This window comes from Vicinamibacterales bacterium (assembly GCA_035699745.1).
Classification (GTDB): Bacteria; Acidobacteriota; Vicinamibacteria; order Vicinamibacterales; family 2-12-FULL-66-21; genus JAICSD01.
In genome coordinates, this window is sequence record DASSPH010000046.1 from 1 (window position 1) to 57,254 (window position 57,254).

51 protein-coding genes and 1 tRNA gene (1 of these 52 running past the window's edge) are annotated in these 57,254 nt (G+C 69.8%); 26 read left to right on the forward strand and 26 right to left on the reverse strand.

Annotated features, from left to right (window positions below; genetic code table 11):
* Positions 1–101: 101 nt before the first annotated feature.
* From VFK57_09540 to VFK57_09560, 5 genes are all read right to left on the reverse strand, one after another.
* On the reverse strand, positions 102–344 hold the full coding sequence (locus VFK57_09540; GenBank protein ID HET7695937.1) for a GIY-YIG nuclease family protein: 243 nt from the start codon (positions 342–344) through the stop codon (positions 102–104).
* Positions 345–635: 291 nt separating this feature from the next.
* Positions 636–710, reverse strand: a tRNA-Asn gene (locus tag VFK57_09545).
* Between the two features lie 199 nt (positions 711–909).
* Positions 910–1,254: a PRC-barrel domain-containing protein gene (locus VFK57_09550; protein ID HET7695938.1), complete on the reverse strand. Its 345-nt coding sequence runs from the start codon at positions 1,252–1,254 to the stop codon at positions 910–912.
* A 126-nt stretch (positions 1,255–1,380) separates the two neighbouring features.
* Positions 1,381–3,318, reverse strand: coding sequence for a TRAP transporter fused permease subunit (locus VFK57_09555; GenBank protein ID HET7695939.1), 1,938 nt, complete (start codon positions 3,316–3,318; stop codon positions 1,381–1,383).
* On the reverse strand, positions 3,306–4,304 hold the full coding sequence (locus VFK57_09560; protein ID HET7695940.1) for a TAXI family TRAP transporter solute-binding subunit: 999 nt from the start codon (positions 4,302–4,304) through the stop codon (positions 3,306–3,308). The genes VFK57_09555 and VFK57_09560 overlap by 13 nt, the downstream gene beginning before the upstream one ends.
* Positions 4,305–4,331: 27 nt before the next feature.
* Here VFK57_09560 and VFK57_09565 point away from each other — a divergent pair, with 27 nt between their 5' ends.
* Positions 4,332–5,612, forward strand: coding sequence for a PQQ-binding-like beta-propeller repeat protein (locus tag VFK57_09565; protein HET7695941.1), 1,281 nt, complete (start codon positions 4,332–4,334; stop codon positions 5,610–5,612).
* 78 nt (positions 5,613–5,690) lie between these two features.
* The gene (locus tag VFK57_09570) at positions 5,691–7,148 is read left to right on the forward strand and encodes a tryptophan 7-halogenase (GenBank protein HET7695942.1); all 1,458 of its coding nucleotides are present in this window, start codon (positions 5,691–5,693) and stop codon (positions 7,146–7,148) included.
* 53 nt (positions 7,149–7,201) lie between these two features.
* Here the strand turns inward: VFK57_09570 and VFK57_09575 are convergent, their stop codons facing one another.
* The 8 genes from VFK57_09575 to VFK57_09610 form a co-directional block, all read right to left on the reverse strand.
* Positions 7,202–8,404: a cytochrome c peroxidase gene (locus VFK57_09575; GenBank protein ID HET7695943.1), complete on the reverse strand. Its 1,203-nt coding sequence runs from the start codon at positions 8,402–8,404 to the stop codon at positions 7,202–7,204.
* Between the two features lie 88 nt (positions 8,405–8,492).
* Positions 8,493–9,548, reverse strand: a complete 1,056-nt coding sequence (locus VFK57_09580; GenBank protein ID HET7695944.1) for a TOBE-like domain-containing protein — start codon at positions 9,546–9,548, stop codon at positions 8,493–8,495.
* Complete coding sequence (gene cysW / locus VFK57_09585) at positions 9,545–10,402, reverse strand: sulfate ABC transporter permease subunit CysW (protein ID HET7695945.1); 858 nt, start codon at positions 10,400–10,402, stop codon at positions 9,545–9,547. The genes VFK57_09580 and cysW overlap by 4 nt, the downstream gene beginning before the upstream one ends.
* Positions 10,399–11,214 (reverse strand): sulfate ABC transporter permease subunit CysT, encoded by an 816-nt coding sequence (gene cysT, locus VFK57_09590; GenBank protein ID HET7695946.1) that lies wholly within the window; start codon positions 11,212–11,214, stop codon positions 10,399–10,401. Before cysT ends, cysW begins: the two co-directional genes overlap by 4 nt.
* Positions 11,215–11,220: 6 nt before the next feature.
* Positions 11,221–12,246 carry a sulfate ABC transporter substrate-binding protein gene (locus tag VFK57_09595; GenBank protein HET7695947.1) on the reverse strand — a complete coding sequence of 342 codons (1,026 nt, stop codon included), beginning with the start codon at positions 12,244–12,246 and terminating at the stop codon, positions 11,221–11,223.
* Between the two features lie 9 nt (positions 12,247–12,255).
* Positions 12,256–13,494 carry a porin gene (locus VFK57_09600; GenBank protein HET7695948.1) on the reverse strand — a complete coding sequence of 413 codons (1,239 nt, stop codon included), beginning with the start codon at positions 13,492–13,494 and terminating at the stop codon, positions 12,256–12,258.
* Positions 13,495–13,589: 95 nt separating this feature from the next.
* Positions 13,590–15,803 carry a serine/threonine-protein kinase gene (locus VFK57_09605; protein HET7695949.1) on the reverse strand — a complete coding sequence of 738 codons (2,214 nt, stop codon included), beginning with the start codon at positions 15,801–15,803 and terminating at the stop codon, positions 13,590–13,592.
* 22 nt (positions 15,804–15,825) lie between these two features.
* Positions 15,826–16,482 (reverse strand): sigma-70 family RNA polymerase sigma factor, encoded by a 657-nt coding sequence (locus VFK57_09610; protein ID HET7695950.1) that lies wholly within the window; start codon positions 16,480–16,482, stop codon positions 15,826–15,828.
* A 45-nt stretch (positions 16,483–16,527) separates the two neighbouring features.
* Here VFK57_09610 and VFK57_09615 point away from each other — a divergent pair, with 45 nt between their 5' ends.
* The gene (locus tag VFK57_09615) at positions 16,528–16,872 is read left to right on the forward strand and encodes a helix-turn-helix transcriptional regulator (protein HET7695951.1); all 345 of its coding nucleotides are present in this window, start codon (positions 16,528–16,530) and stop codon (positions 16,870–16,872) included.
* A gap of 149 nt (positions 16,873–17,021) precedes the next feature.
* On the opposite strand, the gene VFK57_09620 is transcribed toward VFK57_09615, so the two are convergent.
* Positions 17,022–17,420 carry a helix-turn-helix transcriptional regulator gene (locus VFK57_09620; protein ID HET7695952.1) on the reverse strand — a complete coding sequence of 133 codons (399 nt, stop codon included), beginning with the start codon at positions 17,418–17,420 and terminating at the stop codon, positions 17,022–17,024.
* Between the two features lie 53 nt (positions 17,421–17,473).
* Here VFK57_09620 and VFK57_09625 point away from each other — a divergent pair, with 53 nt between their 5' ends.
* Entirely contained in the window at positions 17,474–18,163 is a 690-nt protein-coding gene (locus VFK57_09625; GenBank protein HET7695953.1) for a sigma-70 family RNA polymerase sigma factor, read from the forward strand.
* Here VFK57_09625 and VFK57_09630 read toward each other — a convergent pair.
* Positions 18,060–19,058, reverse strand: a complete 999-nt coding sequence (locus tag VFK57_09630) for a sigma-54 dependent transcriptional regulator (protein ID HET7695954.1) — start codon at positions 19,056–19,058, stop codon at positions 18,060–18,062. The two genes, VFK57_09625 and VFK57_09630, sit on opposite strands and share 104 nt — an antisense overlap.
* A gap of 41 nt (positions 19,059–19,099) precedes the next feature.
* Complete coding sequence (locus tag VFK57_09635) at positions 19,100–19,510, reverse strand: hypothetical protein (protein ID HET7695955.1); 411 nt, start codon at positions 19,508–19,510, stop codon at positions 19,100–19,102.
* Between the two features lie 158 nt (positions 19,511–19,668).
* Between VFK57_09635 and VFK57_09640 the strand changes: the two genes are divergently transcribed.
* Genes VFK57_09640 through VFK57_09670 form a run of 7 tightly spaced genes read left to right on the forward strand, consistent with a single transcriptional unit; the run spans position 19,669 to position 23,798 of the window.
* Entirely contained in the window at positions 19,669–19,800 is a 132-nt protein-coding gene (locus VFK57_09640) for a hypothetical protein (GenBank protein ID HET7695956.1), read from the forward strand.
* A complete protein-coding gene (locus VFK57_09645) occupies positions 19,797–20,087 on the forward strand; it encodes a PqqD family protein (protein HET7695957.1) in 291 nt (96 codons plus the stop codon). Before VFK57_09640 ends, VFK57_09645 begins: the two co-directional genes overlap by 4 nt.
* Positions 20,084–20,473, forward strand: a complete 390-nt coding sequence (locus VFK57_09650; protein HET7695958.1) for a lasso peptide biosynthesis B2 protein — start codon at positions 20,084–20,086, stop codon at positions 20,471–20,473. Before VFK57_09645 ends, VFK57_09650 begins: the two co-directional genes overlap by 4 nt.
* A gap of 9 nt (positions 20,474–20,482) precedes the next feature.
* Positions 20,483–22,213 (forward strand): asparagine synthase-related protein, encoded by a 1,731-nt coding sequence (locus VFK57_09655; protein HET7695959.1) that lies wholly within the window; start codon positions 20,483–20,485, stop codon positions 22,211–22,213.
* Positions 22,194–22,334 (forward strand): hypothetical protein, encoded by a 141-nt coding sequence (locus tag VFK57_09660; protein HET7695960.1) that lies wholly within the window; start codon positions 22,194–22,196, stop codon positions 22,332–22,334. The genes VFK57_09655 and VFK57_09660 overlap by 20 nt, the downstream gene beginning before the upstream one ends.
* Before the next feature lie 45 nt (positions 22,335–22,379).
* Entirely contained in the window at positions 22,380–22,523 is a 144-nt protein-coding gene (locus tag VFK57_09665) for a hypothetical protein (GenBank protein HET7695961.1), read from the forward strand.
* A gap of 60 nt (positions 22,524–22,583) precedes the next feature.
* Positions 22,584–23,798 carry a hypothetical protein gene (locus tag VFK57_09670; GenBank protein ID HET7695962.1) on the forward strand — a complete coding sequence of 405 codons (1,215 nt, stop codon included), beginning with the start codon at positions 22,584–22,586 and terminating at the stop codon, positions 23,796–23,798.
* Here VFK57_09670 and VFK57_09675 read toward each other — a convergent pair.
* From VFK57_09675 to VFK57_09685, 3 genes are all read right to left on the reverse strand, one after another.
* Positions 23,786–26,920: a S8 family serine peptidase gene (locus VFK57_09675; protein ID HET7695963.1), complete on the reverse strand. Its 3,135-nt coding sequence runs from the start codon at positions 26,918–26,920 to the stop codon at positions 23,786–23,788. The two genes, VFK57_09670 and VFK57_09675, sit on opposite strands and share 13 nt — an antisense overlap.
* Positions 26,921–27,008: 88 nt before the next feature.
* A complete protein-coding gene (locus tag VFK57_09680; GenBank protein HET7695964.1) occupies positions 27,009–29,873 on the reverse strand; it encodes a TonB-dependent receptor in 2,865 nt (954 codons plus the stop codon).
* 115 nt (positions 29,874–29,988) lie between these two features.
* Positions 29,989–30,414 carry a hypothetical protein gene (locus VFK57_09685; GenBank protein ID HET7695965.1) on the reverse strand — a complete coding sequence of 142 codons (426 nt, stop codon included), beginning with the start codon at positions 30,412–30,414 and terminating at the stop codon, positions 29,989–29,991.
* 132 nt (positions 30,415–30,546) lie between these two features.
* Here VFK57_09685 and VFK57_09690 point away from each other — a divergent pair, with 132 nt between their 5' ends.
* Both VFK57_09690 and VFK57_09695 read left to right on the forward strand, forming a co-directional pair.
* Positions 30,547–31,950 (forward strand): FAD-dependent oxidoreductase, encoded by a 1,404-nt coding sequence (locus tag VFK57_09690; protein HET7695966.1) that lies wholly within the window; start codon positions 30,547–30,549, stop codon positions 31,948–31,950.
* 22 nt (positions 31,951–31,972) lie between these two features.
* On the forward strand, positions 31,973–32,785 hold the full coding sequence (locus tag VFK57_09695) for an ATP-binding cassette domain-containing protein (protein ID HET7695967.1): 813 nt from the start codon (positions 31,973–31,975) through the stop codon (positions 32,783–32,785).
* A 7-nt stretch (positions 32,786–32,792) separates the two neighbouring features.
* Here VFK57_09695 and VFK57_09700 read toward each other — a convergent pair whose 3' ends face one another.
* Positions 32,793–33,647 (reverse strand): hypothetical protein, encoded by an 855-nt coding sequence (locus tag VFK57_09700; GenBank protein HET7695968.1) that lies wholly within the window; start codon positions 33,645–33,647, stop codon positions 32,793–32,795.
* Positions 33,648–33,691: 44 nt separating this feature from the next.
* Positions 33,692–35,419, reverse strand: a complete 1,728-nt coding sequence (locus VFK57_09705) for a hypothetical protein (protein ID HET7695969.1) — start codon at positions 35,417–35,419, stop codon at positions 33,692–33,694.
* 201 nt (positions 35,420–35,620) lie between these two features.
* Between VFK57_09705 and VFK57_09710 the strand changes: the two genes are divergently transcribed.
* From VFK57_09710 to VFK57_09730, 5 genes are all read left to right on the forward strand, one after another.
* Entirely contained in the window at positions 35,621–36,517 is an 897-nt protein-coding gene (locus VFK57_09710) for a HEAT repeat domain-containing protein (GenBank protein HET7695970.1), read from the forward strand.
* Between the two features lie 51 nt (positions 36,518–36,568).
* A complete protein-coding gene (locus tag VFK57_09715) occupies positions 36,569–37,807 on the forward strand; it encodes a hypothetical protein (GenBank protein HET7695971.1) in 1,239 nt (412 codons plus the stop codon).
* Positions 37,804–39,861 carry a S9 family peptidase gene (locus VFK57_09720; protein ID HET7695972.1) on the forward strand — a complete coding sequence of 686 codons (2,058 nt, stop codon included), beginning with the start codon at positions 37,804–37,806 and terminating at the stop codon, positions 39,859–39,861. The genes VFK57_09715 and VFK57_09720 overlap by 4 nt, the downstream gene beginning before the upstream one ends.
* A gap of 162 nt (positions 39,862–40,023) precedes the next feature.
* Positions 40,024–42,600, forward strand: a complete 2,577-nt coding sequence (locus VFK57_09725; protein HET7695973.1) for a carbohydrate-binding protein — start codon at positions 40,024–40,026, stop codon at positions 42,598–42,600.
* Between the two features lie 45 nt (positions 42,601–42,645).
* On the forward strand, positions 42,646–44,652 hold the full coding sequence (locus tag VFK57_09730; GenBank protein ID HET7695974.1) for a hypothetical protein: 2,007 nt from the start codon (positions 42,646–42,648) through the stop codon (positions 44,650–44,652).
* Here the strand turns inward: VFK57_09730 and VFK57_09735 are convergent.
* From VFK57_09735 to VFK57_09750, 4 genes are read right to left on the reverse strand one after another with little or no spacing between them, the layout of a single operon-like run.
* Positions 44,585–45,376: a hypothetical protein gene (locus VFK57_09735; protein ID HET7695975.1), complete on the reverse strand. Its 792-nt coding sequence runs from the start codon at positions 45,374–45,376 to the stop codon at positions 44,585–44,587. The two genes, VFK57_09730 and VFK57_09735, sit on opposite strands and share 68 nt — an antisense overlap.
* A 30-nt stretch (positions 45,377–45,406) precedes the next feature.
* Positions 45,407–46,894: a serine/threonine-protein kinase gene (locus tag VFK57_09740; GenBank protein HET7695976.1), complete on the reverse strand. Its 1,488-nt coding sequence runs from the start codon at positions 46,892–46,894 to the stop codon at positions 45,407–45,409.
* 27 nt (positions 46,895–46,921) lie between these two features.
* Complete coding sequence (locus VFK57_09745) at positions 46,922–47,482, reverse strand: sigma-70 family RNA polymerase sigma factor (GenBank protein HET7695977.1); 561 nt, start codon at positions 47,480–47,482, stop codon at positions 46,922–46,924.
* Positions 47,482–47,997 (reverse strand): peptidylprolyl isomerase, encoded by a 516-nt coding sequence (locus VFK57_09750; GenBank protein HET7695978.1) that lies wholly within the window; start codon positions 47,995–47,997, stop codon positions 47,482–47,484. The genes VFK57_09745 and VFK57_09750 overlap by 1 nt, the downstream gene beginning before the upstream one ends.
* Positions 47,998–48,090: 93 nt before the next feature.
* On the opposite strand from VFK57_09750, the gene VFK57_09755 reads away from it, so the two are divergent.
* From VFK57_09755 to VFK57_09765, 3 genes are read left to right on the forward strand one after another with little or no spacing between them, the layout of a single operon-like run.
* Positions 48,091–48,504, forward strand: coding sequence for a BlaI/MecI/CopY family transcriptional regulator (locus VFK57_09755; protein ID HET7695979.1), 414 nt, complete (start codon positions 48,091–48,093; stop codon positions 48,502–48,504).
* Positions 48,485–51,142, forward strand: coding sequence for a M56 family metallopeptidase (locus VFK57_09760; protein ID HET7695980.1), 2,658 nt, complete (start codon positions 48,485–48,487; stop codon positions 51,140–51,142). Before VFK57_09755 ends, VFK57_09760 begins: the two co-directional genes overlap by 20 nt.
* 54 nt (positions 51,143–51,196) lie before the next feature.
* Positions 51,197–52,312 carry an ATP-binding protein gene (locus VFK57_09765; GenBank protein ID HET7695981.1) on the forward strand — a complete coding sequence of 372 codons (1,116 nt, stop codon included), beginning with the start codon at positions 51,197–51,199 and terminating at the stop codon, positions 52,310–52,312.
* A 9-nt stretch (positions 52,313–52,321) separates the two neighbouring features.
* Here VFK57_09765 and VFK57_09770 read toward each other — a convergent pair whose 3' ends face one another.
* Entirely contained in the window at positions 52,322–53,314 is a 993-nt protein-coding gene (locus VFK57_09770; GenBank protein ID HET7695982.1) for a hypothetical protein, read from the reverse strand.
* 125 nt (positions 53,315–53,439) lie between these two features.
* On the opposite strand from VFK57_09770, the gene VFK57_09775 reads away from it, so the two are divergent.
* The 5 genes in view from VFK57_09775 to VFK57_09795 are tightly spaced (at most 3 nt apart) and all read left to right on the forward strand, a layout consistent with a single transcriptional unit that may run on beyond the window.
* On the forward strand, positions 53,440–54,015 hold the full coding sequence (locus tag VFK57_09775) for a sigma-70 family RNA polymerase sigma factor (protein HET7695983.1): 576 nt from the start codon (positions 53,440–53,442) through the stop codon (positions 54,013–54,015).
* Positions 54,012–55,037, forward strand: coding sequence for a hypothetical protein (locus VFK57_09780; GenBank protein ID HET7695984.1), 1,026 nt, complete (start codon positions 54,012–54,014; stop codon positions 55,035–55,037). The genes VFK57_09775 and VFK57_09780 overlap by 4 nt, the downstream gene beginning before the upstream one ends.
* Positions 55,031–55,492, forward strand: coding sequence for a heme-binding domain-containing protein (locus tag VFK57_09785; protein ID HET7695985.1), 462 nt, complete (start codon positions 55,031–55,033; stop codon positions 55,490–55,492). The genes VFK57_09780 and VFK57_09785 overlap by 7 nt, the downstream gene beginning before the upstream one ends.
* A gap of 3 nt (positions 55,493–55,495) precedes the next feature.
* Positions 55,496–56,533 (forward strand): RidA family protein, encoded by a 1,038-nt coding sequence (locus tag VFK57_09790; protein ID HET7695986.1) that lies wholly within the window; start codon positions 55,496–55,498, stop codon positions 56,531–56,533.
* Positions 56,530–57,254, forward strand: partial view of a DUF523 and DUF1722 domain-containing protein gene (locus VFK57_09795; protein HET7695987.1) — the 5' portion only. 226 nt of this gene lie beyond the right edge of the window; the window shows 725 of its 951 coding nt (coding positions 1–725); it begins with the start codon at positions 56,530–56,532; its stop codon lies beyond the right edge, outside the window. The genes VFK57_09790 and VFK57_09795 overlap by 4 nt, the downstream gene beginning before the upstream one ends.

Sequence of the window (57,254 nt, forward strand, 5' to 3'; positions counted from 1 at the left end):
GCATCGGCCACCAGCTCGCCGCGACGAATCCGGTCCGCCGCGCGAAGCTGTTCCACGAGGACAACTCGCGGTTGGGATACCGCTCGCGCGAGGAGTACGACTCAGCGCTCGGGCGAGAAGTGCCGCCGTGCGAAAGCCCGGTCTGACCCGGACTTCAAGTACTGCTCGAAGCGCACCGCCGTGCGCTCGTCGCCAAACTCGATCTGCACGACCACCCGCCATGGACGATAGGGAATCGTGACGGCGGAAGGGCCGCCATTGTGCCATGCGAGTCGTTCGTCGACGTCTGCCGTCACGCCGACATAGTGCCGTTCAGGATCACGCTCGCTGCGGAAGATGTACACGAACCGCTTTCCAACGCCCTGCATGCCCCGGCGGTGGCATAAGGCACGCCAGCGGATTTGTCGAACGTTTTCACAACACTCGGCCGGCCTGACGGACGGCGCTTGTCCGGATGGAAACGGCAGTTGACGGGGACGCGATTGCTGTCGGCGCGGTCGCGAAAAGGGCACGCGAGGAGGTCCGCCTTCGCTCGCCTGACCTGTGCGCGAGCTTCGGCGAGACAGCCTTCGCCAGAGGGGTAGCGCGCTCGCCTGCCTGGCCGGAGCTCGCCCGCAGTTCAGGCGAGCGAAGGCTGGCTCCTCGGGCTGGACTCGAACCAGCAACCCTCCGGTTAACAGCCGGATGCTCTGCCATTGAGCTACCGAGGAATATGGCGGGCTGCCCGCCGGGCGCGCAGACGCGCGCCGCCGGGAAACCCCAAGTGTAGCGCATGCGCCGCGGCGCGCGCAATCGACGGCGACGCCGGACGGATCCGCCGCCCGACGCACACCTCACCCGCGGTTACCCACGCCGACCGTGCGAATGGTGCGAATGGAATGTAAGAGACGGGGACCCCGCCCCGCGGCGCTACGCGGCGCGGGACGGGAACAGGGCCGCGATCAGATCGTCGTCCGAATACCGCTCGAACGTGTCGGCACTGATTTCCTGGAAGCGCCGGAGATCGTCCGGGCCGACGTCCACGTGCAGCGTCTTCCGCTCGGCATCGAGGCGTGCCGGTGTGAGCGGGACGAGGTGGCGCCGGCTCCTGAGCAGCTTGCGCGATCGCACCACGAGATAGCGAACCTGCTTCTCGATCGGATCGATGACGAGGCCGTCGAGCGTGCCGACGGGTTCGTGACGCGGGCCGACGACCATCGTGCCCTGGAGGGCACCCTGCGGCGTGTCGACGTGATCGGCCCCGATGTAGCGCAAGCCTGAGTCCGCGTGCTCCATACCGCTGTCGACAGCAAACGGCAGGCCAGCAGGGAATGGCGTAGTTCCCCGGCAGCGACGTTTGGTTCAGTAACGTTTCTGAATCCGTGTCGGCAACTCCTACATCTATGGCTGAGGTAGCGCGGCGTCTCTGCGCAGGAAATGCACGACAATCGCGATCGCGAACGACGCTGCCCCGGCCGCTGCGGCGGCGGATCCTGGAGCGAACAGCAGCAGCCCGCCGGCCACGGCAAGCACGCGCTCGGCAACGCTCGCGCGCCCTCGAATCCATCCGCCCAGCCCCGCCGCCAGCGCGACGACGCCGAGAGCGGCGACCGAAGATCCGATCAGGATCTGCGCGAGCGATCCCTGCATCAGCAGAGCCAGCCCTCGCGGACCGAGTGTGAAGGCGAAGGGAAAGACGAAGGCCGGCAGCGTGTACTTCCACGCCAGCCACATCGTCGGCACCTGGCGTCCGCCGGTGATCGCCGCGGCTGCCATTGGCGACAGGGCGGTCGGCGGGCTCACTTCCGACAGCACCGCGTAATAGAAGATGAACATGTGCGCCGCGAGGTCGGGGACGCCGACCGAGGTCATCGCCGGCGCCACCATCACCGCCGCGATGATGTACGACGCGGTCACCGGCACCGCGAGGCCGAGCACGAGGACGGCGATCGCGGAATACAACACCGTCAGGAACAGACTGCCGCCCGCAAACGCGACGATCAGCCCCGCGATCTTCAGACCGAGACCCGTCAGCGTCACCACGCCGACGATGACGCCGGCCGTCGCCGTCGTCGCCGCCACCGAGACGACGCTCCTGCCGCCGGTCGCGAGCGCCTCGAGCAGACGGCGCGGCCAGAGCGCATGGCGTCGATCGAAGAAGCTCAGTCCGATCGCGAGCAGCATCGCGTAAAAGACCGCGCGGAACGCGGACGTGCCGGTTGCGAGCATGATCGGCAGTCCGGCGATCGGCAGGAAGTGGTAGCCGTGCCGCCGCGTCAGCTCCCGGAGAGGCGGGCCTGCCGTCTCGAGCGGCCGCATGCCGAACCGCCGCGTGTCCGCCTCGATCATCAGGAGCACGCCGAGGAAGTAGAGCAGCGCCGGAATGATCGCCATCACGACGACCTGCAGGTATGGAATGTTGAGGAGCTCGGCGATGATGAACGCCGCCGCGCCGAGCGCCGGCGGGCAGATGATCGCGCCGATGCCGGCAGCCGCCAGAATGGCGGCGCCCGTGGTCGCCGGATAGCCGGCCTTCCTCAGGACCGGCCAGGTCATCGCGCCGAGCGTGACGGTATTGGCGACGCCGCTGCCGGACACCGCGCCGAGCAGCAGCCCGGCGAGCGTGACCGCGCGGCCCGCGCCGGCGCCATGACGGCTGCGCCCGACGGCGGCGAGCGCCCACTCGACGAGGAACGCGCCGGTGCCCGAGACGCTGAGCACCGCGCCGAAGATGGTGAACAGCGCGATGTAGGTCGCGGCGACGTCGAGCGGCACGCCGAAGATCCCTTCGAGCGTCATGTAGAGCGTGCCGACGATGCGCGCGGGATCGTAGCCGCGGTGCGCGACGAAGCCGAGGCCGACGAGATCCAGCAGCGGTCCGTAGAACGCATACGCGACGAACAGCAGCGCCGTCACCGGCAGAATCGGGCCCGCCGTCCGCCGCGTGGCTTCGAGGACGACGCCGATCAGCGCCGCGCCGAGCGCGACGTCGGTCAGCGTCGGATCCGCGGCGCGATAGATGAACCGTTCGAAGTCCGCCAGCGGCCAGAGCAGCGCCGCCGCGGCGACCGCGATCAACAGCCAGTCGGCCGCCGCGACGCCGGCGCGATCGGCGCGGCCGCGCGGGTAGAGGAGGAAACTGAGCGTCAGCGCGAGCAGCAGAAAGGTGATGCGATACGCCTGCGGCTGGATGACGCCAATCACCCAGTACAGCGCATAGCCCGAGATCGCAATGCTGACGAACCACGCGACGGTGGCCGTCCGCCCCCGCAAATCACGCGTCGGGGATTCGAACGCGAGGTCTTCCACCGGCGCCGCCGCGCCGTTCACTGTTTCCACGCGCCGCGTTCCCGGTAGAAGCGTTCGGCGCCGGGATGGAACGGCGCCGGCGAACCCTCGACTGCCGAGGGGAGCGAGAGGTGGCGCGCTTCGGGGTGGATGGCCGTCAGCGCCGCGCGCCGTTCGAAGAGCACGCGCGTCAGGTCGTAGGCGAGCGGCTCCTCCATCTTCCCGTGCACGACCAGCGCGTTCTGCACCGCGACCACGCCGACCTCGCTGGTCATCCCCGGGTACGAACCCTTCGGGATGACGCGGCGCGTGTACAGCGCATCGCCGAACTGGCGCTGCAGCGCGGGGATGACTTCGTCGTTGGGAATCAGACGGGCGCGGATGCCGACCGAGCTGGCGAGATCGAGGATCGATGCGGTCGGCAGGCCGCCGCTCCAAAAGAACGCATCGATCTTGCCGTCCTTGAGCGCGTCGACGGACGCGTTGACGCTGAGCGCCTGGCGGCGCACGTCCCGGTCGGGGTCGACGCCGGCGGCGCGCAGCACGCGCAAGGCGATCACCTCGGTGCCGCTGCCAGGAGAACCGGTCGACACCACCCGTCCGCGCAGATCCGGGATCCGGTCGACGCCGTTGCCGGCGACGGTGGCGAGGTGCGTGTAGTTGGGGTAGAGCACGGCGAGCGTCCGCGCCTCGATCGGGCCGGTGCGCGCAAACGCGCCGCGCCCCGCGATGGCATCGTCGAGGGTATCGGCGAGCGTGAACGCGATGTCGACCTTGCGCTGCTGGATCAGCTTGAGGTTGTCGACGGATGCTGCGGTCACTTCGGCGGTCGCCTGCACCCGCAGCGACTCGCCGATCACCTTGGCCAGTCCGCCGCCGTATGGATAGTAGACGCCGCCGGTGTTTCCCGTCGCGATCGACAGCCGCACCACGCCGCCGTGCGCGCGCGCGAACTCGCGCGGATTCGAGCCGACGGCGATCATGCCGAGGGCGCACAGCGCTGCGCCGGCAGCCGCGGCCAGGTTCCTGACGGTCACGATTCCGTCCAGTGTATTCTCAGCCGCATGCGCACCACGTTTCTGTGCACGGCGGCGATCGCGCTGTGTCTCTGTTCCGGGCCGGCGGCGCGGCAGGCGCCGGCCGACTGGCCGCAGTGGGGCGGACCGAACCGCAACTTCGTGTCACCGTCCACGGGTCTGGCGAGCGGCTGGCCGGCGGGCGGCCCGCGCAAGCTCTGGTCGCGAACGCTCGGCGAGGGGCATTCGGCCATCGCCGTCGAAGGCGGCCGCCTCTACACGATGTATCGTCCGCTCGGCCTGCTCGCGGCCATCCGGCGCAGCCAGGAGGAAGTCGTCACCGCGATCGACGCGGCGACGGGGAAGGCGATCTGGGAGCACAAGTTTCCATCGCCGACCGAGGGGGTGAACTTCTCGGAAGGGGCGGGGCCGCATTCGACGCCGCTCGTCACCGCCGACCGCGTGTTCGCCATCGGCAGCCGCAAGGAGCTGATGGCGCTGAACAAGGCGACCGGCCAGCTCCTCTGGTCGCACGACATGATCAAGGAGTACAACGCGGAGCCTCCGGACCGCGGCTACGCGCCGAGCCCGCTGCTCCACGGCGACACCGTGATCGTGCCGATGGGCGGCCCCGGGCAGGTGCTCGCCGCCTTCAACGCGAAGAGCGGCGCGCTCGTCTGGAAGGCGGGGGATTTCCAGTTCTCTCCGGCGTCGCCGGCGATCATCGACGTCGACGGGCAGAAGCAGCTGCTCTATTTCGCCGGCAACGCGGTCGCCGGTTTCGATCCGGCCACCGGCCGGACGCTGTGGAGCCATCCGCACAAGACGGATTGGGGGCTCAACATCAGCACGCCGATCTGGTCGCCGTCGGATCATCTGCTCTTCGTGTCCTCGGCGTACGGCACCGGCAGCCGGGTGCTCGAGCTGCGGCAGGCCGGCGGCAAGACGACGGCGACGGAGAAGTGGTTCAACAACCGGATGCGGATTCACATCGGCACGGCGATCCGCGTCGGCAACCACGTCTTCGGATCGAGCGGCGATTTCGGTCCGGCGTTCCTCACCGCGGTTGACGTCACGTCGGGCAGGCTGGCCTGGCAGGACCGCAGCTTCGCCCGCGCGCAGCTGCTGCATGCGGACAACAAGCTGGTGATCCTCGACGAGGACGGCACGCTCGGGCTCGCCACCGTGTCGCCGGCGGGCCTGCAGGTGCTCGCGAAGGCGCCGATTCTCGATCACCTCGCGTGGACGCCGCCGACCCTCGTGGGCACGCGGCTGTTCGTGCGCGATCGCAAGACGATCGCCGCCTTCGACCTCGGCGGCGGCAAGTAAGCCGGCGACAGCCGGCCAGGGCTCACGACTCCGGCGGTACATCCGCACGCCGCTCGTGCGCATACGCAGTGAGCCGGTATGCGCGGAGAAGAGCGATTCGATCTCGTGGTCATCGGCGGAGGGCCGGCGGGTTCGACGGCGGCGACGCTCGTGGCGATGCAGGGGCACCGCGTGCTGCTGCTGGAGAAGGAGGCGTTTCCGCGGTACCAGATCGGCGAGTCGCTGCTGCCGCTGACGATCCACGCGATCTGCGCGATGCTCGGGGTGACCGACGAGATCAAGCAGGCGGGATTCGTGCCCAAGTTCGGCGGCGTGTTTCGCTGGGGGCTGCGCGAAGAGCCGTGGCACTTCACTTTCGGCACGGTACGGGATCTTGCGAAGGCGGGCGCCGGCTACGCGTACCAGGTCGAGCGCGCGCGCTTCGATCACATTCTGTTGAACAACGCACGGCGGCGCGGCGTGGACGTGCGCGAGCGGCACGCGGTGCTCGAGCCGCTGTTCGAGAACGAGCGCGTGAGCGGCGTGCGCTTTGCCGACCCGGGCGGCACCGAGCGGGTGGCGCGCGCGGCCTTCGTCATCGACGCCTCCGGAAACGGCAGCCCGCTCCACCGCCACGTCGGGACGCGCGTCTACTCTGAGTTCTTCCGCAACGTCGCGCTGTTCTGTTATTACGAGAACGCCGCGCGGCTGCCGGGGGACCAGGCCGGCAGCGTCGTGAGCGCGGCGTTCGACGAAGGATGGTTCTGGTTCATCCCGCTGTCGGACACGCTCACCAGCGTGGGCGCCGTGATCGCGCGCGAGCACGCCGAGCGCCTGCAGCAGGATCACGAGCAGGCGATGCGCGGCTTCATCGACGCCTGCCCGTTCATCAGGACGCTGCTGGCGGGGGCGACACGCGTCACCGACGGCCCGTACGGCCGCTTCCGGGTCCGCAAGGATTACTCGTACACGAACACGCACTTCTGGCGGCCGGGCTTGATCCTGATCGGCGACGCCGCCTGCTTCATCGATCCGATCTTCTCGTCCGGCGTGCACCTGGCGACCTACGCGGCGCTGCTCGCGGCACGTTCGATCAACACCATTCTGCGCGGCGGGGTGGACGAGCCGCGCGCCCTGGTCGAGTTCGAGCGGCGCTACCGCGCCGAGTTCGAGAACGTCTTCGGCTTCCTGGTGAGCTTCTACGACGTGCACCAGGACGAAGACTCGTATTTCTGGCGCGCACGCAAGATCCTCCACACCACCGAACGCGCCAACGAAGCGTTCGTCCGGCTGATCTCCGGCTTCTCCACGGCGGAATCCACCATCTTCGAGACCGCCAGCCGCGTCAGCGCGCACATGAAGGAATTCGAGCGCTCCGGCAGCCGCGAGGCGCTGTGCCGCATCGAGGAGCTCGGGCGGCCGAACCCGCGCGCGCTGCGCACACCGGGATCGGCCGCCGCCGCGCCAGCACCGGAAACACCACGCTGGCCGGGCGGACTGATCACCAGCCCTGACGGGTTCTACTGGACACTGCCGGGGCACCCGGTCGCACGCTGATCGCAGGACGCCGCAATAACGGCGCGGCGGCCGGAGCGGCCACCGGCCTTCCTCTATTGCACGCGTCCGCCGACCGGCAGGCCGCTCGGCACGCGCGGTGGAATCGTCCGGTCGAACGCCGGATCGTCGAGCGCCCGCAGGAACTCGACGATGTCGCGCTGGCCGCGGCCGCGCAGGTCCAGCTGTCGGACGAGCGGGTCCACCGCCGCCGGGCCGACGTTGGGATTTCCTCCCCGCCCGCCTCCCCGCCCGCCCCCACCTCCGCGCCGGCCGCCGCCTCGACTAATCCGCTGGTAGAAGTCGATCACATCGGGCAGCGAACGGAAGACGCCGTTGTGCATGTACGGCGCCGTCTCGCTCAGGTTGCGCAGCGATGGCGTGCGGAACGCATAGGTCTGGTCGACGCCGGAGTCCGACTGCTCCAGCTTGCGGTTATCAGGAACCGGGAGCACGTGCGCGGTGAAATCGGAGAACATCGGCCCGTTGTGGCAGTTCACGCAGCCGGCCGTCTGGAAGCGCTCCATCCCGCGGATCTGCTCCTCCGTCATCGCGTTCGCATCCCTCCGCATGTAGCGATCGAACGGCGAGTTCACCGCGACGAGCGTCCGCTGGAACGCCGCCAGCGCGCGGCCGAGATTCTGCGCGTTCACCGGCTGCGAGCCGCCGAACGCGCGGCCGAACAGCCGCCGGTATTCCGCAATCGCGTTCAGGCGGCCGACGACGCGCGGGATCGCGTGCGCCTCGTCGTAGGCGCTGCCGCGCATCTCCTCGAGGGCCTTGAGCGGCTCGAGCGCCTGCGCCTCGAGCGACCGCGCGCGCAGGTCCCAGAACATCGGCGCCGTCTGCGGCGACGGATCGCCGCTGACGGTGAGGCCGTTGAACGCCGCGTTCACCACCGTCTGGCTGTTGCGTTTCACGAGGCGCGCAGGCCGGCCGGCGACGAACGCGCGGTTCGTTCCGAGGCCCGCGCCGTTGATGCCAATCGAGAGATCCAGGCCATCGGCGTATCCGAGCGCCGGATGGTGGCACGTCGCGCACGCGACGTCTCTGGGACCGGACAGCACCGGATCCCAGAACAGGAGACGTCCGAGCGCCACGCGATCCGGCGTCGTCGGATTGTCGGGAGGAGCCGGAACGGTGGTGGGCAGCGCCGCGATCCGGGCCTGCGCGGCCGTCTGCTTCGCGCCCGCCAGCGCCAGCGCCGCCGTCAGGCCGCCGGCCAGCAGGAGCATCGCCGGCCGGGTGAGGGTACGCATACACCAGACTCTACGTCCGCGGCGGCTGCCGAAGACGCTGCCACGGTTTTTTCACCAGCGGCGGCGCCGCGCGGCGGCCGCCGCGGCGTCAATCGGACGTGAAGACGCGCATGCGCTTCGGCGTCACGTAGGCGCGTGCGCCGACCCCGAGCTGCAGCGCGTCGAACTGCTGCCGCCCGAGCTCCACCTGAATCATGTTGTCCCCCCCGTCCGCCAGCTCCATCTTCACCAGCGCACCGGCGAGACGAATGTCGCGGACGATCGTCCAGACGCCGTCGCCCGTGTCCGTCGCACTCAGCTCGAGCTCGTGCGGCCGCGTGTAGCCGACGGCGTTGCGCGGCTCCCTGGACGCGTGCGCCGGATAATCGAGCGCGAGCGGACCGAGCGTCGCCCGGCCGCCCTGCACGCGCCCGTGAAAGATGTTGACGTTGCCGACGAAGGTCAGCACGAACGGCGTGGCCGGCTGCTCGACGATCGCCTCGGGCGTGCCGTCCTGCTCGATCCGTCCCTCGTTCATCACGACGACGCGATCGGCGAGCTCGAGCGCTTCCTCCTGATCGTGGGTGACGAACACGCTGGTGACGTGAATCTGGGTGTGCAGCCGGCGCAGCCAGCGGCGCAGCTCCTGTCGCACTTTCGCGTCCAGCGCGCCGAACGGCTCGTCCAGGAGCAGCACCTTCGGCTCGACGGCCAGCGCGCGCGCCAGCGCCACGCGCTGCCGTTGGCCGCCGGAGAGCTGCGATGGCCGGCGGTCCCCGAGGTAATCGAGCTGCACCAGCGAGAGCAGCTCGTTCACGCGGCGGCGGATCTCGGATTCCGGCGGACGCTGGGCGCGCGGGCGCACGCGCAGCCCGAACGCGACGTTCTCGAACACCGACATGTGGCGGAAGAGCGCGTAGTGCTGGAACACGAAGCCGACGTGGCGATCGGTCGCGCTCCGGCCGGTGGCGTCGCCGCCGTCGAAGTGCACCGTCCCGGAGTCGGGCGCCTCCAGCCCGGCGATCACCCGCAGGAGGGTCGTCTTTCCGGAACCCGACGGCCCGAGCAGCGCGAGCAGCTCGCCCGGCTCGACCGTCAGGCTGACGTCGTGCAGCGCGGGATGGCTGCCGTAGGTCTTGAACAAGCGGCGGACTTCGATGCTCATTTGCGTCGCTCCGCAATCGTCTTCAGCACGAGCGTGACGAGCGCCAGCGCCGTCAGGATCGAGGCGACGGCGAAGGACGCCTGGAACCGGTACTCGTTGTAGAGAATCTCGACGTGCAGCGGCAAGGTGTTGGTCACGCCGCGAATGCGGCCCGAGACCACCGAGACGGCGCCGAACTCGCCGAGCACCCGCGCGGTGCTGAGGATGACGCCGTAGACCACGCCCCACTTGATGCCCGGCAGCGTCACGCGCACGAACGTCTGCCAGCCGCCGGCGCCGAGGACGCGGGCCGCTTCTTCTTCCTGCGTACCGGTCGCCTCCATGATCGGGATCACTTCGCGCGCCACGAAGGGAAACGACACGAAGATGCTGGCCAGCACGATCCCGGGCACGGCGAAAATGATCTGCACGTCGTGTTCGGCGAGCCAGGGTCCCAGCAGTCCTTGACGGCCCGCGAGCAGGACGAAGACGAGCCCGGCGATCACCGGCGAAACGGCGAACGGCAGGTCGACCAGCGTGGTCAGCAGCGAGCGCCCGCGGAAGCGGAACTTGGCGATCGCCCAGCCGGCGCACAGCCCGAAGATCGTGTTTGCCGGGACGGCGATGGCGGCGGCCAGCAGCGTCAGCTTCAACGCGGCGAGCGCCTCCGGCTCGACGATCGCCGACACGTACGCCGCGGCGCCGTTGGCGAGCGCCTCGGCGAACACCAGCGCGAGCGGGACGAGAAGGAACAGCGCCAGGAAGCCGACGGCGGCGGCGATCAGCGCCCAGCGCACCAGCGCCGGTTCGGTCAGCGCCCGCCGCTGCGCCGCGGCCGTGGCCGCGAGCGCGTTCGTCGGCGCCGCGGCGATCATGCCGCCACCTTCCTGGCCGTCCAGCCCTGCAGCAGATTGATCAGCAGCAGCAGCGCGAACGAGATCAGCAGCATCACGAACGCGACCGCGGTGGCGCCGGCATAATCGTACTGCTCGAGCTTCGTGACAATGAGCAGCGGCGTGATCTCGGTCTTCATCGGCATGTTGCCCGAGATGAAGACCACGGAACCGTACTCGCCGATCGCCCGCGCGAAGGCGAGCGCGACACCCGTCAGCCACGCCGGCAGAAGGTAGGGAAGGATGATCCGGTGCATCACCTGCCAGCGGCGCGCGCCGAGGCTGGCCGCCGCCTCTTCCACCTCCGCCTCGAGCTCTCCGATCACGGGCTGCATCGCCCGGATGACGAACGGCATCCCGATGAAGATCAGCGCGACGGTGATGCCAGCCGGCGTGAACGCAACCGGAATCCCGCGCTCGGCCAGCGGACGTCCGATCCACCCGTTCGGCGCATACAGCGTCGTCAGAGTGATTCCGGCGACCGCGGTGGGCAGCGCGAACGGCAGATCCACGATCGCGTCCATCAGCCGGCGCCCCGGGAAGTCATAGCGAACGAGCACCCAGGCGACGATCAGCCCGAACACGCCGTTCACCATCGCGGCGACGAGCGAGGTCGTGAACGTCAGGCGGTACGAGGCGACGACGCGCGGGTCGGTGACCGTGCGCCAGAACGCGTCCCATCCCATCGTCGCCGTCCTGGCCGGCAGCCCGAAGAGCGGGACGAGGACGATCACCGCCAGGTAGAGCAGCGTGAAGGCCAGCGTGACGCGGAAGCCGGGGAGAACGGAGTTCATCGTGCGCTATGTCCCCGGTTTGTAGATCTGGTCGAACGTGCCGCCGTCCGCGAAGTGCGTCTTCTGCGCGCTCTGCCAGCCGCCGAACGCCTCGTCGATGGTGAACAGCTGCACCCTGGCGAAGCTGGCGGCGTGCTTGAGCGCGACCTCGGCGTTGCGCGGCCGATAGTGATGCTTCGCCACGATGTCCTGTCCTTCGGCGGTGTAGAGGAACTGCAGATAGGCTTCCGCGGCGGCGCGCGTCCCCTTGCGGTCGGCGACCTTGTCGAGCACGGCGACAGGCGGCTCGGCCAGGATGCTGAGCGACGGCGTCACGATCTCGATCTCTCCCCTGGTTTCCTCGAGGGCGAGGTAGGCCTCGTTCTCCCAGGCCAGCAGTACGTCGCCGATCTTGCGCTGCACGAACGTGTTGGTGGCGCCGCGGGCGCCCGAATCGAGCACCGGGACGTTGCGGAAGAGCGCCGACATGAACGCCCGCGTCTTCGCCTCGTCGCCGTTCGCCTGCCGCCTGGCGTACTCCCACGCCGCGAGATAGTTCCAGCGCGCGCCGCCGGATGTCTTCGGATTCGGCGTGATGACGCCGACGCCCGGTTTCACCAGGTCGCTCCAGTCCTTGATCTGCCTGGGATTCCCCTTGCGGACCAGAAACACGATGGTGGAGGTGTAGGGCGCGCTGTTGTCGGGCAGCCGCTTCTGCCAGCCCGCCGCGAGCAGCCCGGACGTCGCGATCGCGTCGATGTCGTAGGCGAGCGCCAGCGTCACGACCGACGCTTCGAGTCCGTCGATCACGGCACGCGCCTGGGCGCCCGACCCGCCGTGCGACTGCTTCACTGTCACCTTCCGCCCCGTGCTTGCTTCGTAGCTCCTGGCGAACGCGGTGTTGAGTTCGGCGTACAGCTCGCGCGTCGGGTCGTACGACACGTTCAGCAGCTCGATCGGCGCGCCGCCCGCGTCAGATGACGACTGAGAGGACGAGCAGCCGGCCGCCAGCGCGGCGATCAGAACGGCCATCACGGGACGGAAACTTTTCACGACAGACTCCTAGAAATAGACCTGCGATCGGAACACCACGGCGTTCTCGGAAGGGCGCGCGCTGCCGGCGGCGCGGTCGAACACCGTCCGCTCCACGTTGACGAGGTAGCGGATGTTCGGGGTCAGGTACCAGTTGACGCCGAGCGTCCACGCTTCCGCCTCGAGCGCACTGCCGGCTGCCGCGAATCGGCGCGCCGCCTCGTCCACCTCGAGGTGGTGATACCGCGCGGCAAGCTGCACCGCGCCCCAGTGGCCGCTCTCGACATCGAAGTTCGCGCGCGGGCGGATGCCGGTGCTGCCGTCGGTGGCCGCTTCGCCGGTCAGCAGATACGAACCGGCAATCTGCCAGGCGCGGTGCGCGACGTCGGCGCGCACCGCTGCGGACGCGATCGGCATTTCGCTGTGCACGTACTCGGCGAACGCGCTGAACGAGCGATGCACGTAGGACGCCTGCGGCGAGTAGCGCGTGCGCGTCCCCGCCGCCGCGGCGCCGGTATAGGCGACGATCGTCTGCTGCAGCGAGGACGTGCGCAGCGTCGGCAGCGCGGCTGCGCCGGCCTGCTTGCCGGCGGTCGCGGCGAATCCGAGTGCAAGGCCGCGAAGCGGATCCGTGGCGCCGCGCTTCTGGAACGGCCGGACCAGGATGCGGCCGGCGACATCCTTGCCATCGCTGATGTCGGTGTCGCCGCTGCCGCCGTCCGCCACGCCGTTCAGCACTCCCGCCTGATAGCTCACGAGGCCGCCGGCGAGATCCCCGAGGACCTGGACGCCGGCATCGCGGTTCGGCACCAGCGCCGTCGGCAGCGCGCGCTCGTAGAACACCATGTAGGCGACCGTCTGCAGGCGCTCCAGGCCGAACGGCGTCTTGCTCTTGCCGATGCGAACGCGGAACGCGCGAGAGAAGACGGTATCGAGATACGCGTCCTGCACCACGACCGTGCCGCCGGCGAAGTCGGGATTGAGGGTGAATTCGAAGTAGCGCGTAAGCCTGCCGCGCAGTGCCGGTCGGACGCGGCGAATCGTGAACGTATCGACCACGCGCCCGGCGTCATCGCCGGGCGCGAACCGGCCGTCGGCCTGCAACAGCGCGCCGATACGAAGCTGATAGTCGCCGTTCTGCGACTGAATGGTGAAGCCGTTGTCCCCTGCGCTGACCGCAGGCGCGGCGCTGCGATCCTGGGCCGCGGCGGATTCGGGCAGCACGGTGGCGAGCGCGATGACGAAAAACGAAGGTGCGAGTAGACGCATCTCCGGACGATAGAGCAAGATCGCGGCCCGCTGAAATCCCCAATGATCTTGCGTTTGCTTGGCTCTGAGCTGGATTGTCCGTGAAATATGACGGATTAACTTGTATATGAGCTAAGCACCTGCAGCATCTCACGTGCGGAGCGGAACCGATCCGCGGGGTCGGCGGCCAGGGCCTGGCGAAAAAATCCCCGAAGCCGCTCGTCCGCGCCGGCTGACGCCTGCAGCAGGACGACGGCCAGCGCCCACAGATCCCCGGCCGCGTCCGCGACGGCGCCGTCGAGTGTTTCCGGCGGCAGATAGCCTGGAGTGCCGGCCGGCGAGCCGTCCGCGCCGGAGAGTCCGAAGTCGAGCAGCTTTGCGGCGCCGTCCGCGGTGAAGCCGATGTTGCTCGGCTTCACATCGCGGTGCAGGAGTCCGCGTTCGTGCATGTAAGCGAGCGCGTCCGCCAGCCGCTGCCCGAGCGCGATCACCTCGTTCGCCGGCAGCGCCCGGCAAGCCAGCCGGCCGGCAAGGGTCCCGCCGGCAAGATGCTCGACGACGAGGACGGGCGTGCCGCGCCAGACCTCCAGACCGTAGATCGTGGCGAGTGCGTCGTGATTCAACGCCGCCATCGACCGCGCTTCGTCGCGCAGCCGCGAGACGGCGTGCCCCTGGCGCCGCGGCAGTGTCTTCAGCGCGACGTCACGCCCGAGCGTGACGTCGCGCGCCAGGTACACGACGCCCGTGCCTCCCTCGCCGAGCCGGCGCTGGACGTCGAATTTGCCGGCGAGCCGCCGCGGCAGCAACGCCGGGATCGGGTCGCCGCCACACCCGCACGCGGCCGCCTCGCCGGACACGCGTCCGCAGCGCGTGCATTCCCATGCCGCGGTGTCCGCGAGACGGTCGCGCGCGTCCCACATCGCCGCAGCGACGGCGACCAGCGTCGAGATCATCCAGCGATCCGTACGGTCGTACGCGCCGCCGCCGCGGCGCGGGCCCAGCAGGACGATGGCGGCAAGCGATCCATCGCGCAGCCGGATCGCCGCGGCGAGCGAGACGTCTCTCGCGTCGAGCCACGCACGGTCCGCCGGCGGCAGCAGCAGGAATGGCTCGGCGTGGCGATCGAGCACGATCGGCGACGGCGTGTCCTCGAGCATCACCGGCAGCGCCGACTGCAGTGGCAGGTCGCCCGCCGGAACGACTGTCGCCCGCGCCGCGCGCACGCCGAGCTGCAGCTCGCGCGACAGCATCGCGGGAATGGCGCGCACGCCTGGCGCCAGACGCAGCCGATCGAGCGCGGCAGCGAGCTGTTCGCGCCGCGGCGACGAGGGGAAGCGCGGCCAGCCGCCTCCGAACGCGCGCAGCTCGAACGGCCGATCGACGATGACCGCGAGCGTGGCGAGCACGGGCATGGCGGCAAGGCCGCAGAAGACCAGCGCGTCCACGGCACCGCGCGCCGCGCTGTCCGCCGTCAGCATCCAGCGGTCGACGTTCGAGAAGGCGAGGCGCGACAGGCCGACGACCAGGAGCGGCGCGGCACTGACCGCGAGCACCGCGCCGAGCCGCGCGGCCTTGCGGCGCTCCACCGGCGCGGACCAGTGCGCGCGCACGAAGATGGTGGCGAACCCGGGCAGCGCGGCCGCCGCGAACAGATGCCAGAACAGGTTCCGGGGATCGTCGCGGTGCAGCGCGCGGCTCCACGCCGCATCCCACCCGTACGCGGCGGCGAGCTGCACCAGGAAGAGTGCGGACCCCAGCGCCCAGACGCCCGCCGCGATTCGCCGCGACCAGACGTCGAACCTGGTGAACCGCTGCACGCCGGGAAAGAGGATCGCGAACTGCCAGAGAGCCGCCGGAACGAAGGTCTCCGGGAACAGCCCGCGGAACAGGCCGCTCGCCGCCAGCGGACCGGAACCGTGCGCCGACACGATGGCGCGCGCGAAGGCGCTCGCGGCAAAGGTGAACGTCGCAAGCAGGAGCAGCACGCGCCGATCGCGAGCCGACGCCGACGCGAGCAGCAGCGCGGCCGATGCGAACGCGGCGACGACGAACACCTGCGGCCAGACGGGATCGAACGACCGGGTCGTGACGACGAGTGCCGCCGCGACCATGAGCGCGGCGAGCGTCTGCAGGGCGGCCACCGCGACCAGCAGGCGGAGCAGTCCGGTTGCGGCCCCCGGCGCGGCGGGCACGGCAGACGCTGCCGGCACGCCGCGCAAGGCATCGAGACGGCGCAGCGACTCGAGCGCGGCGCGCCCGGCAGGATCGCGCACCCGCGCCAGCAGCGCGTTCCAGTCGATCGACGCGCGATCGGCGAACGCGCGGGTCACGGCGCGCGGGATCGGCGGCGGCTCAGTCGCGCATCTGCGCGGCGAGCCGCGCAATCGCGCGCGTGAGCGCCATGCGTGCGGCATGCGGGGACCGGCCAATCATGCATCCCAGCTGGGCGTGGGAGTAATCGAGCTCGAAGTGCGCCACGATCAACTGCTGATCGCGGGTGGAGAGGCGGGCGAGCGCGGCGCGGTACCGCCGCTCGGTTTCGTGGTCGATCGCCTGCTGCAGCGGCGATGCGGCGTCCGACGGCAGGGCCTCAGCAGGCGCGGCCGAGACCAGCCAGCGGGCGGCGCGGCGGTGCTCGTCCGCGATGCGGTTGCGGACCGCCGTCCGCAGATATCCGGCGAGCGCGCGCCGGCCCTGCGGCTGAAACGCATCGAGACGCGCCAGCGTTCCGAGCACCGCATCCTGGACGACGTCGTGCGTATCGGCGGCGGAGCGGATCCAGCGGGGCAGCCGCCGGTGCGCCCATTTGTGGAGATCGGGCAGGCAGCGCGCGATCAGGAGGCCCAGCGCGCCCGCCTCTCCGCGCCGCGCGCGCGCGAGCAGCCGCTCCGTTGTCGGCGTAGGCAGCGGCGCAGCGGCCGGCGTCAGCGCAGTCACGACTCCCTCGAGGTCGATCGTACGCCCGGCCTCAAGGGTGCAATTGGTGTGATTATCGGCGTAACCCGGCATATAGCGGGTGGAAGCGGCGCGCCGGTTGGCGAATAGTCGGGCGTCATGCCCGATCCCGCACGCGCGCTGCGCCTGCGCGTCGGCCGCGCGATCCAGCGGCTCCGTCTCGCGCGCGGCTACAGTCAGGAGACGCTCGCCGAGCGCGCGCACAGCTCCGGCAAGTACATCGGCGCGATCGAGCGCGGCGAAACCAACGCCGGCCTCGACGTGCTCGGACGGATTGCCGCCGCCCTGGCGGTCGATCCCGCCGACCTCCTCGTCCCTCCCCGCGGCCGCGGCCGCATCGAGGCCGCGCATCTCATCGCCCGCGCCGATCTCGACACGCTGGTGGAAATCGTGCAGCGCGTGAAGGCGGTCCGCGCCCGCCGAACGCCTCGCGCCGCACGGTAGCAGCGGCCGCCCTCCACAGAGGGTCTTGCCTTGTCGTTATAACAACGATGAGGGGTATTGAGATTTGACAATGCCACTTTTAGATGTCATCGTCCTTTTCTGGAAAACGCGCGGCTCGGGAAGCGCGGCGCGGAAGCGGCGCGGACGCGTCAACGGGTGCGGCGGGGCGCCCGGCTGGTGAGCGGGCGCGGCTTCGGCGAGAGAAGCCGTTCGACCGCCGCCGTCAGCGCATGGAGCGCCGCGGTGGCGTCCGCGGCCTCGCTCGCGGGCGGCCACACCGGGGCGCCGGCGGACGGCGTGATCGTTTCGAACAGCTCGCCCACGGGCACACGCAGCGCGCGGGCGAGACGCACGAGCACGTCGGCCCCGGGATCAGCCTTCCCGAGTTCGACGCGGCCAATGTACTTGTAATTCAAGGAAGCCAGTTCAGCGAGAGCTTCCTGCGTCATCCGCCGCTCGAGGCGGAGGCGGCGGAGCTGCGCTCCGAGCGGCCGCAGAACGGCCGGCCGCGGTGGTGGTTTCTCTTGTGCCGGCTTCCGACGAGACACAGGCTGTTGTGTACCGCACAGCCCTGGTCAGTAGAACCACCTATCGAGGGCACATGCGCAAGATAGTAACATCTATCGAGCCTGGCCGCGACGCCGGCGCGGCCGGGGAGGAGTCGGACGCCGAGCTGGCGCGCGACATGTGCGCGAAACGCGCCGAGGCGCTCGAGCGCATCTTCCATCGCTACGTACGGCTCGTCACCGGCATCGCGCATCGCATTCTCAACGATCGCGCCGAGGCCGAAGACGTGACCCAGGAGGTGTTCCTGGAGATTTACCGCAAGGCCCACCTCTACGCGCCGTCACGCGGATCGTTCAGAGTCTGGCTGCTGCAATACGTCTATCACCGCACGCTGCGCCGGAAGGCGGTGCTCCGCCGCCGCGCCGCATACGGTGGCCAGCCGATTGAGACCCTTGACGAGCCGGCGCCGGACCTTCGCCCGGCACTGACCCGCGACGAGTGCCGGTGGATCCTGAACGGGCTGTTCGCGCAGCTGCCGGTCAATCAGCGCATCACGCTGGAGCTGACGTGCTTCGAGGACCTGCCTCTCCGCGACGTCGCCGCGCGGCTGGGCGTGTCGGTGGGGAGCACGCGCCACTATTACTACCGCGGCCTGGCCCGCCTGCAGCATAGCGTTCGCGTCAGCGAGCGACGCTCGCCGGCCGCGGAATGCCATGACGTCTCACGATCCGGTAGAGCTGGTGCCGCGAGACGCCGAGATCCGCCGCCGTACGCCCGAATCTGAACCCGTTGCGGTGCAGCGCGTCGACGACGCGATCGAGCGGTGGGAAGGCTGGAACCGGCGCGCTCGCCTGCGTCGAGCGCAGCTGGCGCGGCAGATGCCTCGTCGTCAACACCGGCTCGCCGCCGGCGGCGACGACCATCCGCTCGAGCACGTTCTCCAGCTCGCGGACGTTTCCCGGCCACGTGTGTCCAATCAGCACGTCGAGCACCGCCTCTTCGATCGCCGGCGGGAGGCGGCCGCGCCGGGCCGCCAGCCGGCTCACGATCGCCGCCGACAGCATCCGCACGTCGTCTTTCCCTCGACGCCGCAGCGCCGGCACCACGAGCTCGAAGACGTCGAGGCGATAGTAGAGATCCTGACGGAACCTGCCGCGCGCGACCGCCGCCGCGAGGTCGACGTGCGTCGCCGCGATGACGCGCACGTCGAACGCGCGCCGCTGCGATCCGCCGAGCCGCTGCACCGTGCGCGACTGGATCGCGCGAAGCAGCTTCATCTGCACGTCGGCCGGCAGTTCGCCGATTTCGTCGAGCAGGACCGTCCCGCCGTCCGCGCGCTCGAACGGACCGGCGCGATCGTCGACGGCGCCGGTGAACGCTCCCCGTACGTGCCCGAACAGCGCGTCTTCGGCGAGCGTGGCCGGCATTCCCGCGCAGTCGATGACGACGAACGGGGCGCACCCGCGGGGGGACGCGCGGTGGATGGCCTCGGCGACGCGTTCCTTGCCGGTCCCGGATTCGCCGGCGATGAGCACGCTGACGTGCGGATCGGCCGCCACCGCGCGCATGTCGCGCTTGAGGGCCGCGATCGGCGCGGACACGCCGTCGATCTCGGGGAAGTCCTCGCGCGCGTCGAGCTCGAGGCAGCGATCCCTGCCGAACGGGCGTATCCGGGCCACGCCGCTCTAAACGGTTGACACGCGCGAAGCGCACAACCGGATCAGCGGTCGCGGTAGACCGACAGCCAGGTGAGCCCGAAGGCGAGCCCGGCGTAGAAATACGCCGTATCCGACACGCCTTGCACGTGCAGCGCCGCACGCTCGATCCGCTCCCGGTCGGCGAACTCGAGCGCCGCGCCGCGCACGGCCGCCTTCCACGACGCGCGCGCCTGCGCCTGCCCGAGATGCCGCCGGGCGATCACGTCGATGGCGGTGAACAGCTCGTGGTCGCCCCGCGAGGCGGGATCGAAGATGCCCCGCGATGGCACTTTCCGGACTGCGAGCGCCGTGAGATCCCGCAGCGCCTGCGCGTGTCCTTTCGGACATTCACGCGCCGCGGCGCGGAAGACGTGACGGAAATGCGGCGGAAGGTCGGGGGTGACGGACTTTGCGGACGGCGAACGGCGCGGCATGACGGCTCCTTCGTGGAGTGACGTGCGGGTCGCGGCTTGCCGCTGTGCCAGCGGGTGCGGCGCCAGGTGAGGGATCGGATGGGCGCGCGCAGTGAGAAACGAGCAAGCGAACACGGTCAGGCTAGCGCCCTCCACCCCGAAAGACAAGCGAGAAGGTCATGCCAACTCTCCCGCTGCGCGAGGCGCGCGCGCACGGCGCGCGCACGGCCGCGCCGCCGCCGATCGCGTCCAACCGTGCGGATTTCACCTCGTTCGCCGCGGCACGGCGGTTGCGCGAGGCGCGGGCGTGAACCGCACGATCGACGACGATCGCTTCCACCCGTCTCCTTCGGTCAGGGCGTCGGTCTCGGGAGACGGCCTGGTGCTGCTCGACATGAGCGGCGGCCTCGTCCTCTCCTCGAACGCCGCCGGCGCCCGCATCTGGGAGCTGCTCGAGCAGCGCCGCGCGCGACGCGAGATCGCCCGGCACCTCGCCGGCGAGTATGCCATTCCACTCGATCGAGCCGAGCGGGACGTCGCCGCCTTCGTTGCGGCGCTCGTCGCGCGCGGCCTGGTCGTCGCGGACGGACGGCCATGACGGCAAGGCCGCTTCGCCGTCTCGCGCTGGTGTCGCGCGCGTGGATAGAGCTGGCGCGATTCGACCTGAGACGTCCGGCGGGGTTCGCGCGGCAGTGCGCGCTCCTCGGCCGCACGAGCGTATCGGCCCCTCCGTCCCTGGTGACGGCGGAGGACGTCGTGTGGGCCGTGGACGAAGCCTGCGTCTGGTACGTAAAGCGCGCCGCTTGCCTGCAGCGCTCGTTCGTCGCGGCGCGCCTGCTGCGCCGCTGCGGCTTCGCCGCCGAAATGGTCATCGGCTGCCGTCCGCTGCCCTTCGAGTCGCACGCGTGGGTCGAGATCGACGGCCGTGTCGTGAACGACCTGCCGCAGTATCGCCGCGCCTTCACAGTGCTCAATCGTCTCTGAACCGGAATCATGGCGATCCAATCAGGCACGTTCACCTTCGATCGCGGCGCCGTCCTCGATGACCACGGCGGGAGCCTGCGCCGGCATCCCTCCGGTCTCGCCGCCACGTTCGACGGGCGGATCGACAACGGCGACGAGATCCGCATGCGACTGCCGGACGCGGCGAATGACGCGGCCGACGCCGACCTGGCGCTCTCGATGTTCGAGCGATGGCGAACGGCCGGTCTCGGATCGATGGTCGGGGAATGGGCGCTCGCGATCTGGGACCCGCACCGGAGAACGCTGCATCTGGCGCGCGACTACATGGGCGCGCGGCCGCTGTATTACGCCAGGGCAGCTGACGGCGTGCTGTGGTCCACCGACCTGGCCGACGTCGTGGTCCGGGCCGGCAGCGCCGACGAATTGAGCGATCGCTTCGCGGCCCGGTTCATGGCGCTGGCGCCGCATCCCGACACGACGCCCTACGAGCGCGTGCACGCGGTGCCGCCGGGCGTGTGCGTCTCGATCGCCGCCACGGGCGGCATCACGCAGAGCCGTTTCTGGCACCTGCGCGCCGACGACATCCGCTATCGCGACCCGCGCACCTACGAAGAGCATTTGCGGCGGCTCTGGCGGGACGCTGTGCGGTCGCGGCTTCGCACCAGCGAGACGGTGTGGGCGGAATTGAGCGGCGGTCTCGACTCGTCGTCCGTCGCGTGCATGGCGGGGCTCCTCATCCACGCCCGGGCAGCCGCCGCGCCGGCAATCCGTTTCGTGTCGCACGCCACGCTGCACTCCCCGGAAGGGGACGAACGGCGGTTCATCGCGGAGGTGGAGCGCCGCGTCGGCGTGCGAACCGAGATCGTCGGCGTCGAGGAGAGCCAGAACGACGCCGACCCACGACGCGCGTGGCTGACGCCCTACGCGCTTCACGGCGTCGGCCTGGCGACCGTGCGGCGCGTCCGTGCCGGCGGAGGACGGCTCGTCCTCTCCGGGCGGCTTGGCGACGCCATCATGGGCTGTCAGCCCGACAACAGCATCGCGGTGCTGGACGATCTGCGGAGCGGACACGCGCTCTCGGCGCTGCGCAACATGCGCGCATGGAGCCGCGCCACGCGCAAGCCGTTCGTCGAGATCGCCTGGGGGCTGCTTGCCGGCGACCGTCGCGCCGCACCGGACGGCGGCCTCGCACTCCTGACGCCGGACCTGCGCGCGCTGGTGCGCGACCTGCGCGCTCCCGAGCCGCCGGCCGACGTGCGTCGTTCGAAGCGGCCACTCGCGCGCATGCTCCTGGGCTATGCGGCTGGAGCGCGTCTCGACATTCCCGACCGCTCGCCGGACGTCGTCTACAGCTATCCGTTCACGCACCGGCCGCTCGTCGAGTTCATGCTCGCGATTCCAGGCGAGCAGTTGAGCGCGCCGGGCGCGACCCGCGCGCTGATGCGGCGCGCCTTCGCGACCTTCGTGCCGCCACGAATCATCAGCCGCATCTCGAAGGGCTACTACCCGCCGGCTGCGTACCGCGCCGCACGCCGCGCGGTCGCCGCAATGCAGGTGCGTGACCTGGAAGTGGTGCAGCGCGGATGGATCGATCCGGATCGCCTGCAGGCCGCGATGCACGCCCTCAGCGCCGGCGGCGGCGAGAGCGGCGGCGAGATCCACGCCGTGCTCAGGCTCGAGGCGTGGCTGCAGGCCCGTCGTCACACCGCTACAACGCCACAACGGAAGGAGGTGAACACCGATGAAGTACTCCACGCCTGAACTCGTGGTGCTCGGTTCGGCCGCAGCGCTGGTCCTCGGCGACGTCGAAGGGTATCTGGACAACGTGTCCACGTTCATGACGCGGCCGCCCGTTGGCGTCGCGCTCGGCGTCGACGAGTAGCGCCCCGCACGCGCGGCATCCCGCAGATGGAAGGAGGTGACAACCATGAAGTACGCAGCCCCGGAGCTCGTCGTCCTCGGCTCGGCGTCCGCTCTCGTCCAGGGCAGCCAGATCGAAGGCCGGCTGGACAACGGTGACTCGGAGACGTCCAAGCCTGCCGCCGGTCTCGCGCTCGGTCTCGACGACTGAGGCGGCCACACCGGGGGACGGATCCGGCCATCGGAGTCGTCCCCCGGTTCCGCTGTTCCGATGGATCAACGGCTGCATCTCCTGATCGTCGATCGCCGCCGCGGCACGGCGCTCGCGGCGCGCTACGGGCCGCGCTGGCTGTGGCCCACGATCGCGTGCGGCGAGCGTGTCCGCGCCGGACTCGCGGCCGCGCGATGGTGCGCGGCGCGCGGCCTCGCCGCCGACATCGCGGGGCAGTGGCTCGGCAGGATAGACGCGGGCGTCAGCGACTGGCTGATCGCGGTCGCAGCCCGCGGAGCACGGAGTGGCGCCGTCGCCCCGCTCGAGTGGATCGAGCTGGACGCGCTGCTCGACGCGGCGTCGGTGCTCGACTACCAGACCTGGGCGCTGGCACGATGCGTCCGGCGAGGCGCGATGCCTGAAGTCGACGGCCCATTCGGAAATCTCGACTGGCCGGCCCACGTGGGCGAATGGATCCGCGCGGCGGTCGACTCCGACGTGCGTGAGTGGATCCCTTATCGGATCAGCGCGCACGAGCTGGTCCTCGGCGTCGAGACTGCGAGGACCCGGGTCTTCTTCAAGGGGCTGACTGGGGCACGAACATCGGAGGCATGCATCACGCAGACGCTGTGCGCGGCGCTGCCGGACTCGTTCGCGCCGACTCTCGCGCTCGCGCCGCGCCCCGCAGCGACGGTGTGGTGGCTGACGGGATTCTGCACCGGGCACGCATGCCGCGATGCATCACTGGTGGCCACGGCGCTCGCGCGCGTGCAGCAACGGCTCGCACTGTCGACCGGGGATGGCTGCAGCCTCGATCCGTTGCCGATCGAGCGCGCCGCCGCGTGGGCCGCGGCCGCACCGGCCGGCATCGAACGCGACCTGACGATCGACGCGTGCGCCCACGTGATGGACGCGTCCCCGGCGCGTTCGTGGATTCCCATGGACCTCGATCCGTCCAACGTAGTCGCCGACGGGGACCGCGTCCGCTTCATCGACGTCGACGACTCGTTCGCCGGACCGGCGCCGCTGGCGCTGGCGGCCTTTGCGCGACGCTGCGGCGACCGCAGCGGCTACGCCGCGTATGAACTCGCCTGGTCGCCGCCCCTCGAGGGGATCGACTGGCGCCGTCATGAGATCGCCGCGGCGGTCTTTCAGGCGTGGAGCGGACTCGAGTCATTCAGACGGAACGCCGCGCGCGGTGAACTGCGCGCCGCGCCGGACGAGGTCGAGCTGCGCGTGCGGAAGCGCTTGGCGATGGAGCTTCACCGCCGGTAGATGCCCGAGCCGATTGCGACGGGGCGATCGCGCAGCGTGAATCGCGGCGTCCGCGTCCAGGGGCGATCGATCTGGCCGCGCTCCAGGGCAGCGTCGAGCAATTCGATCAGCAGTACCGAGGTCTTTCCCGCAACCGCATCGGGCAGCTCGACATCCGGCAGTGTTTCGCGCCAGCGGTTCCCGATGCCGCGTGCTCCCGCCGAAGCTCGCCCGACCGGCGGCCCGGTCGTGACGATCTCGTCCAGCACGAAGCTGCCCGGCGCGGCAGGAAACGGCGCCGCGTTGACGGCCGCGACCCAGCGTCCGGCGTTCGGCTTGCGGACGACCAGCGTGTGCGCGCCGGCAGCGGGGAAGCCGATGTCGTACGAGAAGCACTCGCCGGTGGAACAGTCGTAGACGTGCAGCTCGGCGGTCGCGCCCGCGCCGGCGCGCAACTGCAGCGACAGCGTCGCCGTCTCCGCCGGTACGTCGATGTCGATGACAGTCGGCAGCCCGGAGGGGTTGAAGCTGCGGCGATGTGATGTCAGGCGTGCCGGCGAGATCAGGAGCGTCGGTTCCGCGACAGCGCCCCTGACATTCGCGATCTCGATCGCGATGGTTCCATCGGGTTGTGTGGAGGTGTCGATCGTGGCCTGCAGCGGCGCGACGGTGAAGCGGTACTCCGCGTCGCTGTCGTCTCCCTTCACGCCGCTTCCCGGGATGGAGAAGTAAGTCGATCCGGTGTCGATCCGAAGGGTCCACGTACCCGGCTGCGGATTGGGCAGCACGAGGCGGTAGGTGCCCGGACCCATGAACTCGAGATTGTTCGGGTGGACGTGCATGTAGTAGCCGCTGTGCAGCCCGTGCGCGGCGATGACGGTCGGCCGGATGACGCCGCGAATGACCTGAAGGTCGAAGGCGAGCGCACGCACACCGGCGGGAACGCGGAAGTAGTGGGCTCGCTGCCGCATCAGGCCCACCGTTCCGGTCATGCGGATCTCGCCGGTGACGGCATCCGGCCGTTCGGTTGCGGCGATCGTTGCCTGGGTGCGGAAGACGACCGCCTTCGAACTTCGATCGCGAAGCGTCAGCAATCCGCTGTGCGCACCTGCTTCTTGGACCGCGATGCGAACCGGCAGCGACACGTTCGTCTGCAGCGGGAGCGTCACGGAACGCGCGGTGCTGAACGTGCCGTCGTCGGCGGACCAATCGACGTCGTAGGTCAGGGCTCGTGTCGGCCCCGATTCGCGGCGCAGCACGATCGTGCGCGTGGCTGTCATGCCAGGCGTCCATCCCTCGACCTCGAAGATGCCCGTACCCTGCAGACCGCGCGCCGAGTAGTGTGCGAGGGGGTGCAGGATCGACGCCGATGCCGTGATGCGCGGCGGATCGCCGCTTCGTGTGAGCGCACGCCAGGCGTCGTTGACGTTCAGCGCGCCATTGCCCTGCTGATGTGCCTGGAACCCGGGCACGAGCACCGCCGTCGTCCGCAGGGCGCGGCTCAACGTCTCGGGTGCGTACGAGACGCCCGTTTGCTTCGCGGCACTGATCAGCAGCGCGAGCACGCCGGCGGCGTACGGACTCGTCGCCGAGGTGCAGCAGCTGATCTGATACCCGGGCGGCAGGCGCCGGAGCGGGGTGTTGCGAGGCGAGGTCTCGATTCCCGCGTTCCACGGCAGGTCGGCCGACAGGCGTTCCATCGGCGCGAGGAAGTCCGGCTTGATCGCGCCGTCGAGCGATGGCCCGGCTGCAGAGACGGGATGGACGATCGTGCGATCGAGCGCACGTCCGCCGTATAAGGCCGCGTACGTCTGCGGGCTGAGGATTCCGCCGACCGAGAGCGCCGCGCCGTAGGCGTGGACGCTTCCCAGCATCTGGCTGGTGTTCGCAGCCGACCAGACGATCGGCTTGCGATAGACCGCGACGAGACGTCCGATCAGCTCGCCGGCGAAATCCGCGGCGGTATCCGGCACCAGTCCGACACCGAGCGACGCGCCGATGACGTCCACGTCCGGCCGCTTTGCCGCGGCGACGCAGCCTTCGAAGACTCTGGCGAGGTCCGGATCCGGTGAGGCGACACGTACGAGGAGCACGCGGGCGCCGGGCGCCACCCCGAACGCCAGCCCTTCGTCCGTCCGGCTGCCGGCCGCCACGCTCAGCGTCATGCTCTGATGGCTGCCGATGCTGACGTAGACGTGGACGACGTGCGGCTCGCGCCCGCGCGTCATCACGAACTGCACGGCGGCTCTGCGCGGATGCGACACGATCAGCGGCCGCGGCTCGAACCGATCGTTGACGTCGGCGAGCGGCGTCTCGTCCTTGAACGACGCGTCGCCGTTCGCATCGAGCCAGACGCTTCCATCCGCGGGATCTTCCACGATGGCGAACTTGTGGACGAGATTGCCGCCGCCGGGCAGTTCGAGCACGCCGAATCTATACGTGCCGGGATGGGGAAGGAGGTAGGTCCGGTTGCCGACTCTCGTCCACGTGGTTCGTGCCTCGATGACGGTGTCGAGCTCGACGCGCGTCTCGTCGGCGCCCGGGGTGTCCGGCACGTTCAGGATGCCGGCGATCTTCGACACGTCGCGTCCGTCGAGTGTCGTGGCGCCGCGCAGCGTCGGGTCGCCGAACGACGGCAGCGCGTTTTCGAGCAGGGCAATCGTCACACCGCGGCCGTCGAAAGTCGGGTTTGCCTCGAGCCACCGACCGACCCCGACGTCGTCCGCCGTGAAGCCTTGCCTGCGAGATTCCGCGGCCGACAGCAGGGGCAGGTCGGGCCGGGTCGATGGGCGTTCGGGCGGCGCGATCGGTGTGGTCTCGAACCCGCGAAAGAGTTCCGCGTTGCGGAGCGGCGGGCCGTCGCGGTACCACGCTCCACGCGACAGCGAGGCGATCTGGTAGGCCGCGATGTCGGCAGAGTCCACAAGGTCGATCAGCCGTTCGGCGGGGATCTCGATCCGTAGATATCCAATGGCCGGTTCGGAGTGGCGGACGCGGCCGCCGAACTGCGTCAGGCGCGACGAGACGCGCGCCGCCTCCGCGCCGGCCCGCTCTCCGGTCCCGGCGAGCAGGAGCATCACCTCGATCGAGGGGAGGCCGCTGAGGACGGCGCGATTGAGGAGCAGCCGGTTCTGGAAGGACATGCGCCGCGGCTCCGGCCGCGGCGGCGCTGTCGGCGCGGAGACGAGTGCGGCGCACAGCGCAGCCGCTGCGGCCGCCGGAAGGCGCATCTCAGAAGGCGGCGCGGATCACGATCTGCGCCGAGCGAGGACGCTGCCGATCGATGGTGACGCCGAACAGCGGGTTGTAGGTCTGGTTGGCGCCGAACTCGAAGCCGAGATCCGCGCCGCGATTGGCGGCGTTGAAGACGTCGAGGCTCGCGTCCAGCTTCACCCGGCGCAGCGTAAAGCGCCGCCCGGCCCGCAGGTTGAGGACGTGCAGGTCGGGCGTGCGCAGCTGGCCTTCGCCGCGCGTCGGATAGGCGAATCGCAGCAGGGTCGCCAGCGGGTTGCTGACGGTGCGGCCGTTCGACAGGGTCACCGTCGGCGGTCCGAAGGCCGGATCCGGCGCGGACACGCGCGTGACGATCGGTCCGGACCAGGTGCCGGACTGGAACGTGTAGTTCGCCGAGAGCATCAGCGACCACGGCGCGTTGACGGCGGCTGCCGCGCGGACGACGTGATCCTGCCATTGCGCGCTCGCGGTGACGCTCTGCGTCATGTGGAAGCCGCTCAGGCTGTTCGAGTCGAACGTCGCGGTGGCGGTGCCGGTCGAGCTGCCGATGCCCCTGTCGTTCGCGAACGCCTCCGGCTGGATGAAGCCGGCCGGATCGTGCGGCTGCCACGTCCCGTCGATGTGCCGCCACTGCCGCACGTAGCTGACGAGCGTCTGCACGCGGGGCGTGTGTTTGGTCAGCGACAGTTCGAGCGAGCTGTAGACCGGGGTGTTCCAGCGGTTGTTCGTCGCGGCGTAGATGTCGTTCTGCGACTCGTTGATGTACCCGGCGAACGTGCGGCCGTTGAACCTGCCGTTGGTCTCGAGCAGGGTGGTGCGGTCGACGAACCGCCGCCGCGCGACGTCGACGTTCGCGGCGATGCCGCGCGGCAGCTGGCGGCTGTAGCCGGCGCCCCATTCCTGCACGTACGGCTGGTGCAGGTCCGGATCGATCGTGCGATTCAGGATCGTGCCGGTCGTCGGCGGGGTCACGAACACCGTCTCGAACGTGCCGTCCAGGTTCAGGTCGTACAGATCGCGCTGCCCGACGGTCGGCGTCCCCGTCGTGGTGACGATGCCGGGCTGATCGTGGACGCGAGCCCAGTGTGCGCGGGCGACGTTGCGGCTGTCGGCGGTGAGGGCATGGTTCACCCCCGCGCGCGGCCCGACTTCGAGGCTGCGCTGCGTGGTGAGGTGGAAGACCGTGTCCTCGACGAGAATCTGATCGACGCGAACGCCGGCGGTGACGGTGATCCGCGGCGAGGGGCGCCAGGCATCCTGGACGTACGCGGCGAGATCGCGCGCCGTCTGGTTGAACGTCGTCAATTCGGGCCCGTTCATGATCTGCCTGTGGAACGCGATCGATCCGCCGGTGAGCACGCCGGCTTGCCGCAGGACGTGCTCTTCGAGCGTGAACCCGTCGTTGGTGTAGACGAGGTGGTTCCCCTGGACGCGACGCTGCGCGAAGAGGCCGGCCTGGATCTCGTGCGCCGTCGATCCCTGCGAGAGATAGAGCGTGGCGTCGAGCGAGCCGGTGATCTTGTCGTTCGGCTGTGTCGGCCGCGAGAGCACGGGGCTGCCGAGGCTCGCGAGCTGGCCGTTGCCCGTGAGCCGTCCGCCGGACGCGATGGTGCCGCTGTAGATGCGCAGGTTGGGACCGCCGGCGCCGGAAGTGAGCCCTTCGCGGCTCTTGTCGTTGTAGCTGACGCCGGCGCGCGTGGTCAGCCGGTTGGACCAGATCGACGACAGGCGTACGGATGCCGCGGACCCGCCGGTGGCCTGTCCCGACGGGAACTGGCTGGTCGCGCCGATCGTGAACACCGGATTCGCGTCTTCCTGGTAGAACGCGGCGAGCTGGTGACGTCCGGCCTGGGCGGTGATCTTCGTCATCCAGAAATGCGCCTGGTTGGTGCTGTCGATCGGCTCGAATCCGCTGACGAGCGCGCGCAGCGCGGCGAGCTGCGCGGCGCTGCGGCTCACGCCCGTCGAGGTGTCGACGTGGCGGAACGACCCGAAGCCCCAGACGCGATCGCGGAGCACCGGGCCGCCGAGCGAGAGATCGATCTGGGTCTGATCGACGGCCGTGCTGGTGCCGCCGGGCTGGTTCGAATCGTTCCAGCGACGCGGCTGCGCGAACACCGTGGCGGCCCCTCTGACGCGATTGGTGCCGCTCGCCGTCGCGATGTTGATCACGCCGCCGCTGCCGAGCGGCGCCGCCGCGCTCGGACCTCCGGTCTGAATCTGGATGTCGTCGATCGCGTCGGTGTTCAACTGCACGTAGCTGACGCCGGGCCTGCCGGCCGCCGTGACATCGGCCCCGTCGATCTGCACCAGCGTCATCCCGGTATCCGAGCCGCGGACGTAGAACAGCTTCGAGCCGGCGAACTCCGAGGTGACGACGCCCGGCGTCGCCGCGAGCGCGCCGTACCATTCGCGGCGCTCGGTGAGCGGCACGCTTCTGAGCAGCTCGCCGCTCACGTTCACCGCCTGCGAGCCGTGCCGCGTGTCGAGCAGCGGCGTCTCCATCCGAACCTCCACCGTCTCGCCGATTCCACCCACGACCATGGTGAGGTCCACGGTGGCGGCGAGCCCCGCCCGCACCACAACCGCCGCGCGTTTCACGGTGGCGAACCCGGCGATCTCCGCGGTGATCTCGTATTCCGCCGGCGGCAGATCCGTCAGGTGATACGTGCCGGTACGGTCGGTCGTCGTGCGATAGACGCCCGGCGCGCCATCACTGCGCGCCGAGATGGCGACGCCCGGCATCGCCGCGCCTTGTTCGTCCTTCACCGAGCCGCTCACGCGGCCGCCGGCGGGCGTTTGCGCCGCCAGCCACGCCGGGGTCATCAGGGTCAGCAGCAGGGCACCGAACACTCCGCGCATCGGCAGACACTCCTCTGATGAAATCTGTGGTGGGAGAGACAGCGGGAACGCCGCCGTGGCGCCGGAGCGCCACAGCGGATCGTCGAATCGCTCGCGCCCATCCCGGCGCGAATCGTCAGATCGGCTCGGGAACGCGCACCTTGGCGTGCGTCTGGTCAGCGTGCTGCGCCTGCTCGGGCGGCGGCTCGTCTCCCGGCGGACGGCAGTACTCGTAGGCGAGCGGCGTGCTCTCCGCCCGCACGGTGCAGTCCTCGCGCACCGCCTGGAACGCGCGGCTCAGCGCCTCGGCGCCGACCATGCGATCGCGATTGCCGTAGAACTCCGCCAGCGCCCCGACATACCGGCCGTTGTCGCGCATCCGCTGGCCGTGATCCGACCAGCGCCGCGGACCATCAGCGTGGCCGAGGATCCGCTCGAAGTTCGGCCGCACCCGCTCCATCAACGCCTGCAGCGCCGCCTCGTCGATCGGCAGCCGGCACGCCGCGCGCAGTTCGCCGAAACACTCGCGCAAGGCGATGTCCGGCAGTCTCCGCATCATCATGAACACCTCCGAAGGTTTTCGGACTTCAGAGGTGAATGCGCAGCGTGCGCGCGATCTGTACCCGACGGCGGATCCCCCGCCCAATTTGGAAGCGAGGCCCGGATCTCATATGTTCTTCCCGGCGGAAGGCCCATGCGAACTGGAGTGACCCGGCGGGAAATGCTGCAGGCGGTCGGCGCCCTCGCCGCCACACACGTGCTGGACGGACGCGCCGCCGCCCTGCCGCGCGTCGGCATCATCGGCGGCGGCATGGCCGGCGTGTCGCTCGCCTGGATGCTCGACGGCCACTACGACGTCACGCTGCTGGAGGCGGCGCCGGCGATCGGCGGCAACGTCCGCGGTGTGGACGTCGATCTCGACGGACATCAGTTCGTCGTCGATCTCGGCGCGCAGTTCTTTCATCCCGGACCGTATCCGGCCTACACCGCGCTCCTGACGTCACTCGGCCTCTATCCGCCCGTGGCCGCGTCGCCATCCAGCGCGCACAGCTTTCCAGCGTCGATCACCGTCGCGGCGCAGAGCACCCCGCTGCCGCGGTTCGTCTCGCCGGTAATCCCGGATCGGACGTGGCCGCTGCTTGCGGCGTGGAACGGCGCGGGCACCTCCGCGTTCGCGACCGCGTTCGCCGCCGCACGGCTGCGCGAGCAGTTGAACGGCGCCTGGACGCTCACGCTCGGCGACTGGCTCCCGACGCTCGGCCTGACGCAGGCGCAATGGGAAGGCATCCTGCTGCCCTGGGCGGCGTCGCTCTTCTCCGGCAGCATCGAGCAGGCGCGCGGCCTCTCGGCGCGTGCCGCCATGGTGTTTGCGGCCAGGGCCCTGCCGGCCAACCCGCTCGATCCGCTTCTCTACTACGTGCTCAAGCCCGGCATGGGCGACGTGCTCGCGCGTCTCATCGCCCAGTGCACCACGCTGCAGCTCCGCACGAACGCTGCCGTACAGCAGGTGTCCCGCAATCTCGACGGCAGCTACCAGATCCAATGCGCCGACAGCTTCACCGTCCCGGTCGATCAGGTGGTCTTCGCCGCCTCGGGTCCGGCGACGCGGCAGCTGGTGTCGAGACTGCCGGGAACGGCCACGCAGACGGCCGCCCTCGCCGGCATCGAGTTCCACGACGCGACGCTCGCGCTGCACACCGATCCGGTGTACGCGCCATCGCACCCGCTGTTCTGGTCGTTCCTGAACAGCCGGATCGACGGCGCGTTCTGCGAGGCGTCGATGTGGATGGCTCCGGTGATCGCCACCGCGCCGCTCGCGACCACGGCGAAAGTGTGGAAGAGCTGGACGACGCATCGCAGTCAGCAGCCGGCGCAGGTGCTGCACGAAGCCGCGTTCCAGCACATGCTGCCGACCCCCTCGACCCTCCTCGCGCAGAGCGTGCTTCGGCTGCTTCAGGGGCGCGACGGCATCTGGTTCGCCGGCGGCTACCTGTTCCCGTACGACGCGCAGGAAACGGCCTTGCTCTCCGCCCTGGGGGTTGCCCTCGGTCTCGGCGCCTCGACGGCGCGCGTCCGCACGCTTGAAGGCGCCCGCTGAAGCCGGGTCATAATCGATCGCGATGCCGGCAGCGGTCGAATTCAATCGCGTCTCGCTCGCCTTCGACGACCACGTCGTCCTGCGCGATCTCAGCTTCAGCGTTCCCGAGGGATCGATGCGGATCCTGCTCGGTCCGAGCGGGGTCGGCAAGACGCTGGTGCTCAAGCTGATTCTCGGGTTGCTGCGGCCTGACGCCGGCGAGGTGCTGGTGAACGGCCGGCGGGTCGACACGATGCCGGAGGCCGAGCTGCTGGCGATGCGCTCGGACATCGGCATGGTGTTCCAGGAGAATGCGCTGTTCGACTCGCTCACCGTCGCGGAGAACGTCGGCTACCGGCTCTACGAGGAGACCAGGCTCTCGCTGCAGGAGGTGCGGGCGCGCGTCGAGGAGGTGCTCGCCTTCCTCGGGCTGAGCGACTTCATCGATCGCATGCCGGCGACCCTCTCCGGCGGTCAGCGGCGCCGCGTCGGCATCGCGCGCGCGATGGCGTCGAAGCCGAACCTGATGCTCTTCGACGACTCGACCACCGGACTCGACCCGGTGATCGCCGCGACCGTGGACGACGAGATCGTCAAGCTGCGCGATCTGCAGAACGTCACGTCGATCGTCGTGTCGCAGCAGATCCGCGACGCCTTCTACATCGCCGAACATCACGCCGTGCGCGACGACGGCGCCGTCCGCATGGAGAAGCTGGACGCCCGCGGCCCCGCGCTGGCCGAGTTCCTCGTTCTGTACGAAGGGCGGATCCATTTCAGCGGCACCGCGCCGGAGCTGCTGGCCTCGCACGACCCGTATCTCGAGAGATTTCTCTACCGGACCCTGCCGCCCTGGTGAAAAGGCGCTAGCGGAAACGCCCGCTGCCGCCGGGGTCGGCGGCGGCGACTGGCGGCAGCTCGATGATGCGCACGAGCCCCTTGCGGCGATCGATCGTGAATACCGTCCGCGAGCCGTCCTGCGCCCACGAGAACGCCTGCCCTTCGGCTTCGAGATCGATCGTCGCGACGTGAATCAGCGCCGGCCCCATCGGCGGCCGCGCCACGACATACATCTCCGGACGATCGTGGCCGAGGAGATACAGCCATCCGTCCGGTCCGATCGCGCCGCCTGACGCGGCGTAGGGGGCCATGCGTTCGAGCACCGATGCCGGCAACAGCCAGCCGCCGGTGCGGCGCCACTCGGCGTCGAAGGCGACCACGCTCGAGAAGCGATGGTTCTTGAACGGCAGCCCGCCGTTCTGGTCGTAATGCGCGAAGCCGGCGATCCACCCGCCGCCTGCACGATCGAACCAGGTCAGCGACCCCTCTTCGGTCATGCCAAGGCTGTGGCTCCCGGCATGCCGCATCGTCGCCGCGTCGAAGATCTCGATCGACGATGCCATCGGCGTCTGCGGGTAATTGGAGTTGGCGCAGCGGATCCGGCCGGCGCCGGCGAGGCAGCTGTTCAGATGCCGCACCAGGCCATCGCGCGGCCCCGTCCACGCGCCGACCCGCCTGCCGGTCGCGATCTCGTATTTCGCGACCACGGTGTCATCGACGGGATAGAAATGGCGCGCGTCAGCGGCGACGCCTTGTCGCGCCTCCGGCGCGGTGAACGTGCGCAGCGTGCGCGCGGTGAGCCGGCGGACATCCGGCGGTTTGTCTGGGGGACTCTGGTCGATCAGCACGACGGCCAGCAGCGCCGTCAGGAGCGCGCGCATCGGCCCGCATTCTTACCCAGCGGGACCGCTCGCGCAAACGCGGACTACGAGGCTTCGGCGGCGTTGCGCGACTTCACCGTGCGCCCGGAGACCGCGGCGAGATGCGTGGCAAACGGCGTGTCGGGCGCGCCCTCCAGCAGCGCGGCGATCTCGTCGTCCAGCAGCGCGGCGGCGTCGCCGCCTTCGAGGGCGACGCGGCTGTCGAAGATGCTGCGCGCGTACTCCAGGTTCCCCTTCAGGCGGGTCTGCAGCTCGTCTCCGTGCTTTCCGCTCTGCTGATCGGCGGAGTACATCTCCTCGAGCTCGCGCAGCAGCGACTGTGCGTAGGTCTGCAGCTCGGCGCGCGCCTTCAGCTCGTTGGTCATCCGCATCAGCAGGGCGACGGCGTGATACTGCATCGCTTCGGCGAACCGCGCCGCCACCATCGCCGCATCGCTGTTCCGGCGGCTCTTTCCGCCGCCCGCATCGTCGGCGTAGACGACGGCGAGCGTTTCGCCGGCGGCGACGATCGGGACGGCGAGCGCGAAGCGCGGTGAGCCGCTGAAGGGGGCGCCGGGCCCTTCCTTCAGCTCGTCGCCGCTCATCCGCTCGATCAAGCCGGAGCTCACGGCGCGCACCGGCAGGGAATCCATGCCGAGCGGCAGGATGACCTTGCCGATGTCGGTCTTCAGGTCGAAGCCGATTTGATGCTCTCCCTGCAGATGGCTCTTGCGGACGCGGAAGAGCGCGACGCGCGTGAACTGGGCGGCGAGCTGCTCGACGAACGTGGTGAGCACGTCGCTCATCGTCGCGGCGGATTCGAGCGCCTGGAAGCCGGCGAGCAGCTCGTCGAACATCGGCAGCGACGTGGGCGCGGCGGCGGCCGCGGCTGCGGGAGCCGGCGCGGCAGCGGGCGCGGCGGCAGCGGCCTTCAGGCGCGCTTCGAGATCCTGGACGATTCGCTCGTGTTCGTGTTTCTCGCGTTCGAGCGTCTTCACCCGCGCGGCGCTCTTGTTGAACAGGTCGGTGACGGCCACGAGCTTGGCCTCGGCGGCTTCGGTCTGGCTGTTCGCGATGCTGACGGTCTCTTCGAGCGCGGCGCGGTCGCCGGCGGCCTTCTCGAGCTTCTTCTCCGCGGCGCCGAGCGCGGCGCTGGTGACCTGCAGCTGCTCGCGGATCTTGCGCAGCTCGGTCTCGAAGCCCGTCTTCGCCCGCGCCTCGTCGTCGCGCGCCAGGATCAATTCATCGCGAACCAGCTCGAGCTTCTCGTTCGCTTTGCGGGCCTCGGCCAGCTGGGTGCTGGCGACGCTGCCGCGCTCGGTCGCCGCCTTGAGGTCGGTCCGCGCCGATTCCAGCTCGCCGCGCGCGGTCTGCAGCTTGCCGCGCAGGCTGTCGGCTTCGCCGCGCGTCGAGGCCAGCTCCTTGCGGACGGTTTCCAGCTCGGTGCGGACGGCGTCCGTTTGACCCCGCAGGGTCGCCAGTTCGCCGCGCACGGCCTCGAGCTGCGTCTGGCTGTCCTGGAGCGAGGCGGCCGCCGCGGCCTTCTGCTTGACGGCGTTCTGCAGCTCGCCGCGGAGGGTATCGGCTGCCTTCTGACCGTCCTCGGCGACCTTCTTCAGCTCCGCCTGCATCTGCGCGCGGAGCGTGTCGAGGGCCTGGCGCCCCTCCGCCTCGGCCTTCGAGGCAGCGCGATCCGCCGCCGCGGCCGCGGCCTTGGTCAGGCGCTCGGCGAGGTCGGCGACCTCTCTGGCGGCGTAGTCCCGGAACTCCATCGACTTGTCAGAATGCGACACGGGTGTCGGGGCCACTGCAAGTCGCACACCCCATGACCGCCGCCGTCTGCTCAATGATTTCGCCGGGCGGTCCCGCACACGCGCCGACAAATCCGAATGCGCCCTAACTGTTCCGTCATCGTGCCAGGCGCACACGACGGCGGTTGAGGGACTTAGACGACGAGCGCGCGGCACCCGGATTGCTGCCTGAGGGCTGTCCCCATGAACGCACAGAGACCCTCGGGCGGAGCGGCCCGGAGGACCGCCGCGGCGGTGGGCTGCGTCATCGCGGCGTCGGTATTCGTCGCGACGGCGGACGCGCGTGCCGCCTGGGTGCAGCTCGCGCAGCTCCTCAGCCTGCAAGGCAAACCGGAGCCGGCGTCCGCGAACCTGCTGTCGGAGCATCACCTCGAAGCGCTCGATGGCATGCCGCCGCAGGCACAGGCCGAGTTCCTGCTGGAGCGCGCGATCAACCATTACGCCAACGCGAACCGCGAGATCGAGGCGCGGCTGGCGTCGTGGCGGGGCAAGCTGCAGCAGGGCGAGCGCTACGAATCGCTGTTCCGGATGGCGATCAACTCGGACGATCTCCGCGTCCGCGCCGCCGCGATCGAGATCAACATCCTGGTGCGCGGCCTGGACAAGAGCGCTGCGACGGTGGACCGGCTGGAGCCGCTCGCGCGGACCGCACCGCAGGGGCCGCGCGCCAACGCGCTATGGGATCTCGGGCTGCTCGGCGGACGCGGCGTGGAGCCGCAGCGGGTCGCCGGCATCCTGCTCGCGTCGATCCACGACGAGAACGTCAACGTGCGGTACTGGGCCGTCGAGGGTCTGGCCTACCTGGCGACGGATGACACGATCGAGCCGCTGCTGCGGATCTTCCACGACGACCCGTCGCCGATGATCCGCGAGCGCGCGGCGTGCAGTCTGGCGCAATCGGGCATGCTGACCCGTGCCCAGCGGATGATCGCGGTCCCGACCCTGATCGACTATGCGGCCGACATGGCGCTGGACGAGCAGACGCGCGGGTGGGTGTTCCAGGCGCTGCGGGACATCACCGGCGAGAGCCTCGGCAGGGATCCCGCCGCCTGGCGCGCATGGTGGGGCAGACAGAGGTAGATCTGCGGCCTGCCGCTGTCCGCCTGCCGCTTTCCGCCTAGAATAGCGCGCATGATTCGGCTCTTCAGTCCGGCCCTGCTGCTTGCGGCGGTCGCGGTGACGATGCACGCACAGCAGCCGGCGGCGCCCCAACAACAACAGCAGCAACAGACGAACCTGGGCAGCGACGCCAACGGCAATCCCCTGCGCCGCGCGCTCGCCACCGGTCACGTCTCCAACTACGACGAGGCGAAGGTCAAGGCCTATACGCTGCCCGATCCCCTCGTGTTCGCCGACGGCACGCCGGTGCGCACCGCGCGCGACTGGACCGCCCGGCGGCGCGCGGAGATCCTGCGGCTGTACGAATCCGAGATCTTCGGCCGGATTCCCGCCTCGGCGCCGCGCGTCACCTGGGTCGTGAAAGAAGATCACGGCCCGCGCAAGTCCATCGTCGGGACGGTCGGCTCCCTCGCCGATGCGCCGCGGATTAACGTGACGCTGGACCTGCCGCAGAAGACGAGCGGCCGCGTTCCGGTCATCCTTCTTCTGAGCTTCGGCGGCGCGGGCGCGCCCATTGCGGATCCGCCGGTCGCGGCCGACATCCTCGCCCGCGGCTGGGGCTACGCGAAGGTCGGGTACCAGGAGATTCAGCCCGATCGCAACAACACGTTCGACAAGGGTGTCATCGGCGTCACCTCGACGTCGCCGCGCGGCGCGGATGCGTGGGGGGCGATCAGCGCGTGGGCGTGGGGCGCCAGCCGCGTCATCGATTATCTGCAGACGGATCCGGCCGTCGACGGCACGCGCATCGCGCTGTTCGGACACTCGCGCCTCGGCAAGACCGCGTTGTGGGCGTCGGCGCTCGATCCACGGATCGCGGCCGTGTTCTCGAGCTGTTCGGGCGAGATGGGGGCCGCCCTTGCACGGCGCGATTGGGGAGAGACCGTGGACGACATGGCGCAGAACTTTCCGTGGTGGTTCGCGCCCGCGTTCACCAAGTGGGCGGGGCGCTGGAACGACATGCCGGTCGACGCGCACATGCTGATCGCGCTCAGCGCGCCGCGGCCGGTGTTCGTCACCGGCGGGACCGGCGATCAGTGGGCCGATCCGAAAGGAGAGTTCCTCGCGCAGGTCGCCGCCGGACCCGTGTACCGGTTGCTCGGCAGGAAGGATCTCGGCGTCTCGTCACTGCCGCCGCTCGACACCCCGATCATCGACGGCGATCTCGGCTGGCACTACCACACGGGCGGCCACGTCGCCTCCCGCGCCGACTGGCTGGCGTTCCTCACCTTCTTCGAGAAGCACCTATGAAGCGACTGTCGATCGTCGTCGCCCTGCTGTTCGCCACTTCGCTGTCGGCGCAGCCCGCCAGGCGCGTCATCACGCACGAGGACGTCTACACGATGGCGCGCACCACCCGGCCGGTGGTCAGTCCCGACGGCCAATCGATCGTCTACAACGTCACCGAGCCCAGCTACGACCCCGCCGCGGCGGTGACGGATCTGTGGATCGTCTCGCCTGACGGCCGATCGAAACCGCGGCGCCTGACCTCGACGAAGGAGGCCGAGTCCGGCGCGGCGTGGTCCCCCGACGGGAAGTGGATTGCCTTCGCCGCCAGGCGGAGCGGCGACTCCGCCGATCAGATCTACGTCATCGCCGTGGACGGCGGCGAGGCGCGGCGGGTCACGTCGATCGCCACCGGCGCCGCCAATCCGAAGTGGCGGCCCGATGGCAAGGCGCTGCTGTTCGAAAGCTCCGTCAAGCGTGCCGGCGCGCCCGCGGACAAGTCCACCGCGCGCGCGTTCGACGCGATGCCCATCCGCTACTGGAACGCCTGGCTCGACGGATCGAAGCCCCACATCTTCGTGGCGCCGCTCGAGGGCGGCGCCGCCGAGGACTGGCTCGAAGGAACGAAGCTCGCGGCGATGTCCGGGTTCGACGGCGCGTTCACCGGGGAGGGGGCGACGCGCGCGTTGTCGCCGGTGTGGGCCCCCGGCGGCGACGAGATCGTCTTCGTCGCCGCCACCAACCAGGACGCGATGATGCGCGAGGAAGTGCCGTCGCGGCTGTTCCGGATGAAGAAAGGGCAGGAGCCGATCGCCATCGGCACTGCGGCACACGACTTCGCCGACCCGGCGTTCTCGCGCGACGGGCGCGTGCTCATTGCCCGCGCGCGCCGGGTGTCGACGGCGAAGCAGCCGTATACGCTCACGCGCCTGGCGCGCTTCGACTGGCCGTCCGCAGCGGGGCCGACGATGCTGACCGAGGCGCTGGATCGCGCGGTCGGCAGCTTCACGATCGCGCGGGACAGCGCGTCCGTGCTGTTCGACGCCCAGGACAGCGGCTTCACGCAGTTGTTCCGCGTTTCCATCGGCGGCGGCACGCCGGCGCGGCTGTTCGACGTGAAGGAAGGCAATTACGGCTCGCCCGCCGAAGCCGACGGCGGCATCGTCGCCACCTACGTCGCCAGCACGCAGCCGACGGAGATCGTTCGCGTGAATGCGGCGGCGGGCACGCACGTGCTGCTGACCGACGCGAACCGCGCGGTGCTCGACGCGCTCGATCTGCCGAAGCCGGAGCACTTCTGGTTCACCGCGAAGAACGGCAAGCGGATCCACAACGTGATCTATTTCCCGCCGCGGCTCGATCGTTCGCGCAAGTATCCGCTGCTGGTGATGCCCCACGGCGGGCCGAACGCGATGGACGGCGACAATTTCTCGACGCGATGGAACGCGCACCTGCTCACCGCCCCCGGCTACGCGCTCGTCCTGACCAACTACACCGGGTCGACGGGGTTCGGCGAGGCGTTCGCGGGCGACATCGAGCGCGACGTGCTGCGCGGACCGGCGCTCGAGGTCCTCGAAGGCGCGCAGGAAGCGATTCGACGCTACCCGTTCATCGACAGCACGCGGCAGTGCGCCCTCGGCGCGAGCTACGGCGGCTACCTCATGAACTGGTTCAACGGTCATACGACCCAGTTCCGCTGTCTCGTCATTCACGCCGGCGCGTCGAACAACGAATCGCAGTACGGCGTCAACGACGGCGGCATCGGCCGTGAGTGGCGCATGGGCGGGCCGGTCTGGGAAGGCAAGGGACAGTGGATGGACCAGAGCCCGTTCCGCTACGCCGGCAGCTGGAAGACGCCGGCGCTCATCACGCAGGGGGAGCTCGATTTCCGCGTGCCGCTGAACGAGAGCATCACGACGTTCAAGCTGCTGCAGCGTCAGGGCGTCCGCGCCCGCCTGCTCACGTTCCCCGACGAGGGGCACTGGATCCTCAAGGGGGAGAACAGCCGCCGGCATCTCGCCGAAATTCACGCGTGGCTGCGGCACTACCTCTCGCCGCGAGCGGGCGACAGTCAGTAATTGCCGGAACGAATTACGCAGCTCTGCCGGAGATTCGTGAAGAATTGACCCGGCAGCGCTGCGCGCGCCCCCGTTTTCCTCGTCTTTCGCTCGAATTCTCCTGGCCCGCCGCTTGCCTCGGCAATGCGCACCTCAACCTCTGTTGCGAGCCGGGTATTACTGATGAGACATCTGGTCGGATTCTGTCTGTGTGTGTCCGTGTTCCTCTCTGCGCGCGCCGCCGGCGCCGCAACGCTGACGGTGAACGCCGGTGGAGATTTGCAGGCGGCGATCGACGCCGCACAGCCCGGCGATACGATTCTCATCGCCGCCGGCGCCGTCTTCACCGGCAACTACACGCTGCCCGCAAAGGGGGGCTCTGCCTACATCACGATCCGCTCTGCGGCATCTGACGCCTCGCTGCCCGCCGCGGGCGTCCGAATCGATCCGTCGTACGCCGGCGCGCTGCCGAAGATCCGCTCCACGCAGAACGGTCCTGCCTTCCGCACGATCGGCGCCGCATCGTACTGGCGCCTCCAGTTCCTGGAGATTCTGCCGAGCGTATCGACCAGCGCGGCCAACCTGCTCGAGCTCGGCACGACCGGTCCGTGGCAGACGTCGCTCAGCCAGGTGCCGCACCACCTGATCGTCGACCGCTGCTACATCCACGGCAATCCGTCGTACGCGCAGCGGCGCGCCATCGCCCTCAACAGCGGCGACACCCAGATCGTCGGCTCCCACATCTCGGACATCAAGGGGGAGTGGCTCGACACGCAGGCGATCGCGGGCTGGAACGGCCCCGGCCCGTACCTGATCGAGAACAACCACATCGAAGCCGCCGCCGAGAACATCCTGTTCGGCGGAAGCGATCCTGCGATCCCGAACCTGGTGCCGTCGAACATCACGATCCGCCGGAACCTGATCACCAAGCCGATCTCGTGGATGTACGCCTCGTGGACGGTGAAGAACCTCATCGAGCTGAAGAACGCCGACACGGTGCTCATCGAGGGCAACATCATCGAGAACAACTGGGCCGCCGGGCAGCAGGGCTACTCGATCGTGCTGACGCCGCGCAACCAGGAGAACACCGCACCGTGGACCGTCGTGCAGAACATCGTGGTCCAGAACAACATCATCCGGCACGTCGCCGCGGTGTTCAATATCCTCGGCTACGACAACAACGCCACCAGCCGGCAGACCGCCAACATCTACGTCCGCAACAACCTGATCTACGACGTCAGCACCTACTACTCGACCGCGGGGAATCCGGGCAACGGCTGGTTCGCGGTGATCGGCAACGGGCCGCGCGACATCGTGTTCGATCACAACACCGTCGACAACGACGGCAACGACACCATCGTGTTCTACGAAGCGTCCGGCTGGCCGGCCACGACCCAGATTCCCGGCGTCGTCATCACCAACAACCTCCTGCGCGACAACCTGTACGGCATCTTCGGCTCGAACTCGCAGGAAGGATCGGTCACGCTGAACGCGTATGCGCCCGGCGCGGTGGTGCTGCGCAACGCGATCGCCGGAGCGGACAGCCGCTATCCCGCCGGCAACGACTTCCCCACGCTGTCGCAGTGGATCGCCGACTTCGTGAATCGCGGCGCCGCCGATTACCGGCTGGTCTCGACCAGCGCTTCGAAGGGAGCGGGAACCGACGGCAAGGACATCGGCGTCGACCTGTACACCTTGAACGCCGCGATGGCCGCCGCCAGCGCGCCCACGGCGCCGCCTCCTGCGCCCGCGCCGCCGCCGCCGACCTCCGCAGGCTCCGCGCCGTTCACCGGCACGCCGATCGCGCTGCCAGGCTGGATCGAGGCGGAGGCGTACGACAAGGGCGGCGAAGGTCTCGCGTATCACGACACGACGTCGGGCAACAGCTCCGGCGCCTACCGGACCGACGACGTCGACATTCGGGTGACGTCGGACGCGAGCGGCACCTACAACGTGAAATCGGTGCGCGCCGGCGAGTGGCTCGCCTACACCGTGAGCATCGCCGCCGCCGGAACCTACGGGGTCGAGTTCCGCGTCGCCTCGAGCGGAACCGGCGGCACGGTGCGTCTCCTGGTCGACGGCACGGACGTCAGCGGCGCGATCGCGCTGCCCGACACCGGCGGATGGAGCGTCTGGCAGACCGTGCGCAAGGACGGCATCACGCTCCCGGCAGGGACGCACGTGCTGCGGCTGTCGATCGAGGCGAACGGCTCCACCGGCACCGCCGCCGACATCAACTGGATGCGGGTGTCAGCGACGACGTCGGCGCCGCCGCCGCCGTCGCCGGCCTACAGCGGCACCGCGCTCGCGCTGCCCAATCGCATCGAGGCGGAGAACTACGACCGCGGCGGCGAAGGCTCCGCGTACCACGACACCACCGCCGGCAACAGCTCCGGTGCGTACCGCAGCGACGACGTGGACATCAGGGTGACGTCGGATTCGAGCGGCGGCTACAACATCAAGTCGGTGCGCGCGGGGGAGTGGCTCGCCTACTCGGTGAACGTCGTGACCGCCGGCACGTACTCGCTGGACCTCCGCGTCGCCTCCGCGGGAGGCGGCGGCACCGTCAGCCTGCTGGTCGACGGCGCGAACGTGACCGGGCCGATCGTCCTGCCCGACACCGGAGGCTGGAACGTGTGGCAGACCGTCACTAAGGCCGGCGTGTCGCTCAGCGCCGGACCGCACGTCCTGCGCCTCGTCGTGTCGGCCAACGGCCCCCTCGGCACGGCGGCTGACATCAACTGGATCGCGATCAGATAGGCGGTTTTGATCTATAGTTGCGCCGTGCCAGGGTGGCGTCGGCACGTGGCTGCGACGCGTGCGGTCGTTCTCGTCGGGTACTCCGCTCTCGCGTGCCTGCTCACGTGGCCGCTGCCGCTCCATCTGCGGACCCACCTGCTTGGCAGCACCGGCGGAGATACCGGGATATACCTCTGGAATCTCTGGATCTTCCGCCACGAGCTGGTGCGCCACGCGCGGCTCCCGTTCTCGACCGATCACGTCTTCGCGTACACCGGCGGCACTGACTTCGCGCTGCACAACTACACGCCGGTCGCCGGGCTGCTCGGGTTTCCGCTCGTCGGCCCGCTCGGCGTCGTCGGCGCCTACAACGTCGTGATGATCGCGTTCGTCGCGCTGAGCGGCGCGGCCGCGTTCCTGCTGGCCAGACAGGTCGGTCTGTCGCGGGCGGCGGCGGGGCTGTGCGGCGCCGTATTCGCCGCTTCGCCGTTCATCACGGCGCGCGAGACGGCCCACCTGAGCCTGGTCATCGCGGCGCCGTTGCCGTTGTTCTTGTGGGCGCTGCTGCGCACGCTCGACACCCGGCGCTACCGGGATGCCGTCCTGATCGGCACGGTCGTCGCCATCGCGACCTACTCCGACGCGTACTACGGCATCTACTGCGTGGTGATGGGGACGTTCATCGTCGGCTGGCGTTTCACTGCCTGGTCGCGAGGGGCGGCGACGCGCGCCAGCATCGCCGCCGTGCGGGTGCTCGACGTGCTGACGGCGCTGGTTGCCGCGCTGATCGTGTGGCGGGCGGTCAACGGCCCGACCGACCTGGTGACCGGCGGCATGACGATCAAGCTGCAGACGGTCTACACGCCGATGCTGGCGCTCTCGTGCCTGCTCGTGCTGCGCGCCTGGCAGACGTGGCGTCCGCGGGTGCGGATCGACGACCCGGCGCGTGCGCTCCCGCGGCTTACCGCGCTCGGCGCCGTGGCCGCCGGCGTCTGCCTGGTTCTGCTGTCGCCGTTGCTCGTCGGGATCGTGGTCCGCGCGATGACCGACCGGCTGCCGGCGGTCGAAGTGTTCTGGCGCTCGAGTCCGCGCGGTGTCGATCTGCTGGCCTACTTCGTGCCGAACCCGAATCAGGCGTGGTTCGGCGGCTGGACCCGCCCGTGGTTCCTTCCGCCGCGCACGGACGCGTTCCCGGAGTTCGTCGCGTCCTTCCCGCTGGCCGCCCTCGCCGCGATCGCCGTCGCCGCCTGGCGCGGCTTGCTGCCGAGGATGTGGATGGCCTTCACGGCGGCGTTCGTGCTGCTGTCGCTCGGGCCGTTCGTGCACGTGGCCGGCCTGAATACCTACCTGCCGACGCCGTGGGCCCTGCTGCGCTACGTGCCGGTGTTCAGTCTGGCGCGATCGCCGTCGCGCTTCGCGGTGGTGGCGGCGCTCGGATTGTCGCTGTTGTTCGCATTCGCGGTGCAGGAGCTGTGGCGGCGGCGCACGGCGCGCGCGCCGCTCTGGATCGTGGCGCTCGCCGTGGCGCTGGCGGTGGAATTGCTGCCCGCGCCGCGCCCGCTGCACGCGGCCGTCGTGCCGCACGTCTACGAGTTGATCGCCACGACGGCCCGCCATCCCGACGAAGCCGCGCGGCTGCTGGAACTGCCCGCCGGTTTGCGCGACGGGACCTCATCGCTCGGCAACTACAATCCGGCGTCCCCGTTCTTCCAGACGAGGCACCGCCGCCCGGTGATCGGCGGGTATCTGTCGCGGGTCTCGAAGTGGCGGAAGCGGCGCAACGCGTCGGATCCGATGATGGGGGCGCTGACGACACTCAGCGAGGGACGGCCGCTCTCCGCCGAGGCGGCGGCCGCGGCGCGCGACTGGCGCGAAACCTTCCTGCGGCGATCCTGCGTGCGTTACGTCATCCTCGACGCCGGGCGCGCGCCTGGCGGGCTGCGCGAGATGGCGGTCGATCTCCTCGACCTGGCGTCGGTCCATCGCGACGGCACGTACGAGCTGTTCACGCCGAAGGATCCGCCCTCGTGCGATCCCCCTCCGCCGCGGAAGCGCCGCCGTTTCCTGCCTTGATGGGCAGGTCGTAGTAGACGGACTTGCGGATCGCTTCGAAGTCCTTGTGCTCCGTCAGCGGATACAGCGTCCGCAGACGGCCGGCGATCGTCCGTTCCACGGGTTCGCCGATGCGGTATGCCGCATCCGCGGTGAACACGGTGACCCCCTTCTCCCATCCGGGCTTCACCCTCGACGCAACGATCACGAGATCGCAGCCCGGCAGTCCGGCGGCGCTGGGGCTCACCAGGCGATCGGGAACTTCAGGCCCTTCGAGCGCGTCGCGTCGCCGGCGTGAGCGTTCGCGCCGGCCGCGGTCGCGGCCTCCCGTCACCGCCGCATCGATCGCCGTGAGGATCGGATCGCCAACCGGGTCCTCGAACCACGCGCCGGCGGCGCGCACGGCGCCGCTGCCGAGCAGATAGAGCGTGAGCAGTCCGGTCGGCGTGAGAAAGAGGAACGTGAAGATCGAGAGGCCCGAGAAGCCCATCACCATGCCGCGGTTGTAATCGACGGCGCTGTTTCGCTGCGCTTCGCGCACGATCGTCTCGTTGACGAACGAGATGTTCGCGCCGGCGTGCTCCAGGAAGCCGGGTATCCCGATGGCGGCTCCGGCGAGGATCGTCAACAGACCCGAGATCACCGCGGCGCGTTCGACCGGAATCGAGGAAGGCAGGGCGCGCCAGCGGCGATGCGGCAGCCACGCGGCGATCATTGCCGCACCCCAGGCGGCCAGCATCCTCATCGTCCTGCGCGGCTCGCGTGACCCATCGGTTCACCCCTGGTTGAGTGATGCCCGCGTCGTCGCCGGTTCGATGACCAGCAGCGAGATCAGCAGCAGCAGCGCGGTGACGATCAGATGCGCCGCGGTTCCGTCCGCCGGGCCGGAGATGATGATGCCGAGCCCCATGAGGATGCCGACGAGCAGCGACTCGCAGAAGACCACCCACTGCAGGACTCGCCCGCGCAGCGCGATCAGCGCGGCGGGATGGACCTGCGAGACGAACCACATGTGGAGGCGCAGGGTGGTGGAAATCGTCGCCAGGACCAGGACGACCAGGAAGACGGGCGACCCGTACGGCGCGATCCACTGCCGGACGCGGTAGCCGACCTGCAGAACGACGGCGATCGTCATGATCGCCACGGCAACCTGATGGAACTTCCACCACCACGCGCCTTGGAGCGACGGCGGAGCGGGGTCCGGTTTTGCCGCGGCGGGCTGCAGCCGGCGCAGGGCCTCGAGCAGTTCGGCCCCCGAGCCGTAGCGCGCCGCGGGATCGCCGCGCAGGCAGGTGCGGATGATGCGATCGAGGCCCTGTGGTTCGAGCGGGCGCGACAGCGGCGGGTCGTCCGATACGAGCCGTTCGAGCAGCGCCGCGGGGTCGCTGCCGCCGAACGGATGGCTGCCGGTCGCAAGCTCGTAGGCCATCACGCCGAAGGCGAAGATGTCGGCGCGCGCGTCGATCGGCCGGCCGCGCAGCTGCTCCGGTGCCATGTAGCCGGGCGTTCCGAGCTGCGTCCCGGTGAGCGTCAGGCCGTGCGCGCCGTTGCCGAGCGGCGGCGTGAGGTGGCGCGCGATCCCGAAATCGACGACCTTGATCCGTCCTTCTGCGGTACGCAGCACGTTGTCCGGCTTCAGATCGCGATGCACGATCCCGTGCTGATGCGCGGCGGCGAGCGCTTCGGCGATCTGCGTCAGCGTGTCGAGCAGCCCCTCGCGCGGCAGGTGTCCGGAGGCCAGCGCCGACCGCAGCGTCGCGCCGCGGACCAGCTCGCTGGCGATGAACAGGGTGCCGTCGATCTCCTCGAGCGCGTAGATGGTCGCGATCGACGGATGGGACAGCGCCGCCGCCGCGCGCGCTTCGCGCGCCAGACGCTCGCGCGCGACCGTATCGCGGCTGTAGGCGGGCGGCAGCATCTTCAGCGCGACGACGCGGCCGAGACGCTCGTCTTCGGCGGCGTAGACGACGCCCATGCCGCCGCGGCCGACCTCTTCGCGGACGGCGTACGGACCGATGCGGCGCCCGGTCAGCGAGTTCTCGGCGGCGGTTTCCGACAGCAGCTCCGGCGCGTCGGCCCACGCCGACGACTCGAGGAACCCGCCGGATCGATCGTGGGCGCGGAGCATGGCGCGGACTTCGGCCGCCACCGCCGGGCGCTCTTCCGCCTCGCGCGCGAGCGCCTCCTCGCGCTTCGGAGGGGCCAGCTCCAGCACCTCCGCGAACAGCGCGTTCACGCGCGCCCAGTCGTCCCGCGCGGTCACGTCGTTACCCGCGTGGTCCGGGGCGGATCACGGCTCCAGCTCTTTCGCGAGCCACGCGCGCGCGGCGGCCCAGTGCCGCTTGACGGTGGCGGGGGAAATCTTCATCGCCTCGGCGGTCTCCTCGATCGAGAGTCCGCCGAAGTAGCGCAGCTCGACGATTCGCGCCTGCCCGGCATCGAGCTCGGCGAGACGATCCAGGGCGGCGTCGAGCGCCAGCATGTCGACCGATTGTGCCGGTGCCGGCGCCGGCAGCGCTTCGTCGAACGTGACGCGCGGCTGGCCGCCGCCGCGCTTCAGCGCGTGCCGCGCGCGGGCGCGCTCGATCAGGATCTGGCGCATCGCGTGCGCCGCGATGGCGCAGAAGTGCGCGCGGTTCTGCCAGCGCTCGGGGCGATCCTTGAGCAGCTTGAGGTAGGCCTCGTGGACGAGCGCCGTCGGCTGCAGCGTCTGGCCGGGGCGCTCCCCCTTGAGGTAGTGCGCCGCGAGGCGCCGCAGCTCGGCGTAGACGAGCGGCATCAGCGCCTCGAGCGCGGGAGCATCTCCGCGCGTCGCCCGATCGACCAGGTCGTCGAACGGCGCGGGATCCATCAGGCCGTCCGCTCGATGGAGACTTTGTTGATCACGACCGGCGTCACCGGCCGATCCTGCCGGCCGGTGGGAACGGCGCCGATCTTCTTCACGACGTCCAGCCCTTCGACCACCTCACCGAACACGGAGTGCCGGCGATCGAGATGCGGCGTCGGTCCGAGGGTGATGAAGAACTGGCTGCCGTTGGTGTTCGGCCCGGCATTCGCCATCGACAGGATTCCCGCCTTGTCGTGCCGCAGCTGCGGATGGAACTCGTCCGCGAAGTTGTAGCCAGGCCCGCCGGTGCCCTGGCCGAGCGGATCGCCGCCCTGAATCATGAAGCCGTTGATGACGCGGTGGAAGATGATGCCGTCGTAGAACGGGGCCTTCTTGCGCTCGCCGGTCTTCGGATCCCGCCATTCCTTGGTGCCCTCGGCGAGCCCGACGAAATTGCCCACCGTGTTCGGTGCCTCCTGGTCGAACAGGCGGATCTTGAAATTGCCTTCGGTCGTCTCGAACTTTGCGTAGGTTGCCACATCACCTCCGTGTGAACCCGGAGATTATCCCACTCGTATAGGTACGAAGGTTTTCGTTGACACTACGAAGGTTGTCGTAGATACTCCGCTCCTATGTCCCGAGCCACCGTCCCGAAGCCGACCGACGCCGAACTGGCGATCCTGCGGATCCTGTGGGATCGCGGTCCCAGCACCGTCCGGCAGGTCCACGAGATTCTCGCCGCCGAGCGGACGGCCGCCTATACGACGGCCTTGAAGCTCCTGCAGATCATGACGGAGAAGGGGCTGGTGGAGCGCGACGAGCGCGACCGCACGCACATCTATCGCGCGCGCCTCAGCGAGGAAGTCACGCAGCGGCAGCTCCTCCGCGATCTGCTGGAGCGCGCCTTCGGCGGCTCGTCGGGCAAGCTCGTGATGCAGGCGCTCGCCACGAAACGTGCGTCCGCGGAAGAGCTGCGCGACATCCGGAAGGCGATCGACAGCGCCAGGAACGACAGGGAGGTCCGCGATGTTGACACCCGCGATTGACACGCTGCTCCAGCAGCCGGCCCCGCAGGCGGTGGGCTGGGCGCTGCTCCAGTTCGTGTGGCAGGGAGCCGCGATCGGCGTGCTGACTGCCCTCGCCCTCGCCGTGCTTCGCCGCAGCGCCTCCGACGTTCGGTACGTGGTGGCGACCAGCGGCCTCGCGCTGATGCTGACGCTGCCGATCGTCACCGGCGTGCAGAGGTACCAGTCGCTCGGCCTCGTCAGCGACGCCGGAGCCGCAAGTGCCGCTCAGCCGCCCGTGATCGACAGCAGCGTCGCGTTGGGCGGCGGACCGGCGGCGAGCGGCAGCGAGGTCGCGGCGTCCGCGCCGGTGCGCACCGCCTCGTGGCGTGCGCTGGCGCTCGATCGCATGCGCGCGGTGCGCATCGAGCCGCTGCTTCCGTCGCTGATGCTCGCATGGCTGATCGGCGTGTCGCTGCTCAGCCTGCGGCTGCTGACCGGTTGGTGGTGGATTCAGCGTCTGCGCACGCACGGCGTCAGCACCGCGGATGACGCCTGCCGGCGCATGGCCGCCCGCCTGTCGCGGCGGCTGCACATCACGCGCGCGATCACTCTGCTCGAGTCGACGCTGGTCGACGTCCCGACGGTGATCGGATTCGTGCGGCCGGTGATACTGCTGCCGGCCAGTGTGCTCGGCGGCCTGACGCCGCAGCAGCTCGAAGCCATCCTGGCGCACGAGCTCGCGCACATCCGGCGCCACGACTACGTCGTGAACCTGCTGCAGACGCTCGTCGAGACCGTGCTCTTCTATCATCCGGCGGTGTGGTGGGTCTCACGCCGGATCCGCGTGGAGCGCGAGAACTGCTGCGACGATCTCGCGGTGTCGCTGTGCGGCGATCCGGTCGCCTATGCCAGCGCGCTGGCCGATCTGGAAGCGCTGCGCTCCGGTCCCGCGCCGGATCATCACATCGCGATGGCGGCGACGGGCGGCTCGCTGCTGGAGCGGGTGCGCCGCCTGCTCGGCGCTCCGTCATCGCACACTGTCCGCGGGCCCGCGTGGCTTGCCGGCACCGTTGCGCTGCTGTTGATCGGCGGCATCGCCGTCGACCCGGACACCCTCCAGGCCGGGCAGTCGTCCGTAGCGACGACGAGTTCGTACGCCACCCTGCAGCGCGTCCCGTTCGCCCCCCCGCCCGCGCCCCCCGCCCCGCCGGCTCCGCCCGCGCCGCCATCGGCAGAACCCGGAGCCCCGCGTGAACCCGCACTCGAACCCGGAGAACCCGAACCCGTAGAACCCGAACCCGTAGAACCCGTAGAACCCGTAGAACCCGTAGAACCCGTAGAACCCGGAGAACCCGTGCCCCCCGTGCCCCCCGTGCCCCCCGCCCCCCCGGCGCCGGACGGCCGCCAGAGCATCAGCCACCACGCGGACGACACCCGCGGCACGTGGGTCTGGTCGAGCAACGGCGAGAAGCTCGAGGTGAAGTACGCGGGCGCGTTCGAATTCTCGGACGACGACAGCGACGTTCGTCAGATCTCGCCGGGCGGCTATCTCAAGATCACGGACGGGAACTGGATCGGCCGCCATTCGGTCGAGATCAGCGAGCGCGGCGGGCAGCTCGAGCGCCGCTATTTCGTGAACGGGTCCGAGCGGCCGTTCGAGCCGGCGGGGCGCACCTGGCTGCAGCAGAACCTGCCGAAGTTCGTGCGCAACACCGGCATCGGCGCCCCGGCGCGGGTCGCGCGCTTCCTCCGCAGCGGCGGCGTGGCCGCGGTGATGAGCGAGATCGGCCGCATTCAGTCCACCTACGTGAAGGGGCTGTACTTCCGTGAGCTGTTCAAGCAGGCCACGCTCACGCCCGAACAGTACAAGCAGGTGATGGTGCAGGCCTCCGGCGAGATGCGCAGTTCCAGTTACGAGCTCGCGCAGCTGCTCATCGCCATCGCCGACAAACTGCCGGCCGACGACGCGTCGCGGCGCGCCTACTTCCAGGCCGCTTCCGGCATCGGCTCCGATTACGAGCTGCGTCGTGTGTATTCGGCGATGCTCAAGCGCGGACCGGTCAGCTCCGGGACGCTCGCCGCGATCCTCGAGAACACCGCGACGATCCAGTCGAACTACGAGCTGTCCGAGCTGCTCCGCCAGATCCTGTCGCAGCAGCCGCTCGACGAACGCAACCGCGCCGCGTTCTTCCGCGTCGTCGGCACCATCCAGAGCGACTACGAGCGGCGCCGCGTGCTCAGCGCCGCGGTGAGCGACACGCAGCCGAGCGATCAGGCGCTGCTCGCGTCGGCGCTGACGGCCGCAGCGCCGATGAGCAGCAGCTACGAAACGGCGTCGTTCCTGCTCGAGGTGCTGAAGCAGAACGGCGTCGAGGGGGCCGCGCGCGGTCCCTTCTTCAAGACCGTCGCGGCGGTGAGCTCCGGCTACGAGCGCGGCCGCGTGCTGCAGGCGGTCGTCCGCAACCCGGCGGCCGGTGCCGAGACGCTGCGGGAGGTGCTGCGCGCCTCGAGCGGCATGAGCGGCTACGAACTGTCGCAGCTGCTGCAGCTGATCGCCCGCACCCATTCGCTCAGCGGCGACGTGCGCGACGCCTACCTCGCGTCCGCCGAGCGGCTCTCGGGGTACGAGCAGGATCAGGTGTTCGCCGCCCTGGTCAAGAACGAGCGACGAAAGTAGACGCCGGAAGCCGGAAGCCGGCCGCTGCCAGCCGGCAGCCAGTACAATTCGGCAATGCGGGATCCCGTGCTCGATGGTGCATTCGACGCGATCATCACCATGAGCGCGGACGGCGCCGTCGTCGACTTGAACGCGGCGGCGGAGCGCATGTTCGAGGTGACGCGCGAACAGGCCGTCGGCCGCGAGCTTGCCGCCCTGATCATCCCGGAAGAACAGCGTGAGGAGCACCGCCGCGCGCTGGCGGCGTTCCGCGTCGGCGCCCCCTCCCGCATCGTCGGGCGCCGGCTCGAGCTGTACGGCCTCCGCGGCGGGACGGAGCGGTTCCCGCTCGAGCTGTCGGTCTCGCGCGTCGACACGCCTGCCGGGCCGGTGTTCGCGGCGTGGATCCGCGATCTCAGCGAACGGCGCGCCGCCGAAGAGGCGCTCCGCCACAGCGAGCTGCAGCTCCGGCAGGCGCAGAAGATGGAGGCGGTCGGCCGGCTCGCCGGCGGCGTGGCGCACGACTTCAACAACGTGCTCACCGCGATCTTCGGCTACGCGGATCTGCTGCTCGACGGCTTCGCGGCGGAGGATCCGCGCCGCGCCGACGTCGAGGAGATCAAGCGGGCGGCCAACCGCGCCGCCGCGCTCACGCGGCAGCTGCTCGCGTTCAGCCGCAAGCAGGTGATGCAGCCGCGCCGGCTGAACCTCAACGACATCATCCAGAACATCCAGAAGCTGCTGGGCAAGCTGCTCGGCGACGAGGTGGAGCTGCGGGTCGAGACGGATCCGCTGCTCGGCGACGTCAGGGCGGATCCCGGACAACTGGAGCAGGTGCTGATGAACCTCGCGGCCAACGCGCGCGACGCGATGCCCGAGGGAGGCAGGGTCACGATTGTGACCGCCAATCAGGACCTGCGCCTCGAAGACACGGCGGGACTCGTCGGGCTCGTGCCCGGGTCGTTCGTGACGCTCACCGTGTCGGACACCGGCCACGGCATCCCGGAGCAGGTGCGCCGCCACATCTTCGAGCCGTTCTACACCACCAAGGCACAGGGGAAGGGGACCGGCCTGGGGCTGGCGACGGTCTACGGGATCGTGAAGCAGAGCGGCGGGTGGATTTACCTGAACGAGGCGCCGGGACCAGGCGCCTCGTTCCGGATCTATCTGCCGCGGCTCGATGCGGCGTAGCGCGGCGGGTTACTTCTTCTCTTTATAGTCCGCCGGCACCGCCAGATCGGTCGCGGCGACGGACTTCGAGATGTCGAGCAGCTGGTGGATCGAGGTGAAGATCGTCGCCCGCTGTTTCGGATCCTCTTTCTTCATCAGCTTCTTCGCGAGCAGGCCGCCGATGCCGCCGCCGCCCGACTTCTGCTGATCCGCCTTGGCCTGCGCCAGCTGCTCGTCGCTCAGCACCGCCTCGAACGTCATCGTCGTATCGAGCGGCGTGCCGGCGAGCTTGTCCCCTTCCTTCTGCATCCGTTCCATCGCTTTGGCGACGAGCGGATACATCGCCAGCACCGCGGACATCTGCTCCGCCGACATCGCGGCGGTCTGCGGGCCCTGAAGCTGCTTCCAGTACTTCATCTCGAATTCGGCCAGCTCCTTGAGCTCCGGAATCTGCGGGCCCAGCCACATGTCGTTGGTCATCACCATGCCGCCTGACTCTTCGAGCTTGCGCCCCTTCTCGCGGACGGTGATGGTCACGATCGTATTGCGCGCGTCGTAGCCGGCGATCTGTCGGCGCTGGCCGGTGTCCTTGACGTCGAAGTCGACCTCGAATTCCTTCGCCGGCTTCTGCTCCTGCGGCCGCTCGGACGGGTCCTTGCCCGACTCCTTTTCCGCTTCCTTTCTGGCGCGCTCCTGCGCTTCGCGCATCCGGCGGCGGATCTCGTCGAACGTGGTGACGGTGTACTGTTTCTTCTTGGCGTCGAGCTCGTAGACCTTTTCTTCCGTGAGATCGACGATGGTGCCGCCGTTGTCGTTGAGCGAGGCCTTGCGGTTCCCCTTCACGGCCGTGCGGCTTTCGATCCCCTCTTTCGCGTTCTTGCCGCCAAAGAGGTTGAACATGCGCCCGAGCATGCCCTCGAACTTGACCTGCGTCTTCTCGCGCGTCTTGACCTCGGCGTAGGCCGGGACCGCCAGCGTCATCAGCGGCAGCGCGACCAGACCCATCCTCACCAGGCGTTTCATTCGGACCCTCCGTGTTCGGCGTTTGATCTGACGGAGCCGACATTGTACACAGTCCGTGTTAACGGCTCAGGATGTCCCGCGTCATCCCTCCCAGCGGCGCCGGCGCGCCTGATACTGACATTGCTGTGATCGGCGACAGGGCCGCGGTCACGCGGTTTCCGGCGGGCCACGCGGCCGAGGACGGCGCGCTCGTTCGCGCGGCGCGGCGCGGCGACGCCTCCGCCTTCGCGCGGCTGTACGATCGCTATGCGCGGATCGTGCATGCGGCGCTGCTGGCCCGCGTCCCGCGGCAGGATGTGGAGGACCTGGTTCAGGACGTGTTTCTCGCCGCCTGGAGACGCCTCGACGATTTGCGCGATCCGGCGGCGTTCGGCGGGTGGATCGCGAGGATCGCGCGCAACCGCGCGACCGACTCGCGCCGGCGCAGCGCGGATTTCGTCGAGCTGCCGGCTGATCTGCAGGGTCCGGGCGCGGCGTCGGCGGAACTGGAAGCGCACGCGGCGCTCGACGCGATCCGCGCACTGCCGGAGGCATATCGTGAAACACTGCTGCTCCGTCTCGTCGAGGGGCTCACCGGCCCGGAGATCGCGGAGCGCACCGGCCTGACGCCAGCGTCGGTGCGCGTCAACCTGCATCGGGGGATGAAGCTGTTGCGGGAGCGATTGGGCGGAGGACCCGCGGCCGCGCGCGAAGAGCGATGAAGCAGGACAAGGCACCCGACGGCGACTACCTGTGGGACGGCTCGGGCGAGCCCGATCCCGGGGTCGTCCGCCTCGAGCAGCTGCTCGCCCGCTATCGCCATCGCGGCACGCCACCGTCCCTGCCGCGCCGCGAAACGTCGCCGCGACGGTTCGCCGCGCAGGCCGCGCTGCAGATCCTCGTCACGGCCGCGTCGCTGCTGCTGGTCGCCGCCGCCGCGTGGTTTGCGCACGCGGTCCGGCCGGCCGGCTGGACGGTGCAGTCGCTCGCCGGCGCGCCGACGGTCGCCGGTGCGCCGATCGACGGTCCCGCGCGTCTGCCGGTCGGTGAAACGATGATCACCGATGCCGCGTCGCGGGCCCGGATGGACGTGGGATCGATCGGGGTGGTGGACGTCGAACCGAACAGCCGCGTCCGGCTGCTCGCGTCGCGGCTCGGACAGCACCGGATGGCGCTGGATCGCGGGCGGATCCGCGCCCTCATCTGGGCGCCGCCGCGCCTGTTCTTCGTCAACACGCCGTCGTCCACGGCGATCGATCTCGGCTGCGCCTACACGCTCGACGTGGACGATCGCGGCTGGGGGCACCTGGTGGTGGAGAGCGGCTGGGTCGCGTTCCAGCACGGCGGACGGGAGTCGTTCATCCCGCAGGGGGCCATCTGCGCGACGCGCCCCGGCGTCGGTCCGGGGACGCCGTGCTACGCCGACGCCGCGCCGGCGATCCCCGAAGCGCTTACGATTCTCGATTTCGCGCCGACACAGGACGTAAGGCGCGAGGCCGCGCTCCGGACGGTGCTGACGCTCGCGCGCCGCAAAGATGCGCTGACGCTGTGGCATCTGCTGTCCCGAGGCACGCCCGCGGAGCGGGCGCAGGTGTACGACCGGCTGGCATCGCTCGTGCCTCCACCTGACGGAGTCACCCGGGAGGCGGTGCTCGGCGGCAAGCGCCGCGCGCTCGACGCGTGGTGGGACGCGCTGGGCCTCGACAGCGTCACCTGGTGGCGCATTTGGAAACGCACATGGTGAGATTCGCTCGATTCGCCCGCTGGGGGCTGCTGCTGTTCCTGGTCCTGTTCATCGGGGCGCAGGCCTTTCGCCCCGATCGCACCAACCCGCCCTCGACGCCGGGGGGGTCGCTGGTTGCGCATGCGACGCCGGAAGTGGCGGCGATCCTCGATCGGGCCTGCCGCGACTGTCACTCGAACGACACGCGGTGGCCGTGGTACACCAACGTCTCGCCGACGTCGTGGCTGGTCGCCAACCACGTGAGCCACGGCCGCGAGCACTTCAACTACTCGGAGTGGACGGCGATCGACGAAGACGACCAGGACTCGCTGCTCGGCGGCATGTGCAGCCTCGCCGAGCGCGGCCGGATGCCGCTGCCGTCGTACCTCATCGTTCACCGCGAGGCCAGGCTGTCGCCGGCCGACGTCAAGACCCTCTGCGCGTGGACGGAGAAGATGCGGGATATGCTTCAATGAGCCATGTCCCACATCGTCTTCGTGCCGGCGACGGCGGCCGCTGACACCGGCGCGGACGTCGCCCGCCAGGCGACGCTGGCGCTGGCGCGCGTGGACGAGCGGCTGCGCGCCGAACGCTCGTCGCTGGCCGACGCCGCCGCCATCACCGTCTACCTGAAGCGCGCGGCCGATTTCGCGGCGATGAACGACGCGTACCGGCAGGCGTTCACCGCGACACCGCCTACGCGCACGACCGTCGTCACCGAGCCGCTCACCGCGGGCGCGCTGGTCGAGATCTCGGCGATCGCCGCCCGCACGGGCGCGGATCGCCGCAGCGTTCATCCGGCGTCGTGGATGGCGTCGCCCAACCCGTATTCCTACGCGATCCGAACCGGCGACACGCTGTTCCTGTCGGGCCTGATTGCGCGCAACGGCACCGACAACTCGGTGGTGAACGGCGACGTGGCCGCACAGACCCGCGCCGTCATGGAGAACGCGCGCGCGCTGCTCGAGGCCGCGGGTCTCGGCTTCGGGCACCTCGTGAGCGCCCGCGCCTTCCTTCCCGATCTGCAGGACTTCGCAGAGTTCAACCGCGTCTACCGCGAGTACGTCGGGGCTCACCGTCCGGCGCGCGCGACGGTTGGCGCGGCGTTGACGGGCAGCGCCTACAAAGTGGAAGTGACGTTCGTCGCGTCGGCGGCGCCCAGGCAGGCGATTGAGATCGCGCCCGAGCCGAACCCGAACCTGAGCACGGCGGTCAAGGCCGGCGCGAGTCTGTACATCTCCGGCCTGCTTGCCGACGCCGCCGCCATCCAGGCCGGCCCGGCCGCCGAGACGCGCGACATCGTCGGCAAGATCCACGCGATTGTGTCGAAAGCCGGGCTGTCGAAGACCGACGTGCGCGACCTCCTCGTTTACGTGACCGACGACGAGGCGGGGAAGGCGGCACTGGCGGAGTGCCGCGCGGCGTTCGGCACCTCGGTGGCGGCGAGCCCGGTGCGGGCCGGTCTGGCGCTGCCTGGCGCGCGCGTGGAGATCATGTCGTACGCGGAGCGGGGATGACGCCGCTGCGGATCGGCATCTCGTCCTGCCTGCTGGGCGACGAGGTCCGGTTCGACGGGGGGCACAAGCGGGACCCGTTTCTCACCGAGACGCTGGGGCCCTTCGTCGAGTGGGTCCGGGTCTGTCCGGAAGTCGAAGTCGGCATGGGGGTGCCGCGCGAGACGCTGAGGCTCGTCAAGGTCGGCGGCGACACGCGCATGATCACCACGCGTACCGGCATCGATCACACCGATGAGATGCGCGCCTTCGCCGCGCGGCGGGCCAGGGAGCTGGCGGCGCTCGGGCTGCGCGGCTATGTCCTGAAGAAGGACTCGCCGAGCTGCGGCATGACGCGCGTGAAGGTGTACGACGCGGAGGCGAAGGCGCCGGTGCGCGACGGCGTCGGCATCTACGCCGCCGTCCTTGCCGCCGCCTTTCCGGCGCTGCCGATCGAGGAGGAAGGACGGCTGCAGGACCCGGTGCTGCGCGAGAACTTCATCGAGCGCGTGTTCGCCTGCGATCGGCTGCGCACGCTGTTCGACGGGCGATGGACGCTGAGCGATCTGATCGGGTTCCACACCGCGCACAAGATGGCGCTGCTCGCGCACTCGACCTCCGCCTATCACGAGCTCGGCCGCCTGGTCGCCGCCGCCAAGGGTGTCCCGCGGGGCGAGCTGCGCCGGCGCTACGAAGCGCTGTTCATGAAGACGCTCGCGCGCCCGGCAACGCCGGCGCGGCACAC

What these genes read in the sequence shown, in the direction of transcription:
- VFK57_09725 (HET7695973.1), top strand. Translation starts at nt 40,024, where the DNA reads ATGAGACATCTGGTCGGATTCTGTCTGTGTGTGTCCGTGTTCCTCTCT.
- VFK57_09625 (HET7695953.1), top strand. Translation starts at nt 17,474, where the DNA reads ATGCGCAAGATAGTAACATCTATCGAGCCTGGCCGCGACGCCGGCGCG.
- VFK57_09745 (HET7695977.1), bottom strand. Translation starts at nt 47,482, where the DNA reads ATGGATCCCGCGCCGTTCGACGACCTGGTCGATCGGGCGACGCGCGGA.
- VFK57_09600 (HET7695948.1), bottom strand. Translation starts at nt 13,494, where the DNA reads ATGCGTCTACTCGCACCTTCGTTTTTCGTCATCGCGCTCGCCACCGTG.
- VFK57_09670 (HET7695962.1), top strand. Translation starts at nt 22,584, where the DNA reads ATGGATCAACGGCTGCATCTCCTGATCGTCGATCGCCGCCGCGGCACG.
- VFK57_09755 (HET7695979.1), top strand. Translation starts at nt 48,091, where the DNA reads ATGTCCCGAGCCACCGTCCCGAAGCCGACCGACGCCGAACTGGCGATC.
- VFK57_09785 (HET7695985.1), top strand. Translation starts at nt 55,031, where the DNA reads ATGGTGAGATTCGCTCGATTCGCCCGCTGGGGGCTGCTGCTGTTCCTG.
- cysT (HET7695946.1), bottom strand. Translation starts at nt 11,214, where the DNA reads ATGAACTCCGTTCTCCCCGGCTTCCGCGTCACGCTGGCCTTCACGCTG.
- VFK57_09735 (HET7695975.1), bottom strand. Translation starts at nt 45,376, where the DNA reads ATGAGGATGCTGGCCGCCTGGGGTGCGGCAATGATCGCCGCGTGGCTG.
- VFK57_09790 (HET7695986.1), top strand. Translation starts at nt 55,496, where the DNA reads ATGTCCCACATCGTCTTCGTGCCGGCGACGGCGGCCGCTGACACCGGC.
- VFK57_09700 (HET7695968.1), bottom strand. Translation starts at nt 33,647, where the DNA reads ATGCGCGCGCTCCTGACGGCGCTGCTGGCCGTCGTGCTGATCGACCAG.
- VFK57_09615 (HET7695951.1), top strand. Translation starts at nt 16,528, where the DNA reads ATGCCCGATCCCGCACGCGCGCTGCGCCTGCGCGTCGGCCGCGCGATC.
- VFK57_09720 (HET7695972.1), top strand. Translation starts at nt 37,804, where the DNA reads ATGAAGCGACTGTCGATCGTCGTCGCCCTGCTGTTCGCCACTTCGCTG.
- VFK57_09715 (HET7695971.1), top strand. Translation starts at nt 36,569, where the DNA reads ATGATTCGGCTCTTCAGTCCGGCCCTGCTGCTTGCGGCGGTCGCGGTG.
- VFK57_09680 (HET7695964.1), bottom strand. Translation starts at nt 29,873, where the DNA reads ATGCGCGGAGTGTTCGGTGCCCTGCTGCTGACCCTGATGACCCCGGCG.
- VFK57_09770 (HET7695982.1), bottom strand. Translation starts at nt 53,314, where the DNA reads ATGAAACGCCTGGTGAGGATGGGTCTGGTCGCGCTGCCGCTGATGACG.
- VFK57_09660 (HET7695960.1), top strand. Translation starts at nt 22,194, where the DNA reads ATGAAGTACTCCACGCCTGAACTCGTGGTGCTCGGTTCGGCCGCAGCG.
- VFK57_09635 (HET7695955.1), bottom strand. Translation starts at nt 19,510, where the DNA reads ATGCCGCGCCGTTCGCCGTCCGCAAAGTCCGTCACCCCCGACCTTCCG.
- VFK57_09640 (HET7695956.1), top strand. Translation starts at nt 19,669, where the DNA reads ATGCCAACTCTCCCGCTGCGCGAGGCGCGCGCGCACGGCGCGCGCACG.
- VFK57_09570 (HET7695942.1), top strand. Translation starts at nt 5,691, where the DNA reads ATGCGCGGAGAAGAGCGATTCGATCTCGTGGTCATCGGCGGAGGGCCG.
- VFK57_09580 (HET7695944.1), bottom strand. Translation starts at nt 9,548, where the DNA reads ATGAGCATCGAAGTCCGCCGCTTGTTCAAGACCTACGGCAGCCATCCC.
- VFK57_09690 (HET7695966.1), top strand. Translation starts at nt 30,547, where the DNA reads ATGCGAACTGGAGTGACCCGGCGGGAAATGCTGCAGGCGGTCGGCGCC.
- VFK57_09710 (HET7695970.1), top strand. Translation starts at nt 35,621, where the DNA reads ATGAACGCACAGAGACCCTCGGGCGGAGCGGCCCGGAGGACCGCCGCG.
- VFK57_09765 (HET7695981.1), top strand. Translation starts at nt 51,197, where the DNA reads ATGCGGGATCCCGTGCTCGATGGTGCATTCGACGCGATCATCACCATG.
- VFK57_09665 (HET7695961.1), top strand. Translation starts at nt 22,380, where the DNA reads ATGAAGTACGCAGCCCCGGAGCTCGTCGTCCTCGGCTCGGCGTCCGCT.
- cysW (HET7695945.1), bottom strand. Translation starts at nt 10,402, where the DNA reads ATGATCGCCGCGGCGCCGACGAACGCGCTCGCGGCCACGGCCGCGGCG.
- VFK57_09655 (HET7695959.1), top strand. Translation starts at nt 20,483, where the DNA reads ATGGCGATCCAATCAGGCACGTTCACCTTCGATCGCGGCGCCGTCCTC.
- VFK57_09610 (HET7695950.1), bottom strand. Translation starts at nt 16,482, where the DNA reads ATGCCGGGTTACGCCGATAATCACACCAATTGCACCCTTGAGGCCGGG.
- VFK57_09565 (HET7695941.1), top strand. Translation starts at nt 4,332, where the DNA reads ATGCGCACCACGTTTCTGTGCACGGCGGCGATCGCGCTGTGTCTCTGT.
- VFK57_09685 (HET7695965.1), bottom strand. Translation starts at nt 30,414, where the DNA reads ATGATGATGCGGAGACTGCCGGACATCGCCTTGCGCGAGTGTTTCGGC.
- VFK57_09575 (HET7695943.1), bottom strand. Translation starts at nt 8,404, where the DNA reads ATGCGTACCCTCACCCGGCCGGCGATGCTCCTGCTGGCCGGCGGCCTG.
- VFK57_09780 (HET7695984.1), top strand. Translation starts at nt 54,012, where the DNA reads ATGAAGCAGGACAAGGCACCCGACGGCGACTACCTGTGGGACGGCTCG.
- VFK57_09650 (HET7695958.1), top strand. Translation starts at nt 20,084, where the DNA reads ATGACGGCAAGGCCGCTTCGCCGTCTCGCGCTGGTGTCGCGCGCGTGG.
- VFK57_09675 (HET7695963.1), bottom strand. Translation starts at nt 26,920, where the DNA reads ATGTCCTTCCAGAACCGGCTGCTCCTCAATCGCGCCGTCCTCAGCGGC.
- VFK57_09695 (HET7695967.1), top strand. Translation starts at nt 31,973, where the DNA reads ATGCCGGCAGCGGTCGAATTCAATCGCGTCTCGCTCGCCTTCGACGAC.
- VFK57_09760 (HET7695980.1), top strand. Translation starts at nt 48,485, where the DNA reads ATGTTGACACCCGCGATTGACACGCTGCTCCAGCAGCCGGCCCCGCAG.